The sequence below is a fragment of the Nitrosopumilaceae archaeon AB1(1) genome, assembly GCA_033471095.1.
In the GTDB taxonomy this organism is placed as follows: domain Archaea; phylum Thermoproteota; class Nitrososphaeria; order Nitrososphaerales; family Nitrosopumilaceae; genus Nitrosoabyssus; species Nitrosoabyssus spongiisocia.
In genome coordinates this window covers 1,384,116-1,441,786 of the sequence record CP136752.1, presented here as the reverse complement: position 1 = coordinate 1,441,786, position 57,671 = coordinate 1,384,116, and the positions used below count along the sequence as shown (strand labels likewise).

General features: G+C 34.2%; 67 protein-coding genes and 1 tRNA gene (2 of these 68 cut by a window edge). 50 read left to right on the top strand and 18 right to left on the bottom strand.

What is annotated here, in order from left to right; translation table 11 throughout:
- Positions 1-1,272, top strand: partial view of a hypothetical protein gene (locus R1F52_08120; GenBank protein ID WOV93050.1) — the 3' portion only. The gene continues 477 nt to the left of window position 1, outside the view; the window shows 1,272 of its 1,749 coding nt (coding positions 478-1,749); its start codon lies off the left edge, out of view; it ends in the stop codon at positions 1,270-1,272.
- Positions 1,273-1,547: 275 nt separating this feature from the next.
- Here R1F52_08120 and R1F52_08115 read toward each other — a convergent pair whose 3' ends face one another.
- Positions 1,548-2,015 carry a hypothetical protein gene (locus tag R1F52_08115; GenBank protein ID WOV93049.1) on the bottom strand — a complete coding sequence of 156 codons (468 nt, stop codon included), beginning with the start codon at positions 2,013-2,015 and terminating at the stop codon, positions 1,548-1,550.
- Between R1F52_08115 and R1F52_08110 the strand changes: the two genes are divergently transcribed.
- The 18 genes from R1F52_08110 to R1F52_08025 all read left to right on the top strand — a co-directional run bounded on the left by R1F52_08110 (position 2,014) and on the right by R1F52_08025 (position 10,882).
- Positions 2,014-2,172 (top strand): hypothetical protein, encoded by a 159-nt coding sequence (locus R1F52_08110; protein WOV93048.1) that lies wholly within the window; start codon positions 2,014-2,016, stop codon positions 2,170-2,172. The genes R1F52_08115 and R1F52_08110 overlap by 2 nt on opposite strands.
- Before the next feature lie 527 nt (positions 2,173-2,699).
- A complete protein-coding gene (locus R1F52_08105; protein WOV93047.1) occupies positions 2,700-3,692 on the top strand; it encodes a 50S ribosomal protein L3 in 993 nt (330 codons plus the stop codon).
- Positions 3,689-4,495, top strand: a complete 807-nt coding sequence (gene rplD / locus R1F52_08100; protein WOV93046.1) for a 50S ribosomal protein L4 — start codon at positions 3,689-3,691, stop codon at positions 4,493-4,495. Before R1F52_08105 ends, rplD begins: the two co-directional genes overlap by 4 nt.
- Positions 4,496-4,759, top strand: coding sequence for a 50S ribosomal protein L23 (locus R1F52_08095; protein ID WOV93899.1), 264 nt, complete (start codon positions 4,496-4,498; stop codon positions 4,757-4,759).
- A 42-nt stretch (positions 4,760-4,801) separates the two neighbouring features.
- Positions 4,802-5,200: a 30S ribosomal protein S19 gene (locus R1F52_08090; protein WOV93045.1), complete on the top strand. Its 399-nt coding sequence runs from the start codon at positions 4,802-4,804 to the stop codon at positions 5,198-5,200.
- 5 nt (positions 5,201-5,205) lie between these two features.
- Positions 5,206-5,664, top strand: a complete 459-nt coding sequence (locus R1F52_08085; GenBank protein ID WOV93044.1) for a 50S ribosomal protein L22 — start codon at positions 5,206-5,208, stop codon at positions 5,662-5,664.
- 9 nt (positions 5,665-5,673) lie between these two features.
- Positions 5,674-6,429 (top strand): 30S ribosomal protein S3, encoded by a 756-nt coding sequence (locus R1F52_08080; GenBank protein WOV93043.1) that lies wholly within the window; start codon positions 5,674-5,676, stop codon positions 6,427-6,429.
- On the top strand, positions 6,426-6,629 hold the full coding sequence (gene rpmC / locus R1F52_08075; protein ID WOV93042.1) for a 50S ribosomal protein L29: 204 nt from the start codon (positions 6,426-6,428) through the stop codon (positions 6,627-6,629). The genes R1F52_08080 and rpmC overlap by 4 nt, the downstream gene beginning before the upstream one ends.
- The gene (locus R1F52_08070) at positions 6,626-6,889 is read left to right on the top strand and encodes a ribonuclease P protein subunit (GenBank protein ID WOV93041.1); all 264 of its coding nucleotides are present in this window, start codon (positions 6,626-6,628) and stop codon (positions 6,887-6,889) included. The genes rpmC and R1F52_08070 overlap by 4 nt, the downstream gene beginning before the upstream one ends.
- Entirely contained in the window at positions 6,886-7,209 is a 324-nt protein-coding gene (gene rpsQ, locus R1F52_08065; protein WOV93040.1) for a 30S ribosomal protein S17, read from the top strand. The genes R1F52_08070 and rpsQ overlap by 4 nt, the downstream gene beginning before the upstream one ends.
- Positions 7,209-7,631, top strand: a complete 423-nt coding sequence (locus R1F52_08060) for a 50S ribosomal protein L14 (GenBank protein WOV93039.1) — start codon at positions 7,209-7,211, stop codon at positions 7,629-7,631. Before rpsQ ends, R1F52_08060 begins: the two co-directional genes overlap by 1 nt.
- A complete protein-coding gene (gene rplX, locus R1F52_08055; GenBank protein WOV93038.1) occupies positions 7,632-8,219 on the top strand; it encodes a 50S ribosomal protein L24 in 588 nt (195 codons plus the stop codon).
- A 2-nt stretch (positions 8,220-8,221) separates the two neighbouring features.
- A complete protein-coding gene (locus R1F52_08050; protein WOV93037.1) occupies positions 8,222-8,938 on the top strand; it encodes a 30S ribosomal protein S4e in 717 nt (238 codons plus the stop codon).
- A gap of 2 nt (positions 8,939-8,940) precedes the next feature.
- Positions 8,941-9,462, top strand: a complete 522-nt coding sequence (locus R1F52_08045) for a 50S ribosomal protein L5 (protein WOV93898.1) — start codon at positions 8,941-8,943, stop codon at positions 9,460-9,462.
- Positions 9,462-9,641 (top strand): 30S ribosomal protein S14, encoded by a 180-nt coding sequence (locus tag R1F52_08040; GenBank protein WOV93036.1) that lies wholly within the window; start codon positions 9,462-9,464, stop codon positions 9,639-9,641. Before R1F52_08045 ends, R1F52_08040 begins: the two co-directional genes overlap by 1 nt.
- Positions 9,642-9,686: 45 nt before the next feature.
- Complete coding sequence (locus R1F52_08035; GenBank protein ID WOV93035.1) at positions 9,687-10,040, top strand: 30S ribosomal protein S8; 354 nt, start codon at positions 9,687-9,689, stop codon at positions 10,038-10,040.
- On the top strand, positions 10,030-10,584 hold the full coding sequence (locus tag R1F52_08030) for a 50S ribosomal protein L6 (protein WOV93034.1): 555 nt from the start codon (positions 10,030-10,032) through the stop codon (positions 10,582-10,584). The genes R1F52_08035 and R1F52_08030 overlap by 11 nt, the downstream gene beginning before the upstream one ends.
- Before the next feature lie 4 nt (positions 10,585-10,588).
- Entirely contained in the window at positions 10,589-10,882 is a 294-nt protein-coding gene (locus R1F52_08025) for a hypothetical protein (protein ID WOV93033.1), read from the top strand.
- On the opposite strand, the gene R1F52_08020 is transcribed toward R1F52_08025, so the two are convergent.
- Complete coding sequence (locus R1F52_08020; GenBank protein WOV93032.1) at positions 10,869-11,978, bottom strand: hypothetical protein; 1,110 nt, start codon at positions 11,976-11,978, stop codon at positions 10,869-10,871. The two genes, R1F52_08025 and R1F52_08020, sit on opposite strands and share 14 nt — an antisense overlap.
- A gap of 115 nt (positions 11,979-12,093) precedes the next feature.
- Here R1F52_08020 and R1F52_08015 point away from each other — a divergent pair, with 115 nt between their 5' ends.
- Complete coding sequence (locus tag R1F52_08015; GenBank protein ID WOV93031.1) at positions 12,094-13,779, top strand: helicase C-terminal domain-containing protein; 1,686 nt, start codon at positions 12,094-12,096, stop codon at positions 13,777-13,779.
- Between the two features lie 4 nt (positions 13,780-13,783).
- Here R1F52_08015 and R1F52_08010 read toward each other — a convergent pair.
- Positions 13,784-13,860: transfer RNA gene (locus R1F52_08010), tRNA-Asn, on the bottom strand.
- 131 nt (positions 13,861-13,991) lie between these two features.
- Here R1F52_08010 and R1F52_08005 point away from each other — a divergent pair.
- The 8 genes from R1F52_08005 to R1F52_07970 all read left to right on the top strand — a co-directional run bounded on the left by R1F52_08005 (position 13,992) and on the right by R1F52_07970 (position 18,146).
- Positions 13,992-15,098 (top strand): ATP-grasp domain-containing protein, encoded by a 1,107-nt coding sequence (locus R1F52_08005; GenBank protein ID WOV93030.1) that lies wholly within the window; start codon positions 13,992-13,994, stop codon positions 15,096-15,098.
- A 1-nt stretch (position 15,099) separates the two neighbouring features.
- Positions 15,100-16,008, top strand: coding sequence for a succinate--CoA ligase subunit alpha (locus R1F52_08000; protein WOV93029.1), 909 nt, complete (start codon positions 15,100-15,102; stop codon positions 16,006-16,008).
- 84 nt (positions 16,009-16,092) lie between these two features.
- Complete coding sequence (locus R1F52_07995) at positions 16,093-16,308, top strand: CbtB domain-containing protein (protein ID WOV93028.1); 216 nt, start codon at positions 16,093-16,095, stop codon at positions 16,306-16,308.
- A 19-nt stretch (positions 16,309-16,327) separates the two neighbouring features.
- Positions 16,328-17,026 (top strand): CbtA family protein, encoded by a 699-nt coding sequence (locus R1F52_07990; protein WOV93897.1) that lies wholly within the window; start codon positions 16,328-16,330, stop codon positions 17,024-17,026.
- Positions 17,027-17,128: 102 nt separating this feature from the next.
- Positions 17,129-17,278, top strand: a complete 150-nt coding sequence (locus tag R1F52_07985; protein WOV93027.1) for a DUF1246 domain-containing protein — start codon at positions 17,129-17,131, stop codon at positions 17,276-17,278.
- A gap of 13 nt (positions 17,279-17,291) precedes the next feature.
- Positions 17,292-17,444, top strand: coding sequence for a DUF1246 domain-containing protein (locus tag R1F52_07980; protein ID WOV93896.1), 153 nt, complete (start codon positions 17,292-17,294; stop codon positions 17,442-17,444).
- Positions 17,410-17,574, top strand: a complete 165-nt coding sequence (locus R1F52_07975) for a hypothetical protein (protein WOV93026.1) — start codon at positions 17,410-17,412, stop codon at positions 17,572-17,574. Before R1F52_07980 ends, R1F52_07975 begins: the two co-directional genes overlap by 35 nt.
- Positions 17,571-18,146, top strand: a complete 576-nt coding sequence (locus tag R1F52_07970) for a DUF1297 domain-containing protein (GenBank protein ID WOV93025.1) — start codon at positions 17,571-17,573, stop codon at positions 18,144-18,146. The genes R1F52_07975 and R1F52_07970 overlap by 4 nt, the downstream gene beginning before the upstream one ends.
- 2 nt (positions 18,147-18,148) lie before the next feature.
- On the opposite strand, the gene R1F52_07965 is transcribed toward R1F52_07970, so the two are convergent.
- On the bottom strand, positions 18,149-18,475 hold the full coding sequence (locus tag R1F52_07965) for a winged helix-turn-helix domain-containing protein (protein WOV93024.1): 327 nt from the start codon (positions 18,473-18,475) through the stop codon (positions 18,149-18,151).
- A 224-nt stretch (positions 18,476-18,699) separates the two neighbouring features.
- On the opposite strand from R1F52_07965, the gene R1F52_07960 reads away from it, so the two are divergent.
- Genes R1F52_07960 through R1F52_07950 form a run of 3 tightly spaced genes read left to right on the top strand, consistent with a single transcriptional unit; the run spans position 18,700 to position 22,051 of the window.
- Complete coding sequence (locus R1F52_07960) at positions 18,700-20,562, top strand: threonine--tRNA ligase (GenBank protein ID WOV93023.1); 1,863 nt, start codon at positions 18,700-18,702, stop codon at positions 20,560-20,562.
- Positions 20,563-20,567: 5 nt separating this feature from the next.
- Positions 20,568-21,434, top strand: a complete 867-nt coding sequence (speB, locus tag R1F52_07955; protein WOV93022.1) for an agmatinase — start codon at positions 20,568-20,570, stop codon at positions 21,432-21,434.
- A gap of 26 nt (positions 21,435-21,460) precedes the next feature.
- The gene (locus tag R1F52_07950; GenBank protein ID WOV93021.1) at positions 21,461-22,051 is read left to right on the top strand and encodes a CDP-alcohol phosphatidyltransferase family protein; all 591 of its coding nucleotides are present in this window, start codon (positions 21,461-21,463) and stop codon (positions 22,049-22,051) included.
- On the opposite strand, the gene R1F52_07945 is transcribed toward R1F52_07950, so the two are convergent.
- The 3 genes from R1F52_07945 to R1F52_07935 form a co-directional block, all read right to left on the bottom strand.
- Complete coding sequence (locus R1F52_07945; GenBank protein ID WOV93020.1) at positions 22,048-22,335, bottom strand: 30S ribosomal protein S26e; 288 nt, start codon at positions 22,333-22,335, stop codon at positions 22,048-22,050. The genes R1F52_07950 and R1F52_07945 overlap by 4 nt on opposite strands.
- Before the next feature lie 389 nt (positions 22,336-22,724).
- A complete protein-coding gene (locus R1F52_07940; protein WOV93019.1) occupies positions 22,725-23,339 on the bottom strand; it encodes a hypothetical protein in 615 nt (204 codons plus the stop codon).
- Between the two features lie 17 nt (positions 23,340-23,356).
- Positions 23,357-23,848, bottom strand: coding sequence for a hypothetical protein (locus R1F52_07935; GenBank protein ID WOV93018.1), 492 nt, complete (start codon positions 23,846-23,848; stop codon positions 23,357-23,359).
- 365 nt (positions 23,849-24,213) lie between these two features.
- Between R1F52_07935 and R1F52_07930 the strand changes: the two genes are divergently transcribed.
- Together R1F52_07930 and R1F52_07925 are read left to right on the top strand one after the other, a co-directional pair.
- A complete protein-coding gene (locus tag R1F52_07930; protein ID WOV93017.1) occupies positions 24,214-25,071 on the top strand; it encodes a PfkB family carbohydrate kinase in 858 nt (285 codons plus the stop codon).
- Between the two features lie 30 nt (positions 25,072-25,101).
- Positions 25,102-26,082, top strand: a complete 981-nt coding sequence (locus tag R1F52_07925) for a sugar kinase (protein WOV93016.1) — start codon at positions 25,102-25,104, stop codon at positions 26,080-26,082.
- 1 nt (position 26,083) lies between these two features.
- Here R1F52_07925 and R1F52_07920 read toward each other — a convergent pair whose 3' ends face one another.
- Positions 26,084-27,679, bottom strand: coding sequence for a CTP synthase (locus R1F52_07920; protein ID WOV93015.1), 1,596 nt, complete (start codon positions 27,677-27,679; stop codon positions 26,084-26,086).
- Positions 27,680-27,798: 119 nt separating this feature from the next.
- Here R1F52_07920 and R1F52_07915 point away from each other — a divergent pair, with 119 nt between their 5' ends.
- A complete protein-coding gene (locus R1F52_07915) occupies positions 27,799-28,107 on the top strand; it encodes a hypothetical protein (protein WOV93014.1) in 309 nt (102 codons plus the stop codon).
- Here the strand turns inward: R1F52_07915 and R1F52_07910 are convergent.
- Complete coding sequence (locus R1F52_07910; GenBank protein ID WOV93013.1) at positions 28,104-28,517, bottom strand: transcriptional regulator; 414 nt, start codon at positions 28,515-28,517, stop codon at positions 28,104-28,106. The genes R1F52_07915 and R1F52_07910 overlap by 4 nt on opposite strands.
- Positions 28,518-28,736: 219 nt before the next feature.
- Between R1F52_07910 and meaB the strand changes: the two genes are divergently transcribed.
- Genes meaB through mce form a run of 3 tightly spaced genes read left to right on the top strand, consistent with a single transcriptional unit; the run spans position 28,737 to position 31,623 of the window.
- Positions 28,737-29,654: a methylmalonyl Co-A mutase-associated GTPase MeaB gene (meaB, locus tag R1F52_07905; protein WOV93012.1), complete on the top strand. Its 918-nt coding sequence runs from the start codon at positions 28,737-28,739 to the stop codon at positions 29,652-29,654.
- A 1-nt stretch (position 29,655) separates the two neighbouring features.
- Complete coding sequence (locus R1F52_07900) at positions 29,656-31,233, top strand: methylmalonyl-CoA mutase family protein (protein WOV93011.1); 1,578 nt, start codon at positions 29,656-29,658, stop codon at positions 31,231-31,233.
- Positions 31,234-31,623 carry a methylmalonyl-CoA epimerase gene (mce, locus tag R1F52_07895; protein ID WOV93010.1) on the top strand — a complete coding sequence of 130 codons (390 nt, stop codon included), beginning with the start codon at positions 31,234-31,236 and terminating at the stop codon, positions 31,621-31,623.
- Here the strand turns inward: mce and R1F52_07890 are convergent.
- Positions 31,615-32,166 (bottom strand): CBS domain-containing protein, encoded by a 552-nt coding sequence (locus R1F52_07890; GenBank protein ID WOV93009.1) that lies wholly within the window; start codon positions 32,164-32,166, stop codon positions 31,615-31,617. The genes mce and R1F52_07890 overlap by 9 nt on opposite strands.
- 142 nt (positions 32,167-32,308) lie before the next feature.
- On the opposite strand from R1F52_07890, the gene R1F52_07885 reads away from it, so the two are divergent.
- Together R1F52_07885 and R1F52_07880 are read left to right on the top strand one after the other, a co-directional pair.
- A complete protein-coding gene (locus R1F52_07885; GenBank protein ID WOV93008.1) occupies positions 32,309-32,740 on the top strand; it encodes a hypothetical protein in 432 nt (143 codons plus the stop codon).
- A gap of 80 nt (positions 32,741-32,820) precedes the next feature.
- A complete protein-coding gene (locus R1F52_07880; GenBank protein ID WOV93007.1) occupies positions 32,821-33,150 on the top strand; it encodes a hypothetical protein in 330 nt (109 codons plus the stop codon).
- A 962-nt stretch (positions 33,151-34,112) separates the two neighbouring features.
- Here R1F52_07880 and R1F52_07875 read toward each other — a convergent pair.
- Positions 34,113-34,310, bottom strand: coding sequence for a DUF5678 domain-containing protein (locus R1F52_07875; GenBank protein WOV93006.1), 198 nt, complete (start codon positions 34,308-34,310; stop codon positions 34,113-34,115).
- Between the two features lie 268 nt (positions 34,311-34,578).
- On the opposite strand from R1F52_07875, the gene R1F52_07870 reads away from it, so the two are divergent.
- The gene (locus R1F52_07870; GenBank protein ID WOV93005.1) at positions 34,579-35,526 is read left to right on the top strand and encodes a homocysteine S-methyltransferase family protein; all 948 of its coding nucleotides are present in this window, start codon (positions 34,579-34,581) and stop codon (positions 35,524-35,526) included.
- Between the two features lie 33 nt (positions 35,527-35,559).
- Positions 35,560-38,049 (top strand): dihydropteroate synthase, encoded by a 2,490-nt coding sequence (locus R1F52_07865; protein WOV93004.1) that lies wholly within the window; start codon positions 35,560-35,562, stop codon positions 38,047-38,049.
- A gap of 121 nt (positions 38,050-38,170) precedes the next feature.
- Here R1F52_07865 and R1F52_07860 read toward each other — a convergent pair whose 3' ends face one another.
- From R1F52_07860 to purN, 3 genes are all read right to left on the bottom strand, one after another.
- Complete coding sequence (locus R1F52_07860) at positions 38,171-38,725, bottom strand: 5-formyltetrahydrofolate cyclo-ligase (protein ID WOV93003.1); 555 nt, start codon at positions 38,723-38,725, stop codon at positions 38,171-38,173.
- Positions 38,712-39,578 (bottom strand): bifunctional 5,10-methylenetetrahydrofolate dehydrogenase/5,10-methenyltetrahydrofolate cyclohydrolase, encoded by an 867-nt coding sequence (locus tag R1F52_07855; GenBank protein WOV93002.1) that lies wholly within the window; start codon positions 39,576-39,578, stop codon positions 38,712-38,714. The genes R1F52_07860 and R1F52_07855 overlap by 14 nt, the downstream gene beginning before the upstream one ends.
- A 146-nt stretch (positions 39,579-39,724) precedes the next feature.
- A complete protein-coding gene (gene purN / locus R1F52_07850; protein ID WOV93001.1) occupies positions 39,725-40,309 on the bottom strand; it encodes a phosphoribosylglycinamide formyltransferase in 585 nt (194 codons plus the stop codon).
- 57 nt (positions 40,310-40,366) lie between these two features.
- On the opposite strand from purN, the gene R1F52_07845 reads away from it, so the two are divergent.
- Both R1F52_07845 and R1F52_07840 read left to right on the top strand, forming a co-directional pair.
- On the top strand, positions 40,367-41,329 hold the full coding sequence (locus R1F52_07845) for an exonuclease (GenBank protein ID WOV93000.1): 963 nt from the start codon (positions 40,367-40,369) through the stop codon (positions 41,327-41,329).
- Between the two features lie 31 nt (positions 41,330-41,360).
- Positions 41,361-42,173 carry a hypothetical protein gene (locus R1F52_07840; GenBank protein ID WOV92999.1) on the top strand — a complete coding sequence of 271 codons (813 nt, stop codon included), beginning with the start codon at positions 41,361-41,363 and terminating at the stop codon, positions 42,171-42,173.
- Here the strand turns inward: R1F52_07840 and R1F52_07835 are convergent.
- Entirely contained in the window at positions 42,170-43,003 is an 834-nt protein-coding gene (locus tag R1F52_07835) for a DNA adenine methylase (GenBank protein WOV92998.1), read from the bottom strand. The genes R1F52_07840 and R1F52_07835 overlap by 4 nt on opposite strands.
- Before the next feature lie 5 nt (positions 43,004-43,008).
- On the bottom strand, positions 43,009-44,241 hold the full coding sequence (locus tag R1F52_07830; protein ID WOV92997.1) for a TIGR00300 family protein: 1,233 nt from the start codon (positions 44,239-44,241) through the stop codon (positions 43,009-43,011).
- A gap of 486 nt (positions 44,242-44,727) precedes the next feature.
- On the opposite strand from R1F52_07830, the gene R1F52_07825 reads away from it, so the two are divergent.
- Both R1F52_07825 and R1F52_07820 read left to right on the top strand, forming a co-directional pair.
- Positions 44,728-45,141 (top strand): VOC family protein, encoded by a 414-nt coding sequence (locus tag R1F52_07825; GenBank protein ID WOV92996.1) that lies wholly within the window; start codon positions 44,728-44,730, stop codon positions 45,139-45,141.
- 720 nt (positions 45,142-45,861) lie between these two features.
- Positions 45,862-46,086, top strand: a complete 225-nt coding sequence (locus R1F52_07820) for a hydrolase (GenBank protein ID WOV92995.1) — start codon at positions 45,862-45,864, stop codon at positions 46,084-46,086.
- Here R1F52_07820 and R1F52_07815 read toward each other — a convergent pair.
- Complete coding sequence (locus R1F52_07815) at positions 46,083-46,376, bottom strand: hypothetical protein (GenBank protein ID WOV92994.1); 294 nt, start codon at positions 46,374-46,376, stop codon at positions 46,083-46,085. The two genes, R1F52_07820 and R1F52_07815, sit on opposite strands and share 4 nt — an antisense overlap.
- Positions 46,377-46,381: 5 nt before the next feature.
- On the bottom strand, positions 46,382-49,117 hold the full coding sequence (locus R1F52_07810; protein WOV92993.1) for a hypothetical protein: 2,736 nt from the start codon (positions 49,115-49,117) through the stop codon (positions 46,382-46,384).
- A gap of 88 nt (positions 49,118-49,205) precedes the next feature.
- Here R1F52_07810 and metG point away from each other — a divergent pair, with 88 nt between their 5' ends.
- From metG to R1F52_07785, 5 genes are all read left to right on the top strand, one after another.
- A complete protein-coding gene (gene metG, locus R1F52_07805) occupies positions 49,206-50,852 on the top strand; it encodes a methionine--tRNA ligase (protein ID WOV92992.1) in 1,647 nt (548 codons plus the stop codon).
- Positions 50,849-51,586 (top strand): DUF726 domain-containing protein, encoded by a 738-nt coding sequence (locus R1F52_07800; GenBank protein WOV92991.1) that lies wholly within the window; start codon positions 50,849-50,851, stop codon positions 51,584-51,586. The genes metG and R1F52_07800 overlap by 4 nt, the downstream gene beginning before the upstream one ends.
- A 31-nt stretch (positions 51,587-51,617) precedes the next feature.
- A complete protein-coding gene (locus R1F52_07795) occupies positions 51,618-52,550 on the top strand; it encodes an EF-Tu/IF-2/RF-3 family GTPase (GenBank protein ID WOV92990.1) in 933 nt (310 codons plus the stop codon).
- A 1,034-nt stretch (positions 52,551-53,584) separates the two neighbouring features.
- The gene (locus R1F52_07790) at positions 53,585-53,770 is read left to right on the top strand and encodes a hypothetical protein (protein ID WOV92989.1); all 186 of its coding nucleotides are present in this window, start codon (positions 53,585-53,587) and stop codon (positions 53,768-53,770) included.
- Positions 53,771-53,786: 16 nt separating this feature from the next.
- A protein-coding gene (locus R1F52_07785) for a DUF2341 domain-containing protein (GenBank protein ID WOV92988.1) crosses the window boundary here: on the top strand, positions 53,787-57,671 show its 5' end (the start). It continues 7,722 nt past the right edge of the window; only the first 3,885 of its 11,607 coding nucleotides appear in the window; its start codon is at positions 53,787-53,789; the stop codon falls past the right edge of the window.

Sequence of the window (57,671 nt, the reverse complement as noted above, 5' to 3'; positions counted from 1 at the left end):
CTTTCAGATGAAGAATTTGCACGTTATGAAGAAGAAATTAAAAAGACTTCTGACGAATTTAATAAAATTCAAGCCGAATTTGACACAATAGACGCAAAATATGGCTTTACAAACAACCCACTTTCAGACGAAGAATTTGAACGTTATGATAAAGAACTCGAACAGGTCTCTAACAACCTTCTTAAAATTACAGCCGAATATGATTCAGTATTCACAAAGTATGGCTTTATATCACCTGATCTTTCAGATGAAGAATTTGCACGTTATGATAAAGAACTTAGACAAGTTTCTGACGATATTGATAAAATTACAGCCGAATATGATTCAGTAAACACAAAGTATGGCTTTACATACCCTGATCTTTCAGATGAAGAATTTGCACGTTATGATAAAGAAATCAACAAGGCTTATGAGAAGACTGATATAATTACAGCCGAATACGATACAGTAAACACAAAGTATGGCTTTACATACCCTACTTTTTCAGATGAGGAACAGATACGTTATGATGAAGAACTAGAAAGAATTGATGGAACATTCGAAAAATCTATACAAGAATTTGACGCGTTACACGCAAAGTATGGCTTTACATACACTGATCTTTCAGATAAAGAACAGATACGTTATGATGAAGAACTACAAATAATTGATGAAAAATTTGAAAAATCTATCCAAGAATTTAACACCTTAAACTCAAAGTATGGTATTAGATCTCCTATTCTTTCAGATAAAGATCTGATACGATACGAGAAAGAACTACAAATAATTGATGAAAAATTTGAAAAATCTATCCAAGAATTTGGCATAATTGATGCAAAGTATGGCTTTACATCTCCTAATCTTTCAGATAAAGAACAGATACGTTATGATGAAGAACTACAAATACTTGATAAAAAATACGAAAAATCTATCCAAGAATTTGACATAATTGATGCAAAGTATGGCTTTACACTCCCTGATTTTTCAGATAAAGAACAGATGCAGTACAATGAAGAGCTGCAAATACTTGATGAAAAATACGAAAAATTTATCCAGGAATATGACATAATTGATGCAAAGTATGGCTTTACACTCCCTGATCTTTCGGATGAAGAGCACATACGTTATGGTGAAGAACTAGAAGAAATTAATAAAAAATACGAAAAATCTATCCGAGAATTTGACATAATCGATGCAAAGTATGGCTTTACATCCCTAATCTTTCAAACAAAGAATTTGCACGTTATGACGAAGAAATTAGAAAGACGTCTGATGAAATTGATAAAATCATAATTGAATACGATACATTAAACGCAAAGTATGGCTTAATTTATTCTGATTTTTCAGATGAAGACTTTGCACGTTATGACGAAGAAATTAGAAAGACGTCTGATGAAATTGATAAAATTACAACTGAATATGATACATTAGACGTAAAGTATGGATTAATACCTCCCGTTATTTCAGATGAGGAACAGACACAATATGAGAAAGAACTACAAATAATCGATGAAAAATTTGAAAAAACTCAACAAGTATTAGCAGATCTAAATGAAAAATTGACTGCGCTAGAAAAGAAATATGGTGAAAGTTGATATGGGTGCTGCTAACCTCAAAATGTTTTTAACTGTATTTTGCATCTCTGTATTATTTGGATCAGTATCTGTTGCTAACATAGATGCACAATCATCATCTCCTGTATTGCCAACAACACCAACATTTGAAAGACCAACAACACCAACATTTGAAAGACCAACAGCACCAACATTTGAAAGACCAACAGCACCAACATTTGAAAGACCAACAACACCAACATTTGAAAGACCAACAGCACCAACATTTGAAAGACCAACAGCACCAACATTTGAAAGACCAACAGCACCAACATTTGAAAGACCAACAGCACCAACATTTGAAAGACCAACAGCACCAACATTTGAAAGACCAACAGCACCAACATTTGAAAGACCAACAGCACCAACATTTGAAAGACCAACAGCACCAACATTTGAAAAGCCTACAATCCCAACTACCATGACCGAAGAGATTGCAAAATCAACAGCAGATCCTAAACCCATGTCTGAAAAAAAATGTGAAAGTGGTACTGTACTAGTTGATGGATATTGTAAAGTAATAGAAGAAAAGCCAACAGGATTTTGGAACTGGTTATTGGGATTGTTTGGACTAGTATAGTGTAAAAAGTATTTTTATATTTATGACAATGATAAGAACAAATAAAAATTGGGAAATTATTTTGTCCCTATAGGAGAACGTTTTGGGTATACTATCGCATGCGTGGGTATTGAAGAACATCAGTGATAATGATAGATAACGAGTTGTTGATATGTAATGTGTGGCTTTGGTAAATGTGTTATTGTTTAGTAAATAAAATGTACATAAACCAATGAGGACAGTCATAATTGGTAAATTTATGGAATCATACCTATTTAGGAGCATACGTAGGGTGGTGACTCGGATATAGTTGAGTAGATGCACATTTCTCACTACTACTATTTCCCTTAACATTAATTAAAAACACCATATTCTCAAATATCGTGTCAGGTTCTAAACGATTTTTGCTGGTTGCAATATGTGTGGGGGCTATTGGAATACTAGTTGGTTCTATTACTATTTGGCATGCCCTACAAAATCTATGATCTTCTTCTCTCTGATCTTTTCTTTATAAGTATATAATAGGGACATTGGGATTTTTAACATTCATGGGTCATAGAAAACACAGTCAGCCACGAAGAGGAAGTTTAGCATATCTGCCTAGAGGCCGTGCGCAGAGTATGGAGGCACGAATCCGTACTTGGCCCCGTGACACTGCTAATGAACCACATCTACTTGGTCATGCAGGATTCAAAGCTGGATGTGTACAGATTGTAAGTATTGATGATCGTGAAAAGACTGCCAATTTTGGAAAACAACTAGTCAGTCTTGGTACTGTTATTGTTACTCCACCATTATTCATGATTGGAGTCAGAGGGTATTCTAAAGATAGCAATGGCAGACATGCTGAATTTGATGTTTATTCTTCAGACATCCCAAAATCAATTACTAAACACCTGTCATTTCAAAATGGTGAAAACGCTTTAGATAAAGCAAAACTTTTACTTCCACGAATAGCAGAAATTTATGCTCTAGTAACCATCACTCCTAGTGATGTGGGTTTAGATCAGAAAAAACCATATGTCTTTGAGATTGCAATTAGTGGCGGTAATATAATAAAACAATTTGAATATGTTGAGAATCTTTTAGGTAAACCTATTACACTTAGTGATGTGTTTGAGCATGGTTCTAGAGTTGATGTTGGAGCAATTACCAAAGGTAAGGGTTGGCAAGGTGTAATTAAGAGATACGGTGCGAAGAAAAAACAGCACAAATCCCGCAAAACTGTTCGTGAGCTTGGCAGTTTGGGTCCAATATCTCCCCAATATGTAATGTATACAGTTCCACGAGCTGGTCAAATGGGGTTCCATCAACGTGTAGAATATAACAAAAGAATTATGGTAGTTGGAAATACCGAAAATGATAAAATGGTTATTAATCCTGCTGGTGGTTACAAACATTTTGGAAATGTTATTGGTGATTTTATAATTCTCAAAGGCTCCGTACCTGGAACTTATCGCAGATTAATCAAATTACGAGCACAGGCAAGAAACGTTCCTGCCAAAATTACAAAGCCAAATGTATTGGAAGTGATTGTATGAATATACTAAATTTATCAGGTAAATCAAGCGGTACTGTTACTCTTCCTCCAATCTTTGATACCCCGTTTAGAAAAGATGTCATACGAAATGTATACAAAATTTTAAACACTCATAAATTTCAACCACAGGGAAGACATCCAACAGCTGGCATGGATGTTGTTGCCGACTCTAATGATCCTCCTACTGGTCGTGGTGTATCTCGTATAGTGAAAATGCGTGGTGGTGGCGGTGGACGACAAGGTCAAGCAGGCGAAGTGGCATCTATACGTGGTGGAAGACAAGCACATCCTCCAAAGGTCGAAAAAGTTATTTATAAAAAAATAAATAAAAAAGAAAAATTATTTGCCTTGTGCTCTGCAATTGCAGTGACTAGTTCTAAAGATATTGTTGAATCTAGAGGACACAAGGTTGAAAAAATTAAAGATTTTCCACCAATTGTTTCTGATGATATCGAATCTGTAAAGACTGCAAAACAAATGAAAGAAGTTTTAAATTCTTTAAATCTTACAGATGATGTTAAACGACTTGAATCTAGACGTGTACGATTTGGAAAACCTGCACTACGTGGTAGAGGGAAAAAAGTTGGTAAAAGCGTATTGTTTGTAGTGAATGATTCTAAAATGTTAACAAAGGCATGTGGTGGATTTCCAGGTGTAGATGTACGGATGGCCTCTGATCTAAGCGTACTTGATTCAGCTCCTGGCTCTGACACAATAAGATTAACTGTATATACAAAGGGAGCACTTGATACAATATCTAAAATCAAATCCCCACTTCTTGAATTGGCGGCGAAATTAAATTGAATACTGATTCTTGCTTCAAAAATTATATTAAAACCACATATTACTGAAAAGACGTTCGAGCTTGTTGAACGTGAAAATAAACTGTGTTTTATAGTAAGTTTAGATTCTACCAAATCTGACATTAAAGTGGCTATTAATACTCTTTATGGCGAGACTATCATCAAGGTTAATACAGTGAGAACAATATCTGGGAAAAAAGCATTCGTTCAGTTTGAGTCTGTAGAGAATGCTAGAAATTTAGCTTCAAAAATAGGTATGTTGTAGAATGATTATTAAAGTCGTTAATTGGGGTAGAGTGGTATAGAAATGGCAAAAAAATTTAATTTTCGTGGATTAGAGCTAGAACCACTGCAAAAACTCTCAAATGACGAATTGTTGAAAATTCTTCCATCTAGACAACGTAGATTTTTACTACGCGCAAATTTTAATGACTCTAAACGTAGTCTGATTGCTGAAATTAAAGACACCGCTGATGGAAAAAGCAAAAAAATCATTAAAACTCATATTCGTGATTTAATAATTCTTCCATATATGATTGGAGTAACCGTAAACGTATTTTCTGGAAAAGAGTTTAAACCCGTTGTATTATCCATAGAGATGATTGGTCATTCTCTGGGGGAGTATGTGATAACCAACAAAAAAGTATCACACGGTGCTCCAGGCGTAGGTGCATCTCGTTCCAGTCTATACGTTCCGTTAAAGTGATTATTATGGGTAGATTCGATTATGCTTTTCAAAATTTTGATGAAACACGCCACATCCGTGCATCTGCTAGAGAAAAAGACATATCCCATAAACATGCTCGTGAGATTGCACATTCACTACAGGGAAAAAAGATTGAAAAAGCTCGTGATTACTTGCTTGCAGTAGTGAAAAAAACACGCGCCATACCTTTTCAAAGATATAAAAATCAAGTCGGTCATCGTTCTGATCCTAAAATGATGTCTGGACGTTATCCTGTAAAATCTGCACAGGAATTTCTAAAACTCTTGGATAATTTGGAATCTAATGCTGAATACAAGGGTATGGACATGGACCGTTTAAAACTTGTAAATATTGTGGTTCATAAAGGCAGACCAGTAAAGCGATTCATTCCACGTGCTATGGGTAGAACTACACCAAAAAATAATTATATGACGCATATTGAAATGGTTGCAATGGAGGCATAGAGGGAAGAATTGTCTGCTGTAAAAAATATAATAAATGATAACTATAAAAATATGCAATTAGTTGATTATATTCGAGATACTATTAGCGAGGCTGGTTTCTCTCATACTACTATTGCACGATCTCCAACTGGAACTAAAATTACTCTTTATGTGACTAGACCTGGAATTGTGATCGGACGTAAGGGTGCTGGTATTCGTGAAATAACGGCAACCTTGGAGAATAAATATGATGTAAAGAATCCTCAAATATCTATTGAGGAGATCAAACACCCTGAACTGTCACCAAGCGTTATGTGTAGTCGTATGGCTGGACATCTAAAACGTGGCACTGCTTTTCGTCGGGCCACCATGTGGACATTGAGACAGATTATGGATGGTGGAGCAATGGGTGTTCAAATCACAATATCTGGTAAATTACGTGGTGATCGTTCTGCATTTGAAAAACATACATCTGGTATACTTCCACGTGCTGGACATCATGCCAGTGTTATAGTAAATGAAGATATTGCTCATGTTCAAACTCCAATGGGATTGATTGGTGTTCGTATTAGAATAGCACACAAAGATCGCCTTGTGCCTGAGTTTGAATTGTTATCTAAAAAATCATCCAAATCTGCTGAAAGTCAATCGCCTGAATCCACTGAAACAAAACCTAAATCCACTAATACAGATAATTCGACTTCTGATGTCCAAACTGAATCTGAATTAATTCAAAAAGAGGCGCAAGAGATGGTTCAAAACAACACTGCTAGGGATGATACATGACTCGAATTAGTATGAAATCTATCAGTTCCTTGTCTGAAAAGGATTTGATTAAGAAAATTACCTCTACAAGAGCTGATTTGAGAAAATTACTTATAGATTCTGCAATGGGTACAATACGTAAAGAGAGTGGTAAAATAACTCCTCTACGACGTGATATTGCACGTATGAAGACACAATTAAATGAGTTGAGACGAAATTGATAACCTCACAAAATATTCTAGCACATGAATTTATAGGACTACACACTAAAATTATACAATCTGCAAATAACTCTCTTGTTGGATTGTGTGGACTTGTATCCTTTGAGACAAAATCAATGTTTCACTTTACAAACCCAAATAAACAAATCCCAAAATCTATGTGTACATTTGAATTTACACTTCCAGATGGTAGTAACGTGATTGTTGATGGCAAAAAAATTATAAAGAGACCTCAGGATAGGAATAGGGTTATACAATGAAAAATATAGGACTTCCAGTTAAAACCACAGGGAAAATTGATCCCCTAGATAAAAATAATCCTTTCAACGGTACCTTACCTATTAGAGGTAAATTATTTGAGGGAGCCGTAATGAGTGTAAAATCGAAAAATACTGTTACTATTCAAAAAGATATTCCAGTTTATTTTGATAAATTTCAAAGATATGGGCGTAGTACAAGTAGTATTCATGCTCATGTGCCTTCTAATCTTGTTGTACATGAAGGTGATCATGTGGTTGCAGCCGAATGTCGTCCTATTGCCAAATCTGTATCCTTTGTTGTAGTGGAGGTTAAAGAATAATGGGCACATCATCTACCAAAGGTATTCAAGAATTTCGTCCATATGTGACTCGCTCACTCCCAATAGGTGCCCAAATCACTTGTGCTGATAACACAGGTGCTAAAATATTAGAAATTGTAATGGTTCAAAAGATAAAGACTAGAACATCTAGACTCCCTGCTGCATCTGTGGGTGATTTTGTGAATGTAGTGGTAAAAAAAGGCCCAGCTGAACTACGCAAACAAGTTCACGGTGCTGTTATAATCAGACAAAAATATGCTGTACGTCGTCTTAATGGCATACGCGTTATGTTTGAGGACAATGCTGCTGTTATAATTACACCTGAAGGCGAAGTAAAGGGTACTGATATCAAAGGTCCTGTCGCAATAGAAGCATCAGAGAAATGGCCAAGAATTGCAAACTTGGCATCAACGGTGGTATAAATGAAACCGACAAAAATGCGCAACATGCAAACTTATCGGGCCACTTTTAACAAACGAAGTAAAGGAGTTTCATGTGCTCTATCTACTAATTTACGAAAAAAATATGATGCACGAAATATACGTGTTGTAACCGGTGATGGTGTAACAGTAGTACGTGGGGAATATAAACAAGTTCAAGGTAAAGTGTCGAAAGTGTCTACTCTTAATGGAAGACTTGCTATTGATGGTATAAAGAAAGAAAAAGGTAAGGGTGAAAAATTTGATGTTATGATACATGCATCAGCTGTAGTCATTACTGATCTAAATACTGATGATCAATGGCGTATGAAAAAATTAAAGAAAGGACGTGATATTATTGATGATAAAGATCCGATATCTAAAGACTCTGCCACTGTAACATCTACTCCTAAAACTGTAAAACCCAAGGACGTCAAAACTGTAAAACCTACTTTAAAGAGTACCCCAAAACCCAAGGATATCAAAACTGTGAAACCTACTTTGAAGAGCACACCAAAGCCCAAGTCTAAACCCACTATTAAAAAATCTACTAGTAACGCTGAAAATATTAAAGGTAAGAAGAGTGATTAATCTTGGTCAGTATATCTGGAAGTAAAAAACTCAAACGTCAAATGGCTCCTATGTTTTGGAACATTACCCGAAAAGATAAACGATTTGTAATTACAGTACGACCAGGAAGTCACTCTAAACATCGCTCTATCCCAACTGCAGTCTTCTTACGTAATACACTACAACTAGTCTCAACTCTGAGAGAGGCCAAAGCTGCCATTTATTCTGGTTATGTGCAAGTGGACGGTGTTGTGCGAAAATCACTTCATCACTCTATTGGTTTAATGGATGTAGTAGAGCTTGAAAATCATTCGTCTATTTACCGTCTTGTCCCAAAGGATGGATATTTACTTCGTCCAATAACAATAGATGCTAGTGAAAAAACTAAAAAACTTTGTAGGGTAAAAACTAAAACAACAATTTCTGGCGGATTAACACAAATTGGATTTCATGATGGTCGTTCTTTACGTACAGATACACCTGTAAACATTGGAGATACATGTGTTCTTCAGGTACCTGAACAAAAAATACTTGATGTATTACCACTTGAAATAGGATCTTTGGTCACTATAACTCGTGGACTAAACGCCGGTCAAATGGGCACAATAAAAGAAATTCACGATGGCACATTTATTTTACAAAAGCGTCTTGTGGTATCATTAAAGGGTAGAGAAATTAATATTCCTACTGATATAGTTATAGTAGTTGGTAAGGGAAAACCAGTAATACAAATAGAGTGATGATTATGGCTGAAACTGAAAATATAATGAGAAAAATTAATCTTAACAAAGTAGTCTTGAATATGGGCGTTGGACGCTCTGGTGATTCAATTGAGGTTGCAAAACGTGCAATGGATCAAATCTCTAGTAAAAAATCATGTGCTCGTAATGCCAAAGCTGCTCAACGTGATTGGGGTATACGTAAGGGTGAACCAATTGGGGTTGCCGTTACCGTCCGTGGTCAAGATGCTAAAGATTTGTTGAAACGTCTCTTGGAGGCAATAGGCAATAATCTCAAGGGTAAATCTTTTGATAATTTTGGAAACGTCTCATTTGGTATACTGGAGCACATAGATATTCCTGGCATAAAATATGATCCACAAATTGGAATTCTGGGTCTTAATGTATCAATATCTATGACTCGACCTGGCTTTAACATTCGAATCCGTAGTAGACATAAATCTCATATTGGTAAAAAACATCTAATAACAAAACAAGACGCACAAAATTATCTAACACAAGAATTTGGAGTTGCAATAGTATAATGGTTAAAGATCGTTCCTATGAATTTACAGGAAGGAAAAAACATGATTTTGGCCGTGGTTCTAAATGGTGTAAGCGTTGTGGCGATTATACTGCTGTGATACAAAAATATGATCTTCTGTTATGTAGGCGTTGCTTCAGAGAAGTGGCAATCTCTTTGGGATTTAGGAAAAATATGTGATGAATGATGCCTGCAACTAATATCCTCGCCAATCTATTTGTAACCTTGTATAATACCGAAGCTCGTCGTAAGCATAAATGTATAATATTACCAACGTCTAATCTCGCAGTAAAAGTTTTAGATGTATTGCGTGAACATGGATATATTGGTGAGTATACACACATTGCTGATAAACGTGGTGGCAAATTTGAGATTGAATTATTAGCTAAAATTACTAAATGTGGTGCTATATCTCCACGATTTCGTGTAGGTAAAGATGAATACACACGTTGGGAGCAGCAATACCTTCCATCATACTATCGTGGAATGTTACTAGTTACAACTAATCAAGGTATTATGTCACACCATGATGCTGCCAATAAAGGAATTGGGGGATTTTTGATCGGATATGTCTATTAGATCTGAAAAATTAACTGTATCTGTTGTCATACCTGAGGGTGTAAAGATAACACTGAACAAACGTATGCTGAATGTTACCGGCCCACTTGGAATGGCATACAAAAGTTTTCGAAAAATCCCTGTCAATATTGATGTCTCTGATGATAAAGTTGTACTAAATTCTGTAAGTGGTCGTAAGAAAGATTATGCAATACTAAACACATCTCGTTCGATTGTGGATAAATTATGTCGTGGTGTTATTACTGGATATACTATAAAAATGAAGATAGTTTTTGCTCATTTCCCTATTACTGTTAAAACTAAAGATGATTTTGTATTGATTGAAAATTTCCAAGGTGAACGTGCAATGAGAACCTCACGAATAATGGGTAATGTCAAAGTAACACCAAAAGGTGATGATGTAATAATTACTGGGTATATACTTACGGATGTAACTCAAACTGCCGCCAATATTGCACAGGCTACCAAAGTAAAAAACAAAGATCATCGTGTATTTCTGGATGGTATCTATCGTTTTGAAAAAATCGATTCAATAGAGTCCTAGTAAAATGGCGCTAAATCCTGAATTTAAAAAACAAACTGCGAATCTTATAGAGACTACTCTTGAACTGTACAAAACTGCTGGAGATTCTAATCGTATACAAGATGTGTGGGGTTGTAAAAATACCGGCGATTTTTTATGTGGTTTTTTTGTTGGTGAAATGATGGGATCTGCTCTTAGTGTATTTCATGCAACTTGCAAGAGAGAGCCAACTAAGGAAGAACACCTAGAAATTGCAGAACTCATTGAGACTGATTCTGTTAGCATAAAAGATTTCTTTTTTAAACTCAACTCAAAATAGACCAACCACGACTAAGCAATGTGGGAATTGATGATGGAAATACACAGATTGGATTTCCACTGGGACGGAAAACACTTTCTCTGTTATCCATACACTCTGATTTGAATTTAGATATTTTTGTGGATTTTGAAATATCAAATTTTTCTAGAATCTCTATTAAACTCATATTTTTCGTGTACGTTCCATCATGGTCTTTGAATCCAGAAATTACTAATTGACCACTTTGATGTGGTTGTATTGAAAAAATCAAGTGCCAATACCCATGCTCATCTAAACTTTGAAAATTTTTAATTTCTGCATCATCAATTACAATGTCAAATTCTTCATAAATTGAATTTATTGGTAATTCTATATTTGCACTCATCACAGCAGGCCAACTATTGTATGTGTATAATGTTACATTATCGCCATTTTCATTGAATTTGCCATAAGCAAACCAAACTCCTGAATCATACCTGAATTTATAATCTACGCCTTTTCTATCTACGGTGATATTAATTATGCTCAAATCCCCAATTGCAAAGCAACTATAATATGATATGTTCTTTATGCCATTTTCTGGATACATTGTAAAATTTATAATCTCATTTGATTCTATGACTGATATCTTGTCTGATCTTCCCATATCCAACACTGAGTTATTTCCGTGAATCAGAGCTAAAACCTCAATATTCCGTACAGCGTCATCTCCATAGTTGTAAATTCTTCCAGTTAGATGACCGTCATCATGAATAATTAGCGTATCATCATAAATCACACTCACCGTCTTGGTTGATTCATTTACGACTGTAAATTCTAGCTGCACTGCCACACTTTTTATGTCGCTCTCATTCAAAAATTTGAATTTAAATGGTATCTCTGAATTCGGTTCTATGTTTGATATGGTAAATGTCTCGAGTCTTTCATCTATACTTACTTGAATTATTGGAATAACTGACACTGATTCATTATTCTTTATAGCTCCGACCATGGTGAAATGTTGATTTGCATCCACAAACTCACCTCTAGATTCTTCAGGTATCCATACATCTGCATACGCAATAGTTGTCAACATTGATGATATAATTAGACCGATAATCATTCTATGAATAATCATAATTTTATCAACACTTTGCCAAATTTAAATCACAAAATCTATTTTCTCTGTGTGATTATTTTGTATCACATCTACAACAATAGGATTTAATGTATCTATATTCTGTAATGATATATTGTCGATAAGTGAATCTTTTTTAGATAATTTTCCAACTGGATTTGTACCTCGTCTTGAACAAAAAACAATTTTACAAGATATACAGGATGCTGTAAAATCTAATTTTAGAAATATTATTCTATGTGCCCCTACAGGAATTGGAAAAAGCCACATTGCAGTAGCTAGTGCAAAATCTATTGGTTCCTCTTTCATTATTACCGCACAAAAAATTCTTCAGGATCAATATACCAAAGATTTTCCATCTATTCTACCTGTAAAAGGAAAATCAAATTTTCCTTGTCTTGATTTGTACTATGAACAAAAATTAACATATGAACAAGCCGCAAATGATCCTACTTTGAGTTGTAGCAAGGGTGTATGTTCATGGGTTGAACGTGGTAATGACGGTACTGACAAAACAATACAATGCAAGTATAAACCTGAAAAAAACATTTTCTCCGTCACACACGCAGGCACTGATCTTGAGATTGTATCGATACCGGATGAAACCACTTGTCATTATTATCTACAAAAATACAGAGCACTAAATGCAACACATTCGATATTTAATTACCCTAGTTACTTTCAGACCAGAAAATACTCTCAAGGTATTCAAGAATATCTGGACAGAGATTGCATAATTGCTGATGAAGCTCATGAAATTGAGAGTCAAATAATTGACTTTATTGGCTCGGATATTACCCAACGATACTTAAACGACGTCAATCTTGATTTTGACAATTTTGATATAAAAGGTATAGATGACATCAAGAATCTAATCCGTGTACTAGGTGATGAGTATGATAAACGTGCAAATGATCTCAAGAATGATGAGACTGATCCACAACGTAACATCTATGAATATCGGCGAGATAAAATGGATTCACTCTTGACTGAAATTCGATTGGACGCAGAAAATTTAGTTGCCCAGTATACCTCTGATAATTCTAACAAAATAAATGTGATTCATGTTAAACCGATAAATATATCCAGATACACTGATCAATTTTTTGATGCAAAATTTAACATATTTGTCAGTGCGACCATAAATAAACGAATGTTTTGTAAAACTATGGGAATTGATGAATCTACATGTGCGTTTATTGATGTTTCAAAATCACCATTTGCTGCAAAACATCGAAAAATAGAGTTTTTAAATTTAAAAAAATTAAACTACAATACTACCAATTCTGAATATGCTGTTATTTATCAAAAGATTAATGAATTATTACAACTTCATTCCAACGAAAAAGGTCTAATTCTGACCACAAATAAAAAACAATGTTTTGATCTATTTGACCATGTATCAGATCCCAGTCGATTAAAAATGGTTCATGGTGATGTTGAACAACAGCGTGAGGAAATAATTCGACAACACGTAACAACATCTGCTCCACAAGTATTGGTATCTCCATCACTTTGGTATGGTGTGGATTTAAAAGATGATTTATCTAGATTTCAAATAATACTAAAGACGCCATATCCTTCTCTTGCAGATGAACGTACAAAAATTAAAGCTGCCAAGCAACCTTTGTGGTATCAATATGTTACATTAATAAAATTACTTCAAGGATTTGGACGTAGTATTCGTAATGATAAAGATTATGCAATCACATATGTTATAGATACATCTGCACACGATTTAATCCATAAAATGCGTTTGTTTGTGCCCAAATCATACGATGATATTTTACAAATAAAATAATTGATGGCGCCGCCCACCAGACTTGAACTGGCGACCAACGGATTAACAGTCCGACGCTCTACCACGCTGAGTGAGGGCGGCACTATTTACACAACATTTGATCAAGTGTTTAATCTTTACTCAAATTCTAAACATTATACATTCTGTATGGCATTATACAGCTGTTGTCTATATACGCCTACGATTATAAATAGTGTTTTTGGTTTGATGTTGTGCGGTTATTAGAATATCAGGCCAAGGAACTATTTAAAAAATTTGATATTCCTGTCTTGGATGGTAAAACATCTTTTGATATTACCACAGGAAAGAAACACGCAAAAATTTTAAAATATCCATTTGTAATCAAGGCCCAAGTTCCAGTTGGTGGTCGTGGTAAAGCTGGTGGCATTCAGGTGTGTAAAAACGATGATGAATTTAATTTAAAATATACTCGCATTCTAGATATGACCATAAAAGGGGAAAAAACACGAGCTGTTCTTCTTGAAAAAATGGCAAACATAAAACAAGAATTATACCTATCTGTATTTTTAAATCGTGGAAAACGATGCTATACGATTATAGCGTCATCTGACGGTGGAGTTGAGATTGAATCTGTTAAAAATCAAATTGTAAAAGAAATCCCAATAGGTTTAGTCCCACAAAATGTTGCAAAAGATGTTGCCAAACAGATGAACCTTACTGGTAAACATGCATCTACAATTGTTGAGTTTTTGAAAAAATTAGCCAAACTGGCAAAAAGTGCTGAATGTGAATTGGTAGAAATTAATCCACTTGCAATATTAGATGATGGTGATATAGTTGCACTTGATGGTAAAGTTATCACTGATGACAATTCTAATTTTCGACACCCAGAGCTTGCAAAATATAATGATATGACTGAGTCTGAAAAAAGTGCAGAGAAATATGGATTTACACTTGTTGAATTGGACGGTAATGTGGCCGTAGTTGGTAATGGAGCCGGTCTTGTAATGGCCACTCTTGACATGTTGTCTGATCATGGTGGAAAACCTGCCTGCTTTTTAGATGTTGGTGGTGGGGCTACAACTGAATCTGTATATCGTGCTCTGGTGTTGATATCTAAAATGAAACATGTGAAATCTATCTTGATCAATCTTTATGGTGGTATCGTAAAGACTACTACTGTGGCTGCGGCCTTTATCAAGGCATATGATGATGGTGTGATTAATCTTAAAGTCTTTGCTCGTTTAATGGGGACTGAATCTGAAAAATCAAAAGTGATGTTAAAGGACACAAAAATTCAACTGTACGATAATATTGAACAGGCAATAACTGCTGCAGTTGCAAAAAGAGGCGCTTAAAATGACTGATATTTTTCATTTACTTCGAGGTAAGAGAGGCGATCCAAATTTTAATAATCAACCTGTAATAATTCAGGGAATTACTGGTAGTTTTGGTTCAGTGCATACTAAACTTATGATGGAATATGGTACCAATATTGTAGCAGGCGTTGTTCCAAAAAAAGGTGGACAAAAATTCAATGGTGTTCCAATTTACAATACAATGAAAGAAGCCGTTTCTAAAACTGGTTCTAAAATATCAGTAATGTTTGTACCTGCCCCNCTTTTTCTAGGTGCTGCACAGGATGCATTAAACGCAGGCATAAAATTATTAATTGCCATTCCAGAACATGTGCCTGTTATTGATACCATGCAGGTGTTGGAATTGGCAAACAAGAAAGATGCGATGATGATTGGTCCAAACACTCCTGGGTTAATAATTCCGGATTTAATTAAACTTGGCATAATGCCTGTAAAACCATTTACTCCTGGTAATATTGTTGTATTATCTAAAAGTGGAACGTTGTTGTATGAAATTTCAAATAGTTTGTCTTCTGCTGGTTTCGGTCAACTAATCACTGTTGGTGTTGGAGGTGATCCGATCAATGGAATGCGACCTATTGATATGTTTGAAATTATACGTAAAATAAAAAATCTTGAGGGTTTGGTAATTGTAGGTGAAATTGGAGGTGATGCAGAAGAACTTCTTGCACAAAGAATAATCGATTTTGACTTTACTGTTCCCACTGTTGCGTTTATAGCTGGTCGTGCAGCTCCCAAGGAGAAAAGAATGGGTCATGCAGGTGCTATTATTTATGGTGATTATGGCTCTGCTGAATCCAAAATTGCCATGTTTAATAAAGCAAATATTCCTGTTGCAAAACGTCCCTCAGAAATACCAATTTTACTGTCAAGTAAATTTCAAAAATAATACTCTGATCAATACTGATTAATTTTTGGTATTGAATCATCTATATACAATAATTTAAATACTTAATCTGTGGTGTGTCATTAAATGCTAGAAAATGGATTACTAACTACCTTTAGTACACCGATCTCTAAATTTGCTCTAACTATTTTGGCATCTTTATGTATATTTGGTATATTTATTGCCGGATTTGATCAGGGCCATATTTTTAGTATCATTCAAGGTGCCGATGCCTTTGATGTACAATATCTGCATGAGCTTACTCATGATATGAGACATGCAGCCGGTTTTCCATGTCACTAGGTGACACTAGTTGAAGACTGTGACATTTCTGTTCATAGTGTTAGTGTCTGGTTTTTCAGCTGGCATTATACATGGTACATTTAATCTATTTGCAGCAGAACCATACTTGGATAAGGCAATATATGATGAAGTACAAAACTCCCTTGTTGTTGAGGGATTGGATGAAACTTTGGAGATCTGGATTGAACATGATGCATATAGGAACTGGCAAAAGGGTGGTCAAATCTTAGCAGGTGGCATTTTAGGAATTGGAATGGGCTCATTGTTCGGTATTGTCTATGCATTATCTCTAAATAAAATGAATGCCAACCCACTTCGTAAAGCATTCATCATTGCAGGTATATTGTGGTTGGTGATCTTTTTCATACCATTCCTGAAATATCCTTCTCAACTACCTGGCTCTAATGATCCTGAAACTATTGATACTCGCGTGGCACAGTATTTCTCACTAGTTGGAATTTCTGGTGTATCTGCACTTGTATTATATGTTTTAAATTCAATTTTCAAGAAAAAAATTATTTTTCCGATATTCGGTTACGCAATAATAATCGCAATATCTTTCTTATTGCTTCCTGACGCTGAATTTACAATCTTCGAGGGACCACATGAATTCCGAATTGCATCAATTCTTGGTGTTACTATATTTTGGTTATGCGCACCTCTGTTTTTGGGTAGTCTGTGGTCAAAATTTGATAAATTACAACAAAATACACGTTAATTTGAAATGTAATATTCTTGTCTAGTGTGGTGTGATTTTTCAATAATGTGTTATAATACTAATTGGTAATATACATAAAGTGATGATACTAATCATATCATATTGTCTATCGCCACACTTGGTTCTCATTGTGCATTGCAGGTATTGAAGGGTGCGGATGATGAAGGTCAAAAGTCTATTCTAATTTGTGAGAAAAAACGTGAATCTTTGTATCGAAGATTTGATTTTATTGATGATTCAATTCTAGTTTGACACATTTTTAGACATACTGGAACCAAAATGTAAAGACATACTACACAAGGAGGATGCCATCCTGATACCTCACGGTACAATGATTGCACAGATGACAGATTCACAGATAGAGTCCATAGACGTACCAATTTTTGGTAACAAACACATTCCTTCGATGGGAATCTGATCGTCTCCTAAAAGAAAAATTGATGAAAGAGGCCAAGTTGCGTGTACCTGATTCAATACAGCCTAATGATATTGACAGTTTGGTTATTGCCAAACGACACGGAGTGCAGGGGGGAAAGGCTATTTTATGACCTCTAGTTTTGAAGATTTTAAAAGACAATGCGATGTCTTGATATCTGAAGGTCTGATTGCTAATTATGATGAAATGTATATTCAAAAATATGTCTCTGGTGTACTTGCATACTTGCAATATTTCTTCTCTCCACTAACTGACACATTGGAGTTTTTTGGTGCCGATAGACGACTTGAATCTGATATTGAAGGGTTGTCTAGAATCCCTGCAAAGCAACAGCACACCGACATGATGTCTTCTTTTAATGTTATAGGGAACACTCCTATGGTTTTACGCGAGTCACTTCTTCAAGAAGTCTATGATATGGGTGAGCGATTTGTAGATACTGCAAAAATGCTTGTATCGCCAGGTATGAATGGACCTTTTTGTATTGAAGGCGTGTATGATGCTGATGCTACATTTTACTCCTTTGAATTTTCTGCACGTATTGTAGCTGGAACCAATATTTACATGGAAGGTTCACCATACACTACACTGATGTATGATTTCCCTATGAGCATGGGACGCAGAATTGCACTTGAAGTGAAAAATGCATCAAATAGTAATAAACTAAATCTGATAACTACTTGATTCTAATTCGATGTGATTTTTAGTGATGGTTCTATTCCTGAAATGGTAATCACTGCTTGTCTTATCACACTTTTATACATTTTATATTTTCTCCCACTATCTGTGATGTTATATTCGTCTACTCTGATCAATCCCAAATCCTCCAACTCTTTTAATTTTTTATACACTGTACTTTGAGGAATGTTGTACTTTGTTGCTATATCTGATGCAGCTTTTGCTGATTTTATAATACTGAATACAATCACTCTTGACTCACTGTCTGTTAAAGTCTCCATGATCTTCTGTGTTGTGTCATATTTCTTTAATCGTAGTGGTGGAATCTTTGCCATTAATAATACAAATTTGATGTTTTTTTAAAATGTTTTGCTAATTATTACTATATAATTATTAGTTGGTAGACACGATACGTATCTCATAACTCCTGAGAATATCAAAAACTAGGGCTCATATCGCAATTCAAAGATGACTCATATTGACATCGTCTATGACAACAAATCCAACAAGGAACCTGTTTTTCATAACATTTATTCATTAATTAAAATTATGATAAAACATGCAAATCCTAGCACAACACTGTGATTCCATTCAATACTTGCCCATAAAACAAGAAATAAAAATTGCCGATAATATTGAACCGAAGGAAGTAAATCTACAAGATCTTGTGGTAGCATTTATCAGTGTGGAGAGTGGCGATGATAACTCTACTGCAAAAACTGCCTCACATGATATTATTGCATACATGCAAAAACTTGGATGTACACGTTTACTCTTGTATCCTTTTGCCCATCTTAGCTCAAACTTGGCAAAACCATCTGCAGTCTTGCCAATACTTGACACACTAATGGAACATCTCTCTGAGGTAGAAACCCACAAAGCTCCATTTGGATGGAACAAATCTTACACCATCAAGGTTAAAGGTCATCCACTAGCGGAACACTCTATACACATTGTTGGAGGAATACCTGACAGAGAACCTGATTCTGTTGAATCTAGCGCCATGGCCTCTGAATCCAAATTATCTTCTTCATGGTATATTCTTACTCCTGAGGGTATCATGATACCAGTTTCAGATTTTAATTTTGCAAAATATACCAATCTTGAAAAACTAGCAAAATATGAATCATTAAAGAAACGTGGCACATCTCAACGCCCACCTCATATTGAATTGATGAGACGATTATCCATAGCTGGACATGAACCTGCATCCGATCAGGGTAATATTAGATTCTATCCAAATGGCAGATTAATTAAATCTCAAATTGAACGATACGTGACTGAAAGAGTCAAAAAATATGGTGGATATGAAGTTGAAACTCCAATAATGTATGATGTGAATCATCCTGCTCTTTTAAAATATTTTAATCGGTTTCCTGCTAGACAGTATAATATAACTTCGGATAACAAAAGCCTCTTTCTGCGTTTTGCTGCATGCTTTGGTCAATTTCTCATGGCACACGATTTTCAAATGTCATACAAAAATTTACCATATCGTCTGTATGAACTAACTCGTTATAGCTTTCGAAGAGAGCAATCCGGTGAATTGGTAGGGCTCAAACGATTACGTGCATTTACAATGCCTGACTGCCATGCGTTTTGTAGAGATTTACCACAGGCAATCTCTGAAATTGAAAAACGCTTTGATTTATCACAAGATGTATTGAATAATCTTGGCATTGCACCTGATAAATATGAGATGGCCGTTAGACTTACACATGATTTCTACAATGATAATAAAACACTAGTAAATGATCTTGTAAAAAAACATGGAAAACCCATACTTGTAGAGATGTGGGATGACAAGTTTTTTTATTTTGTGTTGAAATGGGAATTTAACTACATAGATGAATTTGGCAAGGCCTCTGCATTATCTACTGATCAAATTGATGTAGAGAATGGTGATTTATTTGGAATAAAATTTATTGATGAAAACAACAACCCTCAGACACCATTAATTTTACACAATTCTCCATCAGGGGCAATTGAGAGGGTAATCTTTGTTTTGCTTGAAATGGCAGCTCAAGATGCAAAGAGGGGTACTAGACCTCAACTACCTTTGTGGATGGCCCCCACTCAGGTCCGCCTCATACCCTTATCTGAAAACTTTGTAGATTTTTGTGATGATCTGGCCAACAAATTATCACATGAAAATATACGCGTTGATTTAGATGATCGAATACAAAGTATTGGGAAACGTATACGTGATGCAGAGAGGGAATGGGTTCGATACTTGTTGGTTATTGGAGACAAAGAGGTATCATCTGATGATCTGAGCGTGAGGGATAGGACATCAGGTAACATCTTGACTATAAAACTTGATGATTTTATAAAAAAAATCCAAGATGAAATTGGTGATAAGCCTAGAGTCGCTCTGAACCAGCCCCGGCTCTTATCTATGAGACCACAAACGGCGGTATAATACACATGAGTTTTCTAGATCTATACACCAGTGGAGATCCTTTATTGACCAGCTCTGAGACTGGTAATCCTACTGCCACCGTTCTGGGCATTCCTTTTGACTCTACCCATTCTTATCTACCAGGTACACGTTTTGGACCAAATGCAATAAGAGAGTCATTTAACAATATTGAAATTTTTCATCCAAAATTTGGTGTGGATTTAGAAAAAGTTCAGATAGATGACTTGGGAAATCTAAATCATACTGTAGTTGCAACTGAAATGTTGGAGATGACTAGCAAAACAGTATCTAGTATTCTTGATACAAAAAAATCTAAAAACCTATTCATACTTGGTGGCGAGCATTTACTGACCCTTGGAGTTTATAATAGCATGCCGCCTAACACTGGTTTTATTGTGTTCGATGCGCATTATGATTTAAGAGATGAATATGCTGGAACTCCACTTAACCATGCATCGTATCTGAGAAGATTAGTAGAGAAACACGGTTCAGAGAATATTATTCATGTTGGTGCTAGGGCATTTGTTCATGAAGAGTTGGAATTTCTAAAAACAAATAATATTAAAACTATTACTGATGATGATATTCGAGATAATAAAGCAACTAAATTGTTAACTGATATGAGTAGTGTCTTTGATTCTGTGTATACTAGTTTTGATTTAGATGTTATTGATCCAGGATTTGCACCTGGTGTTGGAAATCCTGAAGCAGTTGGTGTTACACCAAGAGAGTTGTTTGACTTGATATATTCTTTGCAAGAAAGAAACATTATAGGTACAGACATTGTTGAACTCAATCCATTACGTGATAATGGTTCGACATCCTCTATTGCAGTGAAAATTTTGTCTACCATTCTAGCTATGAATATTTAAACCATACACTATTCTCAATACAGTATATGCTCAATAATATGCGTGATTCGTTATCACCAGCACTTGAAAAGATTGGCCGAGGATTTGCAAAAACAAAATTACCTGCAACATTTTGGACTATTGTCGGACTTGTAATTGCACTTGTGTCTGGTATTGTATATGGATTTGATGTACAATCGTCTCTACTTTTAGGTGGTGTTTTGCTACTTGTTTCCGGATTCTTTGACATTGTAGATGGTCAAGTGGCTAGAATCACCAAAACCACGACAAAGAGTGGTGCGTTTTTAGATTCTATATTTGATAAAATTGCCGAAGTTGTAATTTTTATAGGTATTCTAGTTGGACAGTTGGCCGAACCAATACTAGTGATTCTTGCATTATCGTTGTCTCTTCTAGTAAGTTACACTCGTTCACGTGCAGAATCTTTAGGAATAATGTTGCAAGGTGTTGGAATAGGTGAGCGTGCAGAACGACTACTTGTAATTGCACTTGTAGGAATTGTTGGATCCATTGTCGGTGTTATGGATGTAATGAATTATGCCATGATCATAATATGTATAATTGCAGGAATAACTTTTATTCAAAGAATAATTATCTCTGCTAAAAAACTAGACTAACGTAATCTTCCACGTTGTCTTCTTGATGACTCTGATTTAATTTTTAATATGCCAAAATGAATTGCACATGAAATACAATACCATTTTAGAATTTTCGGTGTTGCAATATATGCTCCACTAGCACGTAATTCTTTTGCTAGTGTGTGCTCTACAAGATTTAATCTAGACGTCACTTTTTTTGTCTTATCTTTTGGTACTGTCTGTCCGCAGTTTGTACACTGTACAAATCCTGAAGACCCCTTTCCTCCTTTTTTCCTTCCTCTACTAGCACGTTTTAATGGCATGTATCAACATTAATTTTGCCTACTTATAATCTTGTTTAGATTGAGTTCTGTGATGTTATGATGGATAAATTGGTTGCCATCCTACATATGATGAATCAAATACGTCAATGAAACAAGGTAATTCGTTTTCGCCAATATATTTTATCAAAAATGTGTATATTGTATCAATGTTTACCATCTATGAATTTAAAATCATTATTATATTATTCCGCCTGACAATTTGAATATTTGTCTAGGATGATCACATATAATTCCAAATTCACTCCATATACGCATAGTTACTGTATCAGATGTACCTCCAGAGTAGTGATACGGTGAGAAAAATCCTGTATCTGACGATGCGATTAAAATATTAGAATTAGGATCATTAAGCGATATTTTGAAAGTAATTACCTGCGCAAGTATTTCTTGATCTGATGTATTTGGATATTTTTTACGAATCTCTCAAGCTGTTTTGATTCTTGTCCTACCTGTTCACCATGAGCATCAATAACCTCCTTTTTTTGTTCCTCTTGCCATTTAGGCTCGCTAGTTATGGGTTTAGCACGCTTTTTGATTTCTTTACGCCTCCAATCTTTTCGTTTGTATTTTTTATCGTAACTTTGTTTTAAATTTTTTGACATATGATTCACATTATGGAGATTTTTTGTAATTTGTTCTTGATCCAATTGAGTTTTTCGTAATTTTGATAATAAACCTCGCATTTTATGTTCAGATGAACTTATGATACTAACCGCATTATCATAGAATTTCTCTTTCATTATTAAATCCAACATATTTTTTGGTACAAATGTGTCCTTTACTGCTTGTGATAAAACTCTAAAACACTCTGATTTCACTTTTGGTATAGCTATTCCCTCTACATGCGGAGTTTGTTTTTTGAATAAACTAAATAATTGAATTGATTCATCATAAAATGTATGTTTTACAATTCCAATATCTTTAAGATTTTCCAAAATACTAGCAGACACAATCACATTAGTATCAGGTATTATCTTATACATTGCATTGATGTCCACAATTACCTATTAATGCTCAAGTTTTCTATCAACTTTGTATATTGAAGTTTCAGTTGTTCTTTATCAATTGATTCTATATTTGTCTCTAAATGTTCTATGAGGTTTGTACTCGATGCTACATTGCGTAGATGTTGTGTGTTTTTTAATACACGATTTATTGTTTGTTCATTTATTGTAAATACGTTTGTTGTTTCAAGGATTCTTTCTATTGGTTGTAATAATACCAAAGAGTCCTTTGCAATCTTTGGATTATCATTTGCTTTTTGAGAATTTTTAAAACGGTATTCCATTTTGTCTAAAACTAATTCTACATTACGTATGACCTGATAGAAATAAAAACCGTCAGATTGTTGGATTTTCAACCATTCTAATTTTCGTTCTTTTAACAATTGCCGTAATTTGTTAAGACCATCAAGTATGATCATATTGACTTTGCCAGTTTCTTCCATTTTATCTAACGAATTTTTAATTTCCACCAAAGACTGATTTTTCAATTATTTTTATATTTTTTTATCTTTTATAAATGATCATTGTCTTGTGTATGTGTGATTTGTGTATTCCCCTCATAGATTCCTTTGCGTTTTTATCTTGACAAGCAATTACATCTTTGTTCTATTGAAATATATTTTTTTGAGATTTTATAAATTATTGATTATGTATTTGTCTTATTGATTATGATTTTTTTGGTCCAAGTACTGTATTTAGTAGTTTAAAATTTTAAGATTTACTTCCACTTTGCAGAGAATATAAACTCTAATTTTCCTTATTTTTAGCCATAAATGCTTACTGTGGAATATATCATTTCTATAGACAAATATGTGCAAAACGACTAAATTTATAACCAAAATTAGTTTATCATATGACTAAATCACTATCTGTTTACTCACATTGTACTCTGGATTCTATATCTCTGCATGACGGTTCATTTGAACACGCTGGTGGTTCTGCATGTTATTGTGGGATTACTGCTCACAACTTGGGTGTAGATGTAAATCTATACACAAAATTCGGTCCAGATTTTAAATCTACAATATTTGATAATTACAACATTACCCTCAAAGATTCTACATCTACAGTCAATACTACAAGATTCAAATTATTAATTAATAATTATACAAGGACACTGTATGTTTTGAATCGTTGTGAACCAATAACTTCTGTGTGTCAAGATAGTGATGGAATACTTGTCAGTCCAGTTTTAGATGAAATATCCCCCGAATTACTCGCTGATGTTAAAAAGAAATCAAACTTTATATTTCTTGATCCTCAAGGTTTTAACCGTAATGTAGATTCGAATAATGTTGTCTCATATGTGAATAAAATACCTGATCTCTCTGATATTACTGCTGTAAGGGTAGATTCTAATTTCTATAATGACATAACTGATACCAAACCTTTACAAAAAAAAAATGTTAAATTTATTTTATTTATTGATCCACAAAACATATCAATGTTAACTGGAGATCGTGTATACTCTATGTCGTTTCCTAATATTTCAGTAATAGATACTACTGGAGCCGGTGATATCTTTTGCTCATCTTTTGCCTCCACATATCTGAATGAAAAGGATGAATTATGGGCCTTGTGTTTTGCGGCAGGTGCAAGACAGGCTGCATTGGATTCAAGAAAAATAGGTCTTGATAAGATACCTAAACGCAAAATAATTGAAACCAATGCCGTCTACTTTTATAATACTATAAAATTTAGACATGTCTAAGCTTTTATTGTATAAATTCTTTTAATTATTGTGAAAGTTGGTATATACGAATCAAAGATTCTTCATACTAGAGAGATTGAAGAAATTCTTGCTCAACATAATATTGAATCATTTAGAGTGACCACATCTAACATTAAATCTGATTATATAATTACACTCGGTGGTGATCGAGGTTTACGTAACTATTTTCATGATGTTGTACACTTGGCAACACCAATTTTAGGAATAGCTGAATCTGACAGTAATGAAATTATAACTCAAATATCTTTGAAAAATTTTCATACACTTTTACCACGTTTGAAAAAAAAAAATTACCATACTGAACATGTTCCATCTATTGATGTGACTATTGATGACAAGAATACGTTTCATGTACTAAATGATTTTGCTATATTTCCATCTAAAAGCGCAGTTATGATGGAACACACTCTGAGTATAAACGACCAAAATGTATGGCATGATAGTGGTGATGGAATAATAGTGTCTACCCCACTGGGATCCTCTGCATACTCTATGTCTGCTGGCGGTCCAATGTTATTTCAAGACTCTAAAGTATTTGGCATCGTTCCTGTAAATTCTATTGATGTGACGAGAAGACCTCTTGTGGTATCTGATTCTAGTACTGTTTTGATTGATGATATCTACTCTTCAATTCATTGTGATGTAGTACTAGATGGAATACGTCGTGTTGTTGTAAAAAATAAAGTTGTGTGTACAAAATCCACACCACGACATTTAGTACGTTTTGATAAAAAAGCTACTACCATATCTGTACTCGCTAAAAAAGTCCAACTAGCAGATGATTTATTGAAAATGCCCCCCAGTTTCAAACTTTTACTTAAAACATTAGAGTATGAAGGCCAATTAACTAAAAAAGAATTATCTGCAAAAACCCTACTTCCTGACAGAACAATACGCCTTGCTTTGAGCCATCTAGTATCTAAAGGATATATTCGACGTAAATTGTCACAACGTGATGGCAGACAGAGGATTTATGAAACTATACTATGATTTAATTTGATGCGATTTTTATAAATTCTACAAATGACTCTTCAGGATACCCTGGTCTACTATTAAATTCGGGATGAAATTGTGTAGCAAAAAAGAATGGATAATCTGTAATTTCTAAAATCTCCATCCTCTTTCCATCCATACTATTTCCAGAGAAAATCATTCCGTTTTTTGTAAATAAATCATCATATTTTGTGTTAAATTCATATCTGTGTCTGTGTCTTTTTTGAATAATTTCTTTTCCATAGATTCTCTGTGCCCTTGAATCTGTCTTTATCTTAATTTGACTACCGCCTAGCCTTAGTGAGCCTCCCATATCTGTCACACCGTTTTGCTCAGGTAGTATGTCTATAATCTTATGATTTGTATTTTTATCTATTTCAGTAGAATTACCGTCTGTTAAATTACAATACTTTCTACCAAATGCAACTATTGCAAGCTGAAATCCAAAACAAATTCCTAGATATGGTATTTTCTTTTCCATACAATACTGAGCTGTGTTTATGATTCCCTCAAATCCTCGAACTCCGAATCCTCCTGGTATTACCACACCATCATACTTTGCCAATATATTGAGATCTTGTATTGTCTCTGAATCTATAAAATCTAATTTTATCATTCTATCACAACTAGAACATGCATGACTCAATGCTTGATTGACACTGACATAACTATCTGTAAGACTAACATATTTTCCAACTAGAGCAATTTTTACTTGTTTATACTCTTTGGTCATTGCATCTGTAATTCCATTCCACTCTTCCCATTTTTTCAAATCTCTATTATTCACCTGTTTGAATCTTTTAAAAATTGATTCTGTTAAGCCTTGTTTATGTAATAATTGTGGAACTTGAAAAACTGATTCAACATCATGACATGATAAAACATCTTTTTCTTCCACATTAGAAAATAAAGCAATCTTTTTTTTCACATTTTCATGTAATGACTCTTTGCATCTTACTGCCAAGTAATCTGGCTGAATTCCTATTTTACGCAGCTCTTGCACACTATGCTGTGTGGGTTTTGATTTTTGTTCTCCGACAACATCTAGTATTGGTGCTAGCGTAACATGAATAAATACTGAATTTTGCATACCCTCCTCAAACCTAATCTGTCTCATGGCCTCTAAAAATGGCAAACTCTCGATATCTCCAACTGTTCCACCACACTCTACGACAAGAATATCCAATTTTTCTTTCTCAATTATTTCATACAATCTTCTTTTAATCTCATCTGTTACATGTGGAATAATCTGTACACATGCCCCCAGATATTTCCCCTCTCTTTCATCATTAATGACTGATGAGTATACTTGGGCAGTTGTAATATTATGCGACTTTGGCATATCTTGATTTAAAAATCTCTCATAATTTCCCAAGTCCATATCGCACTCTCCGCCGTCTTCTGTCACATAGACTTCTCCATGAGCTACAGGATTCATTGTACCTGCATCATAATTTAGGTAGGGATCAATTTTTACACAAGATGTTTTGTAGTTGTCTAATTGTAAAAGTTTTGCAATTGATGATGCTGTTATTCCTTTCCCAAGTCCAGACATTACTCCGCCTGTAACAAAAATAAATTTTGCTGTCTGCATATGCAACTACTTAACGACCATCTTTTAAACGTTTAGCGATTTGTTTGATTGGTATGATAAATAATTTATGATTCTTAGATACGGATAGATTTAAAACACTTAAAATTTTTTGATAACTATTGGCACAAATTGAATCAGTGATAAATGGTAGTAAAAATGAATTAGCAAACTCTAATATCTTTTATGCCCACGATACACCTGTAATGAATGATGCCTATCTTGCCTCAGAACTCTTACGCACACATAAAGAGATAACTATACACGGTATAGATCAATTGATACCAAACGCCGTCTCTGTTGCCAATATCTTAAATGAAAAAATACGTCAAGGTAACTGCAAGATTGCTAATGTAATGGTGGACAGTGAACTAGATCCACAACAAGGAAAAATGTTATCAATAATTACTATACGAATGACTGGAAACTAGATTGCCCCGGGACCTTTGAGCAACATACTTTCACATTCTTTACATACCCGTTCATCAATATCTGATTCCAAGTTGTGATGTATGTCACAAATTATCAAACTTGATTTGATATAATTGCATAATCCGATAAATTTTGAAAGACTTGATGGTGTATATGCTAAATCTGAGGCTAATCTTTCTGCGAGTTCCTCCAACATCTCTGCAATCTGTTTTTCTGCTAATAGTTTTTCAATCAACTTTGGATCGCCTCTGATTCCTCTGATATAATTACTAATTGCAGCTTGTGTCACTCCCAACATTTTTGATATGAGATTTTCTTTTACTTTATACTTGTTTGCCAACCTTCTTGCCAAAATCGCGCGAAGCGCAGGGATTAATGTTTTAGACTCGATCTCTGCTGGTAAAAGCATATGTAAAATTTTACTTTCACAGAATTTAAAGTTATCATGTATAACCGTGTATGTGAATGTGGTATCGTGTATTAAATTTTCGTCTAGACTAAAATTTCTATATGATACTCTACAAAAATTCTCTCAAAAATCCACGTTTTAGTCATTTTTAATAAAATATATCATATTTTCACAACTATTCAGACTAAGATTTTTTTGTAAGTGTTTACGTGTTTAATCATGACAGTAGAATCTAAGATTAGATCTGGAGATCGTGGAGTAATAGCCAAAATAATTACTCAAATAGAGAACGATCCCAAAAGTATAAAACCACTACTTGGAGTATTATTCAAACAACCACTAACTTCTATGATTGTTGGAATTACTGGACCTGCTGGTGCTGGTAAAAGTAGTTTGATCGATAAATTAATCACTGGATTTAAAAAATCTAAACTCAATCCTGCAATTCTAGCTATAGATCCAACAAGTCACATAACCGGTGGTGCGATATTGGGAGATCGTATACGCATGAGGTGCTCTACTGATAGCGGTGTCTATATTCGTAGTATCGCATCTAGAGGTGCTACTGGCGCAATATCACACTCTATTAGAAATTGTATCAGAGTTTTAAATTATGCAAAATTCAATCCTATTATAATTGAGAGTGCAGGTGCAGGGCAGACTGAGGTTTCAATATCTGATGTGTCTGATGTCACAATAGTTGTGTTTAATCCAAATACTGGTGATGACATACAGACCATTAAAGCTGGATTGACAGAGATTGGTGACATTTATCTTGTAAATAAATCTGATTTGCCTGGAGCATTACAGTTGTATGATGCTGTTAGAGATTATGTGGGATCTCATGATGCTAATCCACATGTATTGAAGACGTCAGCTAAAACGGGTAAGGGAATATCTGAATTAGTCACTATAATTCAATCTGTTTATGAAAAAAAGAAAGATAATCTGGGTGTAATACACATGAATCGTTTAAAAACAGAATTGCGGGATATTGTTTTAAATAATACACGTGAATTAATTGATTCAGTGTTAGACTCTAACGTTACATATCAAAAATATTTAGATATGGTGTTACGAAATAAACTAGATCCATTTAGCGCAGCTCAGAGAATCACAAAGACCTTGGTGAAGTAATTTGGTAGTCGATAAATCTTTTGTAACAGATTCCTCTATTCCAATCAAGCGTATTTATCAAAAAAACGCAAAATCTAGACCTAAAGAAGACTCTGGTAAATATCCATTCACACGGGGAATACACTCCGACATGTATAGAAGCAGATTTTGGACCATGCGACAGTATACTGGTTTTGGAGATTCTGTACTTACAAACAAGCGTTTTAGATTCATGTTAGACAAGGGACAGACCGGTCTTAGCATGGCATTTGATCTTCCGACTCAGATGGGTCATGATGCCGCATCTCCTTATGCTGAAGGTGAGGTGGGCAAAGTTGGTGTCTCAATCTCTTCACTTCAAGATATGATGACTGCTTTTCACAAAATACCTCTTGGTACAGTTAGTAGCTCGATGACAATAAATTCAACTGCCTCTACACTTTTGGCCTACTATATGGCAGTAGGTGAGTCACAAGGATTCACTGGAAAAGATTTTCGAGGTACAACACAAAATGACATCCTCAAAGAGTATATTGCACGCAACACCTACATTTATCCACCGACTCCTTCTATGAGACTTGTTGGAGATATGATTAGTTTTTGTGCAAAAAATATTCCACAATGGTACCCAATATCAATTTCCGGATATCATATGAGAGAGGCAGGTTCTACTGCTGTTCAAGAGATTGCATTTACACTTGCAAATGCTAAAGCGTATATCCAAATGTGTCTAGATCGAGGTATGAAGATCGACGATTTTGCACCACGCCTATCTTTCTTTTTCTGTTGTACAATAGAATTTTTTGAAGAGGTTGCCAAATTTAGAGTGGCTCGTCGTATTTATGCTAAAATTCTCAAAGAAGAGTTTGGTGCCAAAGATCCAAAATCACTACATCTCAAATTCCATGTACAGACAAGCGGTGAATCACTTACTGCTCAACAGCCAGATAACAATATTGTGCGTGTTGCAGTACAATCAATGGCCGCTGTACTTGGCGGCACGCAATCCCTTCATACAAACTCTCGTGATGAGGCCCTTGCTCTTCCAACACAAGAGTCTGCTAAAATCGCACTTCGAACACAGCAGATAATTGCAAATGAAACTGGACTTGTAAAGACTGTAGATCCATTGGCCGGCTCTCATTATTTAGAATCTCTGTGTGATGAAATAGAGTCTCAAGTTTGGAAGTATCTCAAAAAAATTGAAAAAATGGGCGGCTCAATCAAAGCCATTGAAAAGGGATTCTTTCAATCAGAGATTCGTCAAAATGCGTATCGTCTCAAAAAAGAGATAGACTCTGATTCACGAGTAATAATTGGTGTGAATAAATTCATAGATGAGGATGAAACTAGTCTGGATATATTAAGAATAGATGATTCTATAGAAAAGAAACAAAAGATTGCTTTAAAGAAATTATTCTCTAAACGTGACACACTTAAAGTCAATACTGCACTATCGAAACTTCAAAATGCAGCAGAGGGTAAAGATAATCTCATGCCATATATTATTCGTGCTGCAAAAGTATATGCTACTACTGGTGAAATTAGTAACACATTCAGAGAAGTGTTTGGTCAATACAAACCAAGAGAAGTGTTTTAATTGAGACTCGATCACATTGCGATTGCAGTAAATGATGTAGAGAAATCTGCAAAACATTATTCCATGGTGCTAGGTACTGATAAGATTGATTATGAAACTATATCCTCTGAGGGTGTCAAAATTGCAATTATTCATCTTGAAAACTCTCGTATTGAGTTGATGGAGCCTACATCTAGTGATAGTCCAATACAGAAATTCCTTGATAAAAAAGGTCCGGGACTGCACCACATTGCCCTTCAGGTAGATGATATTAATTCTCAGGTGAGTAGAATGACAGAATGCGGAATTGTTTTTCTTGGCAAAGTTCGAACAGGTTCTGCTGGAACACGCGTGACATTCCTTCATCCTAAATCTCTTGGTGGCGTGCTTGCCGAATTATGCTCACTCTAATAATCTTAGAGTATCTGACGCCGTTATGATTCCTGATATGACACCACTCTTTGATATCAAAAGACATTTTGAGAATCTCATTAATGGTGCTAGCACTTGAACTGGTGTTAAATGACTAACTACTGGTGGTGGCTCTATCATTATCTCTGCTACTTTGATGTTTTTAATTTTCTTGTCCTCTGACAGGTGTGACATTATCTGATCTTCTGAGATTAGACCTACTACTACAAGTTTATCAAATACTGGAATCTGACTAATCGATGATTTTTGCATAATTTTTATAGCATGATTAATAGTATCTGTTGGTTTAATCGATACAATTTTTTTACTACATAATTCATAAACTGTTCTCTGTGATGATTTACTCTCCATTGTTGCAAGACAGTCAAAGATTTTTTTAGCCGTATCATAACCTGTGCTAAATCTCCCAGTCTCTATCTGATTCATCATTGATTTGCTAATTCCAACCATATCGCTTAATGCCTTTTGTGTAATGCCCAATTTTATCCGCATCTGTTTTATTAATTTTAATGATGGTAGCATGATACCTGTTGATACGAGTTCTTTTTTAAAGTATCATTCTATGATTCTGTTCAGTTTGTGAGACCTGAGTAGTATTTCATTTGTATTCTCTACCAATATGTCTTACAAAATTTATAGAATTCATTTTGTAAATATTTAATAAATGGAACGTACACAAGTAGACATGAAAGATGTAAAAACTGTGTTCATAGAAAGATTGGATGACATTTATGAAAATATGAATAATCGAAACTATGAAGCTTCTTCTAGAATTTCTCACGATTTAGTAAATTTTTCATGGAATCTTGAACTTGAAGATGAAGTATTTATTAGTGAAATTTTAGAAAGCGTTTCTAGCAATCTTATAGGTATGTTTAGAAATTATTCAGTTCCAAAAGAGATTGAAATAAAGATGAATTCGGAGATTTTATCGGAATTGAAATCTGTGATGGGTGCATATCCTAACAAAAATCCTTCCACTCTATATGCCTGTCTTAAGCAATTACGTTACACTACTACGTTACATCAACTTACAATATGGCAAAAATTTGACAAATCAAGAAAAAGAATATTGCGTATGGGGGATGAATTCTAATTTTATCTCCTCAAAATCTATCGAGAGATGATATATTATATGAATATGATGAAAAAAGATTACAGCAACTAAACCAAGAAATGTCTGAGAAAAATATTAATTCTGTAGATTCTTTATTTCATGCATATTTAGAATTAAATACATTGCTTACAAGAATATTACTGGAGAATAAATCACTAACACGATTCATTCAACAAAACTTAGCAGACAATTATGTGGAATCAATTAATATGGATAATTTTGAATTAGATAAAACAGAGGTCAAAAAATTACTGCTACATGAAATTAAAATTGGCGAAGTTTTTTACCCTAGTGATATATGTAAAAAGTATGGTTTAGATTTAAAAATAGTTGTTGATGTAATATCTGAATTAAAACAACAAGGACGATTTATGGAAAAACACGAGTAATATGTCAACGCGGATCAACTTGGGAGATTCTATCCATGGTGAACGTATAATATGTCAAGGTAGAAAAATATCTAAACCACAACTGATAAGAATGACCGATACCCATAAAGGATCACAAATTAAATTAACAGGTAATGCATTTTGTACAATTGATAAACCATATGTGCGAAAAAGTTAACATTTCTAATCCACAGTAACAGTAGATGTGATAGGTAATACTAACATAAAACATCCTGTGATTTGACTAGTTTGTATATTTTGTTGAAATTTTATTTTTGATATTAGATTCATTTCAATCACTCATGAATGGGTTTAGCAAACTGAACAGAACCCATTCTATGGTATTGTGTAGAACGCGAGACTTGTTTCGTACAAGGTATCCGAACACATATTTGAATATTTGAGTATGCACTATATTCCTAAATCACTTGAGAAGAGAGAAAGAGTATACAAATTTGGGTTATAAAATTAGAGGTATAAAATAATTCTTTTAAAAATTGAGCATGATTCGAGATTAAGAATTGAAACCTGACTTTGGACTTCTTAAGTGTATTTTTTTGTTTTCCCCTAGATGTAATATTAAATTGAGCAAATGATCCAATTCTCACCAATAAAACATAATCTTGTTGATTTCTTCCTTTTAGTTCTTGTATGGGAACATCTACTGGAATTTGCCCTTTATGAGTGACATTCATCGTTCCTTTCTTTATCATAAATGGTCCTGACGCACTTTTTGCCTCAATGGGTTTACCAAGTTTATTATCTAAATATCAGCTATGTGTAATGGAATAAAAGAAGTGTCTACTCTTGAATCCACCAACATTGCTAATCGTATTGATTTTAAATCATTATTTATTTTCGTCTCAACTCTAGATCTAGATATTATGCTAGATCCAATCTTATCATTAGTATATGAAAAAACTAGTTACTGTGAGTGTTTTATTTTTAACGAAATATACAATCTAGAAAATTAAAGTCTCATTGATCTTTGGTATTAATGTAAACAAGGGTTCATGTTTACCAGATTTCACTTTTGCAGATTCATAGACTTTGGTAAAATCAGTTCCACTGACAATTATTTTTTCTCCCAAAATAGATATCTCCTTTCCAGTATAATTTGAAAAATCATTTTTAGTATAATATTCAAACTCCACCGTCATGGTTATTTTATATGTACGTTTATGATTATTGTTATGATCAGTAGTATTATGAATAGCGAAGCCTATTCACGTTCAGAGAATCTGAAATTTTAATCAATATTTGATTATTGTTTATACACAAAATATTATAAACTTGTTTTACTTTTGAAAAAGATGTATAATAATTATAACAATCATAGTATAAAGTAGGATTTATTCTGAGCCTCGATATCTATACGATGCCTAATTACTAAAGTTTTTTTAGTAATTGACTTTAACTTGTGATATCATGAACAAGATACCTCTACTTGACATACTTGGTGAAAAACCCCTCCTCATTGATGGTGCAATGGGTACTGAAATTCAAAAGTTACATCCTGCCTCTACTGACTTTCCTGATGGACATGATGGCTTTAACGACGGTCTTGTATTGACTCATCCTGAATGGATAGAACAAATTCATAGAAATTATTTGGACGCCGGAGCTGACTGTATTGAGACCAACTCTTTTGGCTCTAGTGTAATCAAACTTGCCGAGTATAACATGAGTGATGATACCATAAAACTTAACAAGACCATAGCCTCACTTGCTACTCGTGTCGTATCAGAATATGATACTCCAAAATATATTTTGGGCTCTATGGGTCCGAGTGGATTACTGCCAAGTTCAAACAATCCTGATTTGGGTCAAACCCCACTTGAAGAAATTAAAAATTCTTTTTATCTTCAAGCTCTTGGATTAATTGAAGGTGGTGTTGATGCATTACTTATTGAAACTAGTCAAGATATACTGGAAGTGAAGATGGCAATTCTTGCATCTCACATGGCTATGAAAAAGATTGACAAGCGCGTTGCACTGATTGCAAATACTACACTAGATCAGTTTGGCAAGATGTTACTTGGAACTAGTATTCAATCTGCATACACAACAGTATCTGGAATGGGAATTGACATATTTGGGTTAAACTGCTCTACTGGTCCCATAGAAATGGAGCAAAGCATTCGATGGCTAGATGAGAATACCTCCCACAACCTACTTGTTGTACCCAACGCTGGAATGCCAGTTAATCAAGATGGTGTTGCTGTGTATAAAATGGATCCTACAAACTTGGCATCTAAAATGGCAGAGTTTCTCTCCTCATACCCTAACATCAAACTAATAGGTGGCTGTTGTGGTACTACACCCCAACACATTACTCAATTACGTACAATCCTGGACGAATCCATTGGCAATTGATATTAATTTACTATTCATTACAAATCATGTGTTATGATTCCTAGATTAAGCTCTGCACTTAATGCAATTACACTTGCACAAACACCACCGCCATTACTAATTGGTGAAAGATTAAACACCCAAGGCTCCAAAAAAGCAAAACAACTAGTACTTGAAGATAATATCGACGGCTTGGTTGATCTGGCACGTCTTCAGGTAGAGCAAGGAGCACATTGTCTGGACGTATGTGTTGCAACAAATGAACGCACAGATGAATCAGATTTTATGACTCGACTTGTAAAACAGATTAGTCTAGAGGTCGCAGCTCCCTTGGTAATTGATTCAACTGATCCGGATGTGATAAAACAATCACTTGAATGCATTCCTGGCAGACCTATGATAAACTCAATTAATCTTGAAGGTGATGGCTCACGTTTTGAGAAACTCGCTCCACTCATGCATCAGTACGGTGTTCCTGCAATTGCAATGTGTATTGGACCTGATGGCATGGCAAAAACTCCTCAGCAAAAATTAGATACTGCAAATCTCTTATTTCAAAGAGGTTTAAAACATAATTTACAACAGAATCAATTTGTATTTGACGTACTTACATTTACTCTTGGAACAGGTCAAGATGAATTTTTAAACGCTGGAGTCGATACTCTTGAGGGTATAAAGCTAGTCAAAAAACATCTACCTGAATCATACACCACACTTGGACTATCAAATATCAGCTTTGGTCTTTCTCCTCCAACGCGCAGACTAGTCAACTCTGTATTTCTGCATCATGCAATACAAAGTGGTCTTGATTCGGCCATCGTTAACGTCAAAGAGATCATTCCATACGCTGAGATTAATCTTGACGAACGTAAACTAGCCGAAGATCTCATATTCAACAAGCACGATGATGCATTATCTGATGTAATCTCTCACTTTGAGGGGGCAACTATTGGTAGCTCTGCGTCTGTCACCACAGATGTTGATCCCACATGGCCAGTGATGAAACGTGCAAATTATAGAATTCTTCACAGGCTAAAGGATAATTTGTGTAATGATGTGGTATCAGCCATTGCAGATCAGCTTTCACGTGCCGACAAACTTGAGACGATTAATGACTCTCTGGTGTTGAATATTCCACAAGCTGAAACACATGATGCTGCAATTGTTGTTTTAAATCAAAGCCTGCTTCCTGCAATGAAAGAGGTAGGTGATCTGTTCGGCTCTGGAGATTTGATACTGCCATTTGTTTTGAAATCTGCCGAATGTATGAAATTAGCAGTATCTGAGGTGGAAAAATATCTAGTAAAACAGAAAGGTGTAGAGAGTAAAGGCAAGATTGTTCTTGGAACAGTCTATGGTGATGTTCACGATATTGGTAAGAATTTAGTAAAGACTATTTTAGAGAATAATGGATACACGGTTTATGATTTAGGCAGACAAGTTCCATTGCAAAAATTTGTAGATAAAATTAAAGAGACAGATGCTGATGCAGTTGGTCTGTCTGCACTACTTGTACACACCTCTCAGCAGATGAAACATTTCATAGAGTATGCTAAAAAGAATAATTTGAAAATTCCCGTATTATGTGGTGGTGCTGCTGTGACCTCTAGTCAAATTGCTCGTATTGCCAAGCAAGATGAATTATATCAGCATGGTGCATTTTATTGTAATACCATGTTTGATGGATTGAAGATAATAGATACTCTTCTTTCTGATGATAAACAGGCATTCGTGAATAAATGGGTAGAGAAGATGAATGCGTGGAGAGAAGATGTGATTGTACCCTCTACAGGCAATATTCCTCATAGTACAATTAAACCCATGAGTGAAATTCCAACACTACCTGAAGATAGAATCATACGTCTAGACTCTGATTCTATCGATTTGATTAAGATTTGGGATAGGCTAAATCTTAAATCATTATTTAAATTATCATGGGGGGTTCGTGGGAATGTCTCCTCTACTGTATCTAAAGAACATGAGGTCTTGCTTGATACGTGGAAGAAACGTGTTTTGAATGAGGGGTGGTTTCAGCCTAGTGTAGTATATGGATACTTTGAATGTCATGCAAAAAATAATATTCTTATAGTTGACAACGGTAATGATTCTGTAGAATTTGACTTTCCACGATCAAGACAGAGTGAACATTTGTGTCTTGCAGATTATTTCGGCTCTAATGATATTATAGCAATGCAAGCTGTAACTATTGGGGCAGGCATAACCAAAATACTTGATGATATGAATGAGCAAAGTCAATATACGGATGCGTACTATCTTCATGGACTTGCCGTTGAGACTGCCGAGGCTCTAACTGAATGGACAAATGATAAAATACGTAGTGATTTGGGAATTAATAATCGAGGACTGCGTTTCAGTTGGGGGTATCTCAGCTGCCCTGATATCACACAACATCATACACTAGACAAACTGCTCTCTTTGAGAGAATCTGGTATAACTTTGACAGAATCTGGTCAACTAATTCCTGAGCAATCTACAGCTGCTCTCATAACACATCACAAGGACGCAAAATATTTTGTTATATAATAACGAGTGTTGGAAGAGTAGATGGTCCTTGAAGACACACTAAACTGTACCTGTACAAAAAAACATACAACACATCTGTAATACATGTTGGAATTTCAAGTGTATAATTATAATATTGGTGTTATATTTTGATGATTTGATCTTCTGTCACAATCCAGTTTACTGGAATGTCTGTATCATCTGTTGGAATATTACCGACTAGTTGTTTAGAGTATGATAATGCAATTGATGTTACATCATTTTGTGCAAGAAATTTATCAAAATACCCACGTCCATATCCTAAACGATTCCCGTCTCTTGATAGTCCCACCGCTGGAACTAGTATGACATCGATATCCTCAACTAGTTTTGCGTCTGCCCTTGGCTCTGGAATGTCAAATTTACCCATCTCCATCTGTGTAAAATCACTGACCTGTCGATACTCCAACATGCCATTTATGATTTTAGGAAGTGATAATTTAACACCCTTGGAGAGTATATCTTGCATTATGGATTGTGTTAAAACCTCGCTTCCTATTGGATAATAACTTGCAATACTTGTAGCCTCTGCATAATTTTTAATCTTTTGAATCTTTTTTTGAATCTGTCTACTTGTGATGACTTTCATCTCTGCAGATATACCATCGCGCTTCTCTAGAAGCATCTTTCTTAATGCATTTTTTTTAGAATCGGCCAAGTCTATTACACAACGATGTTGCTGTTATTGTATTCTTTAATAGCATTGCAACTGTCATTGGCCCTACCCCACCTGGTACCGGGGTTACAAACGATGCTTTCTCTATAATCTGTGAAAAATCTGTATCCCCTGTCAATTTACCATCATATCTTGTAATTGCCGCATCAATAATTACTGCCCCCTCTTTTATCATATCTGCCTTGAGAGTAAATTTTGTTCTATCCCCGACTGCTGTAATTATAATATCTGCGTTTTTACACAATTCTTTGATATTGATTGTCTTTGAATGACACGTTGTAACTGTTGCATTACTATTCAATAATAAATGATGTAATGGTTTACCGATCAAACTACTACGATTTATAATTATTACATGTTTTCCTTCTAGTTTTATGTTATAATGATTGAATAATTCCATAATCCCCAACGGTGTACATGCTATGAGAGCTGCTTTGCCTTTGTCTAGTAATCCACTATTATGGATGGTAAGTCCATCGACATCTTTTAATGGTGAAATTTTGGACATGATTGCAAACTCGTCTATGTGTTTTGGTAGTGGAATTTGAATTAAAATCCCATGTACGGAATCATCGCGATTCAACTTGTCTACTAGAATCTCTAAATCTTTTTGTGTGATATTTGCTGGTAATTTATTATCCCTCGTATCAATATTACATTCTTTGCACGCCTTGTGTTTATTTGTAATATATGTTGCAGAAGATGCATCGTCCCCAACTAAAATGGTGGCAAGACAAGGATTTGTCCCATCTAATCTCAATTGCTCTGCGGCCTCCTTTACACGTGTTTTGACAACACGTGCGACCTCCAATCCGTCTATTTTTACGCCTGTCAATACTTGGGTACATTTTATATGTTATTTAATTTCAACTATTCCACTTTGAATTATTCCAACTATCCCATTTTAAGCGTTGGACATACTTGTGGAAATTGATTAATAATGACTTGATTCGTGATTAACCCCTTGAATTATTAAACAAACTATATTTTCTTGTCAATTATTAATCTAATAGCTTTGGAATAAATTTTGTGTTCCTTTTTTAATATTCTTGCAGATAGTACCTTCTCAGTATCGTTCTTTTCTACTTTAACTACGTCTTGAATAATTATTCTTCCTGTATCTACGCCCTCATCCACAAAGTGTACTGTGCATCCTGTATACTTTACCCCATACTCTAAAGCCTGTCTTTGCGCATGTAGTCCTGGAAATGATGGCAATAATGCTGGATGAATATTTAGTATTCTATCTCTATACATTCTAGTAAACTCTGGACTGATTAATCTCATAAACCCTGCAAGACAGACTAGTCCATTTTTTGGTGTGACTTTATTTCTCTTTAATATTTTTACTACTCTCATATCATAATTCATACGAGACTCCCCCACAACACTTTCCACTATTGCAGTCTTTACATTATATTTTTTAGCAATTGCAATTCCTCTAACACCTGATTTATTTGATATCACTATTGCAGGATTGATTCGAGTCTCTCCACTCTTTATTGATTTGAGTATACTCTCCATGTTACTTCCCATGCCTGAGATTAAAATGCCCAAGTTTAACATACGGATTAACACTCTGCTTATACTGCAATTTATATCAAATTATCTCTATCTTGACATATGGTAGAATTTCGTACTACTCCTAACGGTATAGTGTGTAAATATGATGATACCATTGTTCATCTTGATCCGAAAAATTCGTCTGAGGAGGGAATCAATTTTGTATCTCATGCACATCTTGATCACCTGCCACGTGGTGATACGGGTATTTTTTTATCTTCCGTTGAAACAAGACGACTTGCGTTATCACGCAAATATAAGATGAGTGATCATCGTGATTATTATACTAATTTTCAATTAATTAATAATGGACATATTTTGGGCTCAAGAGGTTTATTATTCAACGACATTTATTATACAGGTGATATTTGTACGCGAACACGCGGAGTTTTACAGGCCGCAACAATACCCAAATGTAAAACACTAATTATTGAGACTACTTTTGGTAAACCCAAATTTGTTTTTCCACCAATATCTAAAATTAAAAATGATGTAAATAAAATAATTTCAAAAGCATATTCGAATGGTCAACCTGTTGTACTTTTAGGATACAAACTAGGTAAGGCTCAGATTTTAAGTGAAATGTTTTCAAATTGGGATCCGTTATACTATCATGATTCTATAAAATTAATTAATGATGTGTATATTGAATTGGGCGTAAATTTAAAATCTAGTTGTGGTCATTTAGCAGCTGAACGAAATAATCTTTTAGGCAAAAAACCTTGGGTAATGATTGCCCCAAAGGATACTGGCGCATCTAGTTTTGTAAAGGTGGTAAAGTCTAGGTATGATGCAATCGTAATTGATTTTACTGGATGGGCAGTATCTACACCTTTTGGGATTAGTAATTATAAAATTCCTCTAAGTGATCATTGTGATTTTAATGAATTAATTCATGTGGTAAAGGCCTCAGAGGCCACCAAGGTGTATACCGTTCACGGTTATACATCAGAGTTTTCCTCCACCTTGCAAGACATGGGCATAGACTCTAGTCCATTAGTGTATAGAAAATCACAGGTTTAAGAATAAAATAACCGTCTATGAATAATTTCTTATGATTGATATTTTGAGGGGACGATTCACCATACGTGGTGAGTTTTTTGTTATATCAGGATTTATAATTATAACATGCTTGTTTCTATTATATACAAAATATCAAGACCCAAGTAAACTGGTACCACAATCTATTGATTCCATACAACGATTTGCCTTTATGTTTTATGTTGTTTTTCTTGCAGCATTTGGTCTAATTGGATTGGGTATGTATAAATTTCACAAGGAAAAAAATAATACCCTGGGATTATTTGGCAAAATTGCTACTCTTACTTGGAATGATAAATCTAGAAAAATATTTGTATCTTGTATATTTATTTATGGCGTATTTTTCTCATTTTTATCCGGTACGTTGGTATATCAACCTGAATTAGTTTTCTCATATCACTATGGGGTAAATATTCCCTCTGTAGAATTAATCCCATGCTGTGATACTGTAGGGTATATGCCCTTGATACTGATTTATCTCACAGAACATGTTGGTCTACAAATTATTCCTATCAATTTATTATTACAAATTATAGTCTCTTACCTTGTCGCCTTGAATGTCTCCCTTGTGTTTGCAGCAAACAGTATATCGAAAAAAAGACGTAGTATTGGTAGTATTGGGGCGGCAACAGGACTTTTCATCGCCTGTCCTACATGTGCCGGATCTGCGGTATCTTTAATTCTAGGTCCCATCGCTGGAATAACTGCTAGTATTGTTTTAGGCCAACTACAAACATTATTCATTGCAATATCTATCCCTATACTACTTTACAGCCCGTTCTTTCTTGTGAGACGTATTTCTAGATTAAGTGATGAGTGTAATTAGTAATTAATGCCTATGATCTCTTTGCTGTTATTCTGTGTAACGTATTGTAGTGATCTGTATAATGATATGTTGTAAATATTAAAATCTACGAGATCTAATTCCTGAGGTAAATTTTGCTCTGATATCATAACTTTGTTTGTTTTTTTTATTTTTTTGACAAACTTGATAAATTCACTTTTTTCTAAAATATTATTGTAATGCCCATTTGTATTATTAATGTATGGTGGATATAGATAAATAAATTTTTGTTTTAAATTTATAAAATTTTCATACGATTCATTTTTTATTGTAAGGTGTTTTAAAACTTGACTGATATTTATTATATCATCTCGTTTTATTTTTGGACATGGGGTATTTTTACGCATAGGTGTATTGAAAATATTTTGTGAGTTGAATCTAATTTTACCTGAAAATGCATTCTTACTGAGATAAAAAAATCTACCTGCTGCTGTAACACCCTTTTTGATATTCATACCTCTTACTTTGAGATAATACTCTGGGCTAGAATTTTTACGATGCTTTTCATATTCGCAAAATAATCTATGTGGGGATTTCTGTAATTGAGTCATAAAATTTACCAAAACTGGATTATTATCATTGTATGTTACTCGTTCTGATCCAAAACGATTACACGCATAAATTGTAAATCCACCACCGCCACCAAATAAATCGTAAATATTTTCAGACGTATCTTTTGATATTAATGCATCAAAAATATGAGCAAATCCTGATTTACAACCAACATATGGAATGATTTTGAGTCTACTGCGTTGATTCCTTACGCTAAACTCTGTCTTGGATTCTGTCTGCTCTACTAAATAACTAGCCAAACTATTCATCTATGCATTTTCTTTAATTCTTGTAAAATGATTGGGAAAAATGCTCCGACATCTGATACAATTCCTAATGCCTGCCATGTTCCTCTGTCAATTAATTTTGTCACCGTGGGCTGACTAATATCAATCACTATTATTTTGGTGTTCGCCGGTAACATATTTCCAGTTGCAATAGAGTGGAGCATTGTAGATACCATAATTACCATGTCTGCACCCTTTAACACTTTTTTATACTCTCTTTGCGCTTTGGTGATGTCCACAATTACATCTGGCAGTGGTCCGTCATCTCTAATTGATGCTGCCAACACAAATGGTACCCTGTTTTTTATACATTCATACATGATGCCCTTTTTTAATTTTCCAGATTTTACCATGTTTGCTATTGAACCGCTCTTAAATACACTGTTTATAGCATCCATATGATTGCGATGTCCTCGAACTGCTAGAGTTCCATCGTGCATATTCATTCCTAATGATGTACCGAGTGTAGCGTATTCAATATCGTGTACTGCTAGAGCATTGCCTGCTAAAACACCATTTATGTAATTGTGTTTTATCATCCATGCGATTACATCTGAGACTCCGGTGTGAATAATTGCCGGACCTCCAACTAGAATTATTTTGCCCCCTTTTTTTCGAATCATTGCCATATCTTTGGCCATATTCTTTGCAATGTGGTGTGTGGGTCTCTCACTTGAACTACTACTTCCCATAAACTCAAAGACCTCTACGCCTCCTCTTGGTCTTTGAGGCGGTTGCACTCGTACTCCTCTATCCCCTACTATGATTTTATCATTTTTTTTCACATCTCGTATAGCCACACATGATGCTTTACCACTCTTAACTACAATACACTTATCCATCATTATATTATCCACAGAAATCCATTTTGAGTTTAGAAAAACTTGTGTGTTGTTATTGGTGGTACTGTAAAAATTGTCTGGCATTATCATATTTTTTGAGGCGCTTTTTAAAATTACGGGTTTTACAGTTACAGCAGTCGCCCCATTCCTATATACAAATTCTAAAATCCTGTCTAGATGTCTTTTGTTTTTTCCATAAATTATTAATTTAGCAAAACTAACATCATTTTTCATTTTGCCTACTTTGATGTCCTTTGCCTCAAACTCTCCATTTAGATCCATTATACCATCATAAATTTTCGTTAAAATTGCAGAATCTATAATGTGTCCTCTGATCTCTATCTCCTGACTATATCTTGTATTTGCCATACTTGTATTTTATCTCCATCTCTATGTTAATCTTTATGATTGTGGTTCTGTAAAGTTATCAAGGGATTAGTAAAAACATTCCTCTATTCAAAATGAGCATCTTTTCAAGAAACTAAAGTTAGGGTCTCAGAATATGATAAATCACACTTTCAAATTCGGCACTTTTCAGTCTATCATTTTATGATTATTGACCTGGATCTCGTGTTGATCCACTATTCATTTCTTTGGGTGATGGGGTATTGCCAAATATAGCAGAACGCTTTTTGATTTGTTCTAAAAGCAATTTAGATAAAGATTGTAATTGTACTGGAATATTACAATTCCTAGTCTATTTGACAGAACACGCTTTAATCATATCCCCATAAATCAATCTATGATAATACATAATAATTATCCCTCGATTACTTTATAGAACCATGATTGTCAAACACCACACCATAGAATTCTTATACAAAAATATTTAACAAGGTTATACCATATGTTATCGTGCAATTAAAAAAAGTTGGGAATGTAATCTTGGCAGTTAAAGACTTGGACAAATCTGTTCATTTTTATCATGAGATTCTGGGACTGCCAATAAAAAATCAACGAAGAACATGGGTGGACTTGGGCACCACTGGGGCCTTGTTGAGTCTACACCCTGCTTCACTTACTGCTGAACACATTGGTGGTTCTATTGAGAATGGGATCTCTATTGGATTTCTAGTAGGGGATGTAAAATCTGCCATTGAGGAATTAAAGTCCAACGGTATCACAATTTACAGAGATATCGTAGAGCGTGATGCAGGCAAGAATGCTATAGTTTTAGATCCTGATGAATATTTAATATCTTTGTTTGAGCCATCATTTAATGACTCTGCAACTCAAACAGGCGGTTATCATGGCTTTACACCACAATAATTACATCAATTATTAAATATCATACTGGTATGTATAAAACATGGAAGAAAAATTTCAATGTGCATACTGTGAATCCAAGTTTGAAACCTCTGATGATTTTTCAAAACATATAGATTGAATACACAATGGTTCTGGTGTACTTGAAGGCGATGCCCGTAAATTTTGAATTGTTTAATAAATTTAATGGTATAATTCGTCTTGAACAAATACCATGTATGGAGTGGGGAAATTAAATCTTTGTTCCGAATCTGTTATGAATTATAGTTATTTTGTGATTATTCTAAAAATGATTCCCTCTGATATCCAATGATTATACATGAGGCAATCCGTGTGACTCTGTTTTATAATTTGGTCTCGATGTGCTTAGATAATTATACATCTGATGATATGTCTAGTGCAAAGTTTAAACTCAGATTCTGATATTATGAAAATAATTACTGACACACAAACTAAATTTGATAAAAACTATATGTGTGTGTATCTGACCTGAATGTACTGCAAACAATTCTTTGATTTTTAACTTTTCATCCTATTGGTAGATGGAATGTGGTATTTGTGTACGGTATGATTGTAATAATGGATGTGATTTTAAAGTTTTAAAGACATTTTCAATTCTTTGCTGGTCTGATGTTGGTGATCTATTATTTTTAAAATTTTTTTTCAGCTAGAATTTATGTTCGTATCCGAAAAGATTATAAAGGCAGTTTTGGTGATTAATTCATGTCCTCAGAAAAGGATGAATTAATTAAAACACAAAAACAAGTTATTGGAATTCTCTTTGAAATTATAAAACAGTTTCAAAATAATAAAAATCTAGATGATGAATATTTGGAGATTATCTCCTCTAAAGATATGACAGATACATCTCGTCTAGACGAAATTCTTAAGGAGCGTACACAAAACTCGTCTATTATAAATACACTATTAAAACAGTTGGACACCTAATCACAATCACAACTATCTTTCATCATGTTTAATTTATTATTTTGTTCATATTTGTCTTGCAAGTAGTGTGATAAATTGACAATTCTAGTTATACTTTCTTTATTCGACCAACTACCTTCATTTTCAAACCATGATTTAATTTCATCTGTGTTATATGTCTGATTCTTTTGTAAGATTTTTTTAAAGATGTGTTTAATCTGCTCAATCTCTTCTTCAGTTATAGTTGTTTTATTTTGAACTAGATTTGTAATTTTATTTAATTCCATTATGATGTCATTAGTCATAGGCATGTTATTTAATTGACATCTCCTTTATTTTTATGTATAATTCTAATGCGAAATATTAATTTATGCAGTGATATGTTTACTCTGGCAAATATGTCATACCCTAAATATTTTGATACAATTATGGTTACTATTCCTCCACCAACAATCATGATTCCTGTGTAATTTGTGTCATGAATAGCTCTGATGTTCAAGTCTTGCTGTAAATTGATTTCTTGTTTTGCCAACTTGGTGTCATATCCTACTGGGAGTCCATCCCATCTCAAAAATGATTTATAAATCAATATGAATATGAATGATTTTTCGTCTGGTCGTATTGTGATTGTATCCCCATACAAATGATTAATGGTGTCATTAATTATAATTCCATCTGTAATATCAATTTTCAATTTCTTTTTATACACTGCAAGTATTATAGTATCTGAATCTAGTTCTAAATATAATTTATTTGTTATTTGTTTTTCATCAATTACTATTTTATCAAATGTGTATTCTAATCCATTTTTAATGTGTATTGGTGGAAAGATAACCCTAGTTTTCGTAGATGCTGAATACTCTATTGGCGTTTTTAATGTATCATTCATGTTACCTAGATTTATTACTACATTTAGATTATTTCCCTCTGAATCCTGTGCAAGTAATGATAGATACGCCAAATTTTTTACATTCAATTGAATTGGAAATATTTGTGTTACAAACCCTGATTTTTTTGCTATAATTATTACATCATGTATGCCAATTTTTTTTGGATACAACACAAATAATTTCTCTTCTACTTTTTCATGTGGTATGTCTGTATCTAGGCTAATGTCTACATTGTCTGTTGATGTTAGTATGCGCAAACTAGTCGAATCATTCACCCTTACAGTATCCTCAAAATTTGCGTCAAGCGACATTTGATTAATAGATGTGTGAGTACTGGCAGTTGCAATGCCTGAATCAGTATGTACGGTAATGGTAATGATACCTTTTGCGTCTGTTATGAAATTTCCATCAATAAATCTAGTTTTATGCGTGGCAGACCATGACTGAATGTCGTCAATTCTCTTGATAGGTGTTCCATCTGTGTTTACCTTGTGAATCGTAAAGGGAAATTTCTCACCGGCGTGTGTATATTTCGGAATCCATAACGATATATTTGTAGAATCATATCTTGGCTGTATAATTTTAGTTGTAGATTTTATGTCTGTAAAAGATATAGTCATTCTAAACTGATTCTGTATGATACCGGAAATTATTGCTGTATTTTTATATTTTGTAATGATTGCATCTTCAAGTCCATCTGAATGTGTTACATCTATAGATGGAAATTCTCCGAAATTTATTTCTGCATCTATTACAGATCCAGTTTCATCCGTTATCGCTATTATTGCTAAATCTTGTATTTCATTTGATATGTGTACAGGTAGTGGTATGATTTTAAATTCATACACATCATGCGACATTGGAATTGCTGTTAGTGATGTTTTGTCTTCTTTTAGATCATTTCCTGTTGCAGTTAGTGTATGATTGCCAAAACCTGATATATTTATATCAAATATGATGGATTGCCTATCTAAACTAGTGGGGGAAAACTTTACAATTGGTTTATGTAGTAAACCCTGTGATGCTAGAAATATATTCTTCTCTGCATTTTGTATGGGAATGATTGTATAGTCCTCTGCATTCGTGGTGTATAGTGAAATTATTCCATATGCTTTATCTGATGTCACATTAGGATACACCCATAATTTTATTTGATTATTCTGTAAATTGTCGCCTGTTTGTGTCGATTCAACTACACGAACATGTGCTTTGGCAGTGCCGATATGCGGGCTAATCGCATGTATAGTTACAAATCCCTCATTTTTTGCATAAATATCTGTGATTTTACTTCCATCCGTTATTAATAATGACTGCTCTTTTGGCATTATCTGCCTTGATAAATCTACCACGTTAGTATTATTTGATGTCAGATAGACTCGTATTGGCAATTTTGGTATGAATGGTTTATCATTTTTTTCAATAGATACTATGGCATACCCGTGTCCTCCTTGGGCTAAAATATTTGGTGCAATGTATAACGATATTCGTATCTCATCTCTGAATTTTTCTAGACTTGTCAAGTTTGGCGCAACATTCTTTGCTGAAACAAATACCTCTCCCTTCCCCTCAACATCAATCTCAAATACTGCGTGAGTGTGATTCTTTAAAATATAGATATTATTTCTAGTAGTAATTGGACCTATTGAGGTAATGTCTACTATTATATCACTGTCTGAATATACTGGTCTACCATTAATATCTAGTAAATATACCACACCTATGATTTGATCTGCTTTTATCAAAGGAAATGTATATGTACCGAGTTTGAAATTATCTCTATACCCTGATGTTATGGCAAAATTGGTACGTATAGTTTTTCCATCTATTGATGCCACAATGGTCACATTTCCACTGCGTAATGTCTCCACCTCAAACATTCCCTGATTTACTCCTTGTGATATTATAATACTACGTGGGACTATTACCAAATCTTGTTCTAATGATGTAAGAAATATTATGGTATCTTTGTTTGCACTCTTTTCCAGATAAATAGTTCCCTGATATGTATTATTTTCAAGTAGAATTGCAGGTATGTGTATGCTGTTATCCCCAAACACCTCTTTAGGGATATGATGTGTAGTGATTATGACTATAATCAATATTATGCTACCTAGATACCATAAATCCCGGCTTTTTTTCATATTGTGTGATATTTTGTTCATCTACGAATGATATTCTTATTTTACGATAAAAGAAAAAATCATCTTGATTTATTGTAACCTTATTAGACTAGATTAAATTAATTTATTCGTGCAAAAAAGAGTTATAGTTACAAGTGCACTTCCCTATGCCAACGGTGAGATTCATCTGGGACATATTGCATCGACTTATCTTCCTGCTGATGTAACGGTACGGTTTTTAAAACAAAATGATGTACGAGCATACTATTTTTGTGCCTCAGATGATTATGGTACACCTATTTTACTACAGTCTGAAAAAAAAGGTATAACCCCTGAACAGTATGTATCTGAATGGAATAAACGTGATGCTGAAGATTTTGCCAAGTTGGACATAAACTTTGATTTATTTTATCATACTAGCTCTGATGAGAATAACCAATTTGTTCAAAACGTGTTTACCAAATTATCTGACGCCGGACACATAACACAATCAATAATATCTCAATTTTATTGTAAACAAGATGATAAATTTCTACCTGACAGGTATGTAAAGGGAACCTGTCCTCACTGTAGAGTTGCAGATCAATACTCTGATCTGTGTGAGAGTTGTGGTAGAATTCCTGAAGAAATTCTCAATCCAAAATGTGCTATATGTGGTAAAACACCAACACAGAAAGAATCACTACACTACTTTTTTCAACTAGAACATTTTACAGATAAATTGAATCATTGGCTTGATTGTAATGATAACCTACAGAGTGATGTAAAAAATTATGTACGGAATTGGATCAAAGAGGGTTTAAAGGATTGGGATATAACACGTGACATATCCTGGGGCGTTCCTATTCCTGCATCTGAGGGTGCAGATAAGGTCTTTTATGGTTGGTTTGATAATCACCTAGCATACATTTCAACGGCTATAAAATATTTAGAATCCATTGGAGAGGATGGAGAAAAATTTTGGAATTCTGCAGACATTTATCATTTTATTGGAAAAGATATTGTATATCATCACTATTTATTCCTCCCTGCTATACGTATGGGGGTTGATGAAAAATTTAAACTTCCTGATTATATTCCAACACGAGGACATTTAACATTACAAAATAAAAAAATTTCAAAGAGTAGAAACTGGTATGTGGGTTTACGTGATTTTTTACAATATTACCCTGCAGATTATTTGAGATTTTATTTAATATTTATTACCCCATTTTCTCAAAATGATTTAAACTTTGATTGGGATGATTTTGCGTCGAGAATAAATTCTGAACTCATTGGAAATATTGGAAATTTCATAAATCGAACACTAGGTTTCACCTGTAAGGAATATGGTGGTTTAGTACCAAAACCCGATGACATGACTTCTGTAGATCTAGAGGCTAGAGAAGAGATTATGAATATTTCTACAATTGTGGCAGACTTGGTACAAAATAGTCAACTAAATCATGCACTGAAAAGGATCTTAAAATTCTCTGCCTACTTTAATCAATACTTTCAACATTCTTCACCTTGGAAGGGTGGTGTAGGCTCTGCTACCTGCATATATCTATCTGTAAATGCTGTAAGGTGTCTCTCAATACTATTACACTGTATCCTTCCACAGTCTAGCCAGAGAATTTGGGAACAATTGAATCTTTCAGACCTAGTATCTGATGTGTCATGGAATAATGCCTCCAGTCTATCTATCTCTCCAGGTCACGTTGTCTCAAAATCTTCTCCCCTGTTTGCCAAAGTTGAACAAGACGATATCAATATGCGTAAATCTGAATTAAAATGATTCCAACAATTAGTACTCGTGGTTTCTATGATTTATCTAGTGGTGTTAAATTAAACAAGAAATCTTATAATTTATCATTAAAAAAGCAGTTTACTCATCTTGAGAATGTAAATGAATTTTGTGTGGTAATTCATGGGTTACGTAACGATCGTGCTAGTGCTAGGGAAAAATTTAGTCTAGTGCAGAAAAGATTAAAACAATTAGGATACACATATCCAATTGTCGGATTTACTTATGATTCTAATACTCGTGGGGCCCACTTGAAAAAATATGAAAAACACGCCCTTTGTATTGGTCAAAAAATTGCTGTAAAAAATGGTAAAAATCTTGCACAGTTTATTATAAATTTCAAAAACCATTCACCAACAGTCAAGATTCGTCTATTGGGACATTCACTAGGTTCATTGGTGATATCTAGTACACTTGAAAATCTCTCAAGGATGAATGTGTGTGGCGCCGTCCAGCGTGCATATCTATTTGGTTCATCACTACCTGCTGATATCACACAATCTGTATTATATGGTGATATGATTAAAAATACCACTAAATGTGGGATTCTTAATTACTACTCTTCTAATGATTCTGTTTTAAAATATGCTCATAATACTAGACAAATTAGCAGACCGTTAGGATTGTTTGGCGGTAAAAACGAAAATGGATTTGTACATAAAAAACTTGATGTTGAGAATCATAGATTTATTAGTGACATATCTACTCTTTGGTCTTTTCCATAGCTTAAATTAATTGTAATCTATTCATTATTGTATGTATTCCATAAATTTTGCCTTGTTGTCTAACCATGATATTGCAACTCAATTTGGTAAAAAAGGTACTAGTACTGATCTGACGCTATATGATAAAAAAGACTCTGACGTATTGCGTACATGGATTGTTCCAAGTGGATTTCCTGATAAAATTCAACCTCTGCTTCAGGCCATAAATATGTCTGAATATATCATTTTTTATGTAAATAAACTAAATCGTTTTACTGGTGAGCAAATAATTGCACTTGACTCCTTAAACATGACACAAGGTATTCTTTGTCATAGTTTTGATGTTGATGAAACAAAATTACTGTCTATGATTCGTGGAACTGTTTTAGAACGATATGAATTAGTGAAACAAGATGACTTGAAATCACATATGATGTCATTCCCACAAGTCTCTTCTGACACGAATAGAAACCTACAAATAATAATTGATCACTCTTTTGAGGTTAAAGGAGTTGGAACTGTTGTTCTTGGTAAAGTTATGACAGGACAATTAAAACAATATGATAACCTTGTATTATTGCCATCTGGTAAAAAAGTAATGGTAAAATCTATTCAGATGCATGATGATCCTTGTACAGTGGCGCAATGTCCTGCACGTGTAGGATTATCTCTCAAGGGAATAAAATCTACAGATATTAATCGTGGTGATATTTTAGCCTCTTGTTCTCTAAACGTGACAAAAACTTTTCATCTTGATTTGAAAAAAAGCCCATTTTATACCAAAGAGATTAGTATAAATCAAATGTGTCTTGTATGTGTTGGTTTGCAGATAAGATTTGCACGATTCATCTCTATATCCCCTGTGACAATTGAGACTGAGAGACCACTTGTTTTAGAATCTGATTCAATCTGTATTGTGTTGAAACCAGAATCTCAGACTAGTAGAATATTGGGTAGTGGCGTTATACAGCATATAGAGCAATGACATCCTTCTTGTCTTTACATCTCACTGTAATTTATTATACTTGTCTTACTGTGTCTCTTTCAAGATGTGAATTTTTAGATTTAGGAAAAATACAAACCTCTCTCATTGATGAATTTGTTATATACTAAAATTTTACAAAGTATTTAATAGTTGAAAATTTGTGAATTATTAATACTAAAATCACATCAGTTTGAAGCCCACTTATACCATTGAATGATATGTTGGATTTTTCTGAAATTACATGTCACATTTCCATACATCAAGTATTCAAGTTTCCAATGTGCTATTTATTAGTGAAAATATTATTATGAGTAGATCAAAATACAAATATTTTGATCCAAGTGTGATACTAGATTTTTTGTTATGAAACACAAAGGAGACTTCCCAAAGCATTTTAATTTCATGATGTATATGATATATAAAATAACTACAACTCTACACATTACTCAAAACAGTTCTATGCATGTGTAAACAAGTAGCAGTTTGTGATATGTTGTATATAAAATATTTCCAATATTCATCGTTGTTGGGCTCATATACTGTGAGATATCGAAATCATATCATTACATATATATCAGATACAACAGTTACATGTCACGATACAAAACCTGTATTGTAAAATATGGTATTTAGATACAATTGATTCCGATGTGATAATGAGGCATATCTTATAAATTATTAATTCCTACATGAATGTCACACAAGAACAGTTTGAATGTAAATTAGAGATAGATACTCTTAATTTAGTTTGATTTCTAGAATACGATGGTGTAAACACCAGTGCCTATCGAATGTGAATTGCTAGATGTGGTTATTCGTCCAAGTCGGAGGATGAATGATTAATGAGAAATGAATGAGGGTATTGGTATATTGATGATGTGTTATTTGACTTGTAGGGGATGTGACCTGAATATCAAAGATATGTTATTAGATTGCTCAAGGAGAATCTGAATGTATGCCCTGATCACTAGACAAACAGTTATAAATCATTTTTTCATTTTTAATAAATATTGCATAATTACTGTCATTCGCCTATGATGATTCTATCTTTAACTGCTATTGTTGTTCTCTCTGCCACTTTGCTCTTTCCACTAGGTTCTGCTTTTGGACAAGCACAAGCTCCATATACTAATATTGATGGTGATACGATAACTTTATCTGTGCCTCCTACTACCAATCTATACACTCTCACATACACAGATTCAGCTGAATATAAATAATTTAAATTCATCTTTTATGTTTGATCCTCCAAACTATAACATAATTAATTTTTCTAATGCTACCATTAATACTATCACCATTGATGTATCTCCGCCCATACTTCCTACTACTAGTCTTAGTCTAATTTTTGATAGTAAATCTAGTACACCTAATGTACCTCTGATAATGACTTTAGGTTTCGATACTTTCTTCATTAGTGCTGTTAATGTAATAAATAATGTAGTTCTGTATCCTCCTAGTTTTAGTAGCGCGTATACTGATACATCTGGTAGCTATATTACTGTTGTATTTTCTGAAAATATTGCAGTAGGTAATACTACATTCCTTAGCGACTTTGCTATAATTAATTCATCTGCTTCTGTGAATAGTATAACTAGTAATAATGCAACTTCTATAATTCTTTCACTAAACTCTACCCTATCTCTTGACGACTCTCCACTTTTATCATACAACGATACAGGCACAAATATCACTAATAGTCTACACCCTACTTTATCACTTGCAAACTTTACAAATCAACCAATCACTAATAATGTTCAATTATTTCCAATCTTTGTTAACGCCTATACAAACCAGCGAGGTGACAACATAATTGTCAACTTTGATAGAGGAATCAATCTTACCAGTACCACTCCTCCAACTGACTTTGCAGTAAGTATTTCAGGTATTGTCACAACTAGTATAACTAAACATAATGACACTGCCATCAATCTAACACTAGACTCTAACATTCCACCTGTATTGCCATTAACACTATCATATAATCGAACAACTAGTAATATTACAGATACAAATGATTTATCACTTGCAAACTTTACAAATCAACCAATCACTAATAATGTTCCATCATACCCAATTTTTGTTAGTGCTTACACAAACCAGCGAGGTGACAACATAATTGTCAACTTTGATAAAGTAGTCAATCTTACCAGTATCACTCCTCCAACTGACTTTGCAGTAAGTATTTCAGGTATTGCCACAACTAGTATAACTAGACATAATGACACTGCCATCAATCTAACACTAGACTCTAACATTCTACCTGCATTACCATTAACACTATCATATAGTCAAACAACTAGTGATATTACAAACGTAAATGATTTATCACTTGCAAACTTTACAAATCAACCAATCACTAATAATGTTCTACCACCCCCAATCTTTGTTAACGCCTATACAAACCAGCGAGGTGACAACATTACTGTCAACTTTGATAGAGGAATCAATCTTACCAGTACCACTTCTCCAACTGACTTTGCAGTAAATATTTCAGGTATTGCCACAACTAGTATAACTAGATATAATGACACTGCCATCAATCTAGCACTAGACTCTAACATTCCACCTGCATTACCATTAACACTATCATATAATCAAACAACTAGTAGTATTACAAACGTAAATGATTTATCACTTGCAAACTTTACAAATCAACCAATCACTAATAATGTTCTACCACCCCCAATCTTTGTTAACGCCTATACAAACCAGCAAGGTAACAACATAATTGTCAACTTTGATAGAGGAATCAATCTTACCAGTACCACTTCTCCAACTGACTTTGCAGTAAATATTTCAGGTATTGCCACAACTAGTATAACTAAACATAATGACACTGCCATCAATCTAACACTAGACTCTAACATTCTACCTGCATTACCATTAACACTATCATATAGTCAAACAACTAGTAGTATTACAAACGTAAATAATTTATCACTTGCAAACTTTACAAATCAACCAATCACTAATAATGCTCAAATTATTAATCTACCTTCCTTGTGGAATACTAGACAGAAAATTACTATTAACAGTAACCAAACAACTGCAACTCTTCAAAACTTTACCCTTCTAGTAAGTATCTCTGATTCTGCTTTGAGCAATTCATCTGTTCTACCTAACGGTGCTGATATTATTTTCACTAGCAGTGATGGATTTACTATATTACAGCATGAAATTGAATCATTTACTAATAATATCACTACCGGTACTCTAGTAGCTTGGGTTCGTCTACCTACTTTGAGCAGTACCAGTGATACCATACTCTACATGTATTATAATGTCTCAACAGAGTCACATATTCCATATCCTGATGTTTGGGACTCAGACTATGAAATAATTTATCACATGGATCAATCCACTTTTGGTGCACAATCTACACTAGACTCATCAGGGAATAATCGTCATGCAACACCACTATCTACAGGCTCTACTTCCTTTGACTCTAATGATTTAGTATCTGCACAAATTGGTAATGGATTAAACCTTGATGGAGTAGACAACTCCAGCGGAGATTATCTTGATCTTCCAGACTTGGAAGGTAGTCTATTTCACAATACAAACTTTACCATCTCGGTATGGGCAAATATTGATGTTCTTAAAAATTGGGCTAGAATCGTTGATTTTGGCAATGCTCAGAGACACAATATTCAAATTGCTATCCGTGAAAATACCACGGATTTGATATATGAAATACTTGTGTTTACAACCGCTGAGAATCTCACAACTAGTAATGTTCTACAGACAGGTCAATGGGCATACTTTACAGTTGTACATAAAACACCATCAGGTGAATTAACTATCTACAAAAATGGTATCTCAATTAATAGTAATATCCGACAAGTATCTCTTGATGTGGATAGAGCATCAAACTATATCGGAAAATCCCATCGGACAGGTGATTCCTACTTTGATGGCAAATTCGATGAATTCCGACTATCATCTACTGCTCGCTCTGCAGACTGGATTGCAACAGAGTATGCAAATCAAAACTCTCCTTCTACTTTCTTAACTTTCTCTGCACCTGAAGATAGACGTGTAGTAATATCTTCTGCTATTACCAATACACAAGGTGATAACATTATAATTACTTTTAATGAAAACATTATCTATTCGGTTATTCCTACTACTGACTTTACTCTTACTGGTACATCTGCTACAATATCTGGAATTATATCTGATTCCTCTTCAATTACTCTGAATTTAAGCAGAAATCTCTTGGCAAATGAAACCATCACTATCTCATATACTAAAACTAGTGGTGGAATAAACTCTACTCAAAATACCAACACAACATTAGAAAGCTTTGTGAATCAACCTGTGAATAACAACATTCCAAAAACACCACCTGTTATTACTAGTGCAGTTACCAACAACTTGGGTAATCTAATTACTCTAACATTTGATGAGACTATAATACTATCAAACCCAGTACCATCAGACTTTGCCTTCAACACTACATATTCTATAAATATAACTGGATTTACCAAGACTAGTAATAATATGGTTGATATGACAACAACCAATATTTTAACAAATGAAACCATTGGAATGAATTACTCTAAATCTGTGACATCAAATGGAATAACAGATACAAGCGGCACTTTTCTTGCAGACTTTGTCGATTTAGTTGTAGCAAATAATATTCCACAAACACCACCTGTTATTATTAATGCTTCCACTAATCTACTTGGAAGTGTTATCACTCTGACATTTAATGAATCTGTCACACTGAATAATCCATCACCTTCTGACTTTACTTTCAACAAAACTGGTTTTACTGTTTCCGGTTTTAATTCTACTAGTAGTAATGTAATTGATCTAATTATTAGCGGTATAATACCTAGTGGACAAAACTTTACACTATCTTACAACAATACTGGTGGTACCAGTACTACCATTAATGATCAAAACGGTACTGCCCTAGCATTTGTTAATGGCTCACTTGTTCATAATCTTATACTTCCATATTTGGAGTTTACATCAGTCAATACTAGTACCTCTGGTGACTCGATAATTCTTACCTTTGCTAATAATATTACTCTGACTGGTGTATCTGAATCAAACTTTACGATAACTACCAATGGTACTACCACTATTCCTTCAAGCATTACTACA

What these genes read in the sequence shown, in the direction of transcription:
- R1F52_08110 (WOV93048.1), top strand. Translation starts at nt 2,014, where the DNA reads ATGACCGAAGAGATTGCAAAATCAACAGCAGATCCTAAACCCATGTCT.
- R1F52_08115 (WOV93049.1), bottom strand. Translation starts at nt 2,015, where the DNA reads ATGGTAGTTGGGATTGTAGGCTTTTCAAATGTTGGTGCTGTTGGTCTT.
- R1F52_08105 (WOV93047.1), top strand. Translation starts at nt 2,700, where the DNA reads ATGGGTCATAGAAAACACAGTCAGCCACGAAGAGGAAGTTTAGCATAT.
- rplD (WOV93046.1), top strand. Translation starts at nt 3,689, where the DNA reads ATGAATATACTAAATTTATCAGGTAAATCAAGCGGTACTGTTACTCTT.
- R1F52_08090 (WOV93045.1), top strand. Translation starts at nt 4,802, where the DNA reads ATGGCAAAAAAATTTAATTTTCGTGGATTAGAGCTAGAACCACTGCAA.
- R1F52_08085 (WOV93044.1), top strand. Translation starts at nt 5,206, where the DNA reads ATGGGTAGATTCGATTATGCTTTTCAAAATTTTGATGAAACACGCCAC.
- rpmC (WOV93042.1), top strand. Translation starts at nt 6,426, where the DNA reads ATGACTCGAATTAGTATGAAATCTATCAGTTCCTTGTCTGAAAAGGAT.
- rpsQ (WOV93040.1), top strand. Translation starts at nt 6,886, where the DNA reads ATGAAAAATATAGGACTTCCAGTTAAAACCACAGGGAAAATTGATCCC.
- R1F52_08060 (WOV93039.1), top strand. Translation starts at nt 7,209, where the DNA reads ATGGGCACATCATCTACCAAAGGTATTCAAGAATTTCGTCCATATGTG.
- rplX (WOV93038.1), top strand. Translation starts at nt 7,632, where the DNA reads ATGAAACCGACAAAAATGCGCAACATGCAAACTTATCGGGCCACTTTT.
- R1F52_08040 (WOV93036.1), top strand. Translation starts at nt 9,462, where the DNA reads ATGGTTAAAGATCGTTCCTATGAATTTACAGGAAGGAAAAAACATGAT.
- R1F52_08030 (WOV93034.1), top strand. Translation starts at nt 10,030, where the DNA reads ATGTCTATTAGATCTGAAAAATTAACTGTATCTGTTGTCATACCTGAG.
- R1F52_08025 (WOV93033.1), top strand. Translation starts at nt 10,589, where the DNA reads ATGGCGCTAAATCCTGAATTTAAAAAACAAACTGCGAATCTTATAGAG.
- R1F52_08020 (WOV93032.1), bottom strand. Translation starts at nt 11,978, where the DNA reads ATGATTATTCATAGAATGATTATCGGTCTAATTATATCATCAATGTTG.
- R1F52_07995 (WOV93028.1), top strand. Translation starts at nt 16,093, where the DNA reads ATGCTAGAAAATGGATTACTAACTACCTTTAGTACACCGATCTCTAAA.
- R1F52_07970 (WOV93025.1), top strand. Translation starts at nt 17,571, where the DNA reads ATGACCTCTAGTTTTGAAGATTTTAAAAGACAATGCGATGTCTTGATA.
- R1F52_07965 (WOV93024.1), bottom strand. Translation starts at nt 18,475, where the DNA reads ATGGCAAAGATTCCACCACTACGATTAAAGAAATATGACACAACACAG.
- R1F52_07960 (WOV93023.1), top strand. Translation starts at nt 18,700, where the DNA reads ATGCAAATCCTAGCACAACACTGTGATTCCATTCAATACTTGCCCATA.
- speB (WOV93022.1), top strand. Translation starts at nt 20,568, where the DNA reads ATGAGTTTTCTAGATCTATACACCAGTGGAGATCCTTTATTGACCAGC.
- R1F52_07950 (WOV93021.1), top strand. Translation starts at nt 21,461, where the DNA reads ATGCTCAATAATATGCGTGATTCGTTATCACCAGCACTTGAAAAGATT.
- R1F52_07945 (WOV93020.1), bottom strand. Translation starts at nt 22,335, where the DNA reads ATGCCATTAAAACGTGCTAGTAGAGGAAGGAAAAAAGGAGGAAAGGGG.
- R1F52_07940 (WOV93019.1), bottom strand. Translation starts at nt 23,339, where the DNA reads ATGTATAAGATAATACCTGATACTAATGTGATTGTGTCTGCTAGTATT.
- R1F52_07930 (WOV93017.1), top strand. Translation starts at nt 24,214, where the DNA reads ATGACTAAATCACTATCTGTTTACTCACATTGTACTCTGGATTCTATA.
- R1F52_07920 (WOV93015.1), bottom strand. Translation starts at nt 27,679, where the DNA reads ATGCAGACAGCAAAATTTATTTTTGTTACAGGCGGAGTAATGTCTGGA.
- R1F52_07910 (WOV93013.1), bottom strand. Translation starts at nt 28,517, where the DNA reads ATGCTTTTACCAGCAGAGATCGAGTCTAAAACATTAATCCCTGCGCTT.
- meaB (WOV93012.1), top strand. Translation starts at nt 28,737, where the DNA reads ATGACAGTAGAATCTAAGATTAGATCTGGAGATCGTGGAGTAATAGCC.
- R1F52_07890 (WOV93009.1), bottom strand. Translation starts at nt 32,166, where the DNA reads ATGCTACCATCATTAAAATTAATAAAACAGATGCGGATAAAATTGGGC.
- R1F52_07885 (WOV93008.1), top strand. Translation starts at nt 32,309, where the DNA reads ATGGAACGTACACAAGTAGACATGAAAGATGTAAAAACTGTGTTCATA.
- R1F52_07880 (WOV93007.1), top strand. Translation starts at nt 32,821, where the DNA reads ATGTCTGAGAAAAATATTAATTCTGTAGATTCTTTATTTCATGCATAT.
- R1F52_07875 (WOV93006.1), bottom strand. Translation starts at nt 34,310, where the DNA reads ATGACGGTGGAGTTTGAATATTATACTAAAAATGATTTTTCAAATTAT.
- R1F52_07870 (WOV93005.1), top strand. Translation starts at nt 34,579, where the DNA reads ATGAACAAGATACCTCTACTTGACATACTTGGTGAAAAACCCCTCCTC.
- R1F52_07865 (WOV93004.1), top strand. Translation starts at nt 35,560, where the DNA reads ATGATTCCTAGATTAAGCTCTGCACTTAATGCAATTACACTTGCACAA.
- purN (WOV93001.1), bottom strand. Translation starts at nt 40,309, where the DNA reads ATGTTAAACTTGGGCATTTTAATCTCAGGCATGGGAAGTAACATGGAG.
- R1F52_07845 (WOV93000.1), top strand. Translation starts at nt 40,367, where the DNA reads ATGGTAGAATTTCGTACTACTCCTAACGGTATAGTGTGTAAATATGAT.
- R1F52_07840 (WOV92999.1), top strand. Translation starts at nt 41,361, where the DNA reads ATGATTGATATTTTGAGGGGACGATTCACCATACGTGGTGAGTTTTTT.
- R1F52_07830 (WOV92997.1), bottom strand. Translation starts at nt 44,241, where the DNA reads ATGGCAAATACAAGATATAGTCAGGAGATAGAGATCAGAGGACACATT.
- R1F52_07820 (WOV92995.1), top strand. Translation starts at nt 45,862, where the DNA reads ATGTCCTCAGAAAAGGATGAATTAATTAAAACACAAAAACAAGTTATT.
- R1F52_07815 (WOV92994.1), bottom strand. Translation starts at nt 46,376, where the DNA reads ATGCCTATGACTAATGACATCATAATGGAATTAAATAAAATTACAAAT.
- R1F52_07810 (WOV92993.1), bottom strand. Translation starts at nt 49,117, where the DNA reads ATGAACAAAATATCACACAATATGAAAAAAAGCCGGGATTTATGGTAT.
- R1F52_07800 (WOV92991.1), top strand. Translation starts at nt 50,849, where the DNA reads ATGATTCCAACAATTAGTACTCGTGGTTTCTATGATTTATCTAGTGGT.
- R1F52_07795 (WOV92990.1), top strand. Translation starts at nt 51,618, where the DNA reads ATGTATTCCATAAATTTTGCCTTGTTGTCTAACCATGATATTGCAACT.
- R1F52_07790 (WOV92989.1), top strand. Translation starts at nt 53,585, where the DNA reads ATGATGATTCTATCTTTAACTGCTATTGTTGTTCTCTCTGCCACTTTG.